The organism is Lysinibacillus sp. NPDC094177 (assembly GCF_050279145.1).
In the GTDB taxonomy this organism is placed as follows: Bacteria; Bacillota; Bacilli; order Bacillales_A; family Planococcaceae; genus Lysinibacillus.
On record NZ_JBNNTW010000001.1, the window covers coordinates 586752 to 644422 of the forward strand.

Genomic DNA, 57671 nt, shown 5'->3' on the forward strand with positions numbered 1-57671 from the left:
TTCCTCCTTTTCCTTAGAATAATGTTGCCTGTGCTTCAAAAAGGTTGCTCTACTTATTTATTTCAATCGTTCATAACGCGCAAATTTATCCCTGTGTGAATAGGTGTTAAGCCTTCAACTCCATAAGGAAGTTTTTCAGTAAATATACTTATTCAAATAAAAAAAGCGCAACATACTCATTATGAAACACGTTGCGCTTGGTGTCAATTCAACACTGTTAGTATTCTTTTATTATTTGACAAATTTCACACATTCTTCTTAAGTTTTAACCGGACCAAGTAGCATTTTTAACTCTTCCGTATTCAATTCTGTAAACCAATCATTACTTTGTAAAAATTCTACTTGATTAAATGATACGATATCAGACGGTGATACTGCAAAAATAGTTGCGATAATTTCATGTAAACGTAATTGTTCAATATTTTTTCTGCGCCATTTTTTCTCTACACAATAGCGCCATAGTTCTTCTGCTGTAATCGCATCGTATTGATAATGTTTAAACTCTTCCATCTTACTATCAATTGCAGGACGAATTTTTTCAAATAGTTGCTCATGCTGCACACTCATTTTGAATCATCTCCAATCAAAGTAGTATCGTAAGACAAGTTTGCATACAAATAGTGTAAATGAATTTTTGTGGCTTGAGAAGGGACGGATGGCATGAGTTCTTTTGTACGAGGTACACTATTTTTAATGTTCGTGATTTTTTTATCGAAACTCTTTGGCTTCTTTTATAGAATGCAATTTATGCGTATCGCTGGTGAAGAGGCAGTCGGTATATATATGACCGTCTATCCGGCGTTCATTTTCTTCATCTCACTCATTCAACTTGGACTACCTATCGCTGTGGCAAAAATTGTAGCAGAGTTACTAGCAAAAAACAAACGCGAAAGCATCTACGGTGTTATGCGTACGGCTATTCTTTGGTCATTTATTGGAATGATCATCTTTATGCCCATTGTTGCACTTACAATACCATATATCTCGACTACGCTTTTACATAATGAACATACAACAATTACGCTTTGGATTGCACTCTTTACTGTACCGGTGTCAGTTGGCTCTGGGTTATTGCGCGCTTATTTACAGGGTATTGCAAAAATTACACCAACAGCTTGGGCTCAAATGATTGAACAAATTATCCGCATTGGCTTCATCACATTTACGCTACCTTTTGTGGCTGCCTATAATAATCCTGCCGTTACAGCAGCCTCTGCTATGGGTATTACGCTTCTAGCTGAAGTCGTGGCGTTCTTGTATTTGTGGATGCATTATATTGTCTCTAAGAAAAAATTATTGACGCGAAAGGACAAAATCGAGGCTTATCCTGCTTCCCCGATGTTACGAATTGCCCTTCCTTCTGCAGGAAGCAAGCTGTTTGGATCCTTTACTTGGTTTTTAGAGCCTATCATTTTTTTAAAGGCTTTAACTATGGCCGGATTGACAGCCTCAGCAGCAACAATTTTATATGGGGTTATTTCGGGTGTATTAGTCCCTCTTTTATTATTCCCGGCTTTTGTGTCTGCAGCACTTTCGATCGTTCTTATACCGGCTGTAAGTGATGCTGTTGCACGTCAGCATATACCGCTCCTGCAAGAACGTATTTCTGTATCATTGCGACTATCATCCTTAGTGGGCTGTATTGCTGCTACGTACTTTTTCGTTCATGGAGACGACTTAGCTGTAAAGCTCTTTCACTTACAAGAAAATCGTGGTTATGTGAAAATATTAGCGCCTATTTTTTATTTTTATTATATACAAAGTCCATTGCACTCTATATTACAAGCAATCGGTGAAGCTCGCGCAGCAATGATGAACTCCATTTACGGTGGTCTTGGTAAGCTCTTTGTCATGTTCGTGCTTGCTTCTCAGCCCGGTATACAGGAAAAAGGTGCAGTTGTTGCAATTGGCTTTGGGGTATTATTAACTTCATTTTTGCACATCGCAACAGTAAGACAGCGCAAAAATTTGCGTGCTGGATTTAGAATGTTCGTTGTTCCATATAGCTGTTTTATTGCTGTTTGTGTTACGCAGTATTTTCTGATGCAAATTATGCCACTGCCATTTGTTTTAAGTAGCTGCGTAACTTTGTTTTTACTATTTACTTTCTTACTATTGTCCAATCAGTTACGCATAACTGATTTACGCTACCTTCGTAAGCTGGCCAAGAAAGTTTAAGATTCTTTCAGCTGGATATGAAGCCGATCTTCCTCCCAAACACAAAAAAATACAGTGTTACTATCCGTAATATTATTTTTAGCTAGCTCTGCCATTAACCAATCAGCATCTTTATGCAAAACCTTTAAATGCCTATCCTGAATATCACCGTCGATAATCAGTGGGTAAACGAATGCTTTTTCATCTTTTTGGTATACGGACAGATTGCCAGAAGGCTCTAAATAGGCATAAGCAATATCTGTAACGGAAGCATTACCGTTTTCGCGTAATTGTTGACACAAATCATCTAAATTATAGCGTTGCTTGCGCATTTCACTTTCTAAAATAACACCATCTTTTATAAGTAATACTGGATCACCATCGACTAGGTCACGGAATTTCTTATTTTTGAGTGATATATATGCAGTTGTTATTTGAATGAAATACAACACGATGATTGGTAAAATTACATTAAATAAAGGACTTTCGAAATCATCAAGTGCAAATGCTGCAACCTCAGCCATTAAAATAGAAACGACTAAATCGATTACAGATAATTCGCCGACCTCACGTTTACCCATTAAACGAAAAATTACTAGGATAAACACATATAAAAAGCATGTTCTAAAAATAATCGTTAAATATTCTTCCATGCAGTCACCCCCTTATAATCAAGGTGACCGTGTAAGTTATTTTTTATACAAAAAAAAGCCTTGTCAAAAATGGATTCTCACATTTTGACAAAGCTTTTTATATGATGTAAGGCGTTGTCCACTAATGTTGGACAACGCCTTTACAACGAATTTTAGTCATTAACAATACGTCCGATTGCCTGACGATCAAATTTTACGCGCACATTGTCTGCGATTTTTAATGTCACAGCTGTGTCCTCAATTGAGTCAATAACGCCATGTAAGCCACCGATTGTAATAACTTTATCTCCACGTTGCAAATTACCCTGCATATTTTGTGTTTCCTGCTGTCTCTTTTTAGCAGGGCGGATTAAAATAAACCACATTGCAACGAACATTAGTAATATTGGTGCTAATCCTATTAGTTGTTCCATGATTCTTGCCCCCTTTCCGATTCTCACTTTTTTAGTATAGACTATTTCACCATAAAAAAGCGATGATCAAGCCCAAAATTTTTCTATATTACTAATATTTTTGGCTCTTCACCATAACTTGTGGTTGATTTCCGTTCCGACTGGGCGCTTTCCTGGGGGCGTCCGATGAGCCGCTTCACTCGCGTTGCTCGCTCCAGGGTCTCATCTGTGACGCTGATCCCCAAGGAGTCGCCCAGCCTTCACTCCAATCAACTAATATACAGCGCATATATTAAAAAAATGTCATCCACAACTTTTGGTGATGAACCATATTTTTTCTATAATAGACAATTTTTTGCTAGTAATATTCACAATTCACATAAATTTACATGATTTTTTTACTAAAGATTAGAAGTTCTTTGCATTTGGTCCGTTAAAACCATATTTCTCGAAAAATTCTTCTCGGAAATCACCAAGACGATCTTCACGAATTGCCTCACGTACTTGCTCCATTAGCTTCAATAGGAAGTGTAGGTTATGGTATGTCGTTAAGCGGATACCAAACGTTTCTTCAGTACGAATTAGGTGGCGAATATACGCGCGTGAATAGTTTTTACATGTATAGCAATCACAGTTCGGATCAATCGGCCCGAAATCACGTGCATATTTTGCATTTTTAACAACTAAACGCCCTTCAGATGTCATTAATGTTCCATTACGGGCAATACGTGTTGGTAATACACAGTCAAACATATCAATGCCTCGAATAGCACCATCAATTAATGAGTCAGGTGACCCAACACCCATTAAATAACGTGGTTTATTTGTAGGCATTAATGGTGTTGTAAACTCTAATACTCGGTTCATAACGTCCTTAGGTTCACCAACAGATAGCCCTCCAATTGCATAACCTGGGAAATCTAGCTCTACTAATGCTTCTGCAGAACGACGGCGTAAATCTTCGTATTCTCCCCCTTGAATAATACCGAATAGACCTTGTTCTTCTGTACGTTTATGAGCCTCTTTACAACGTTTAGCCCAACGTGTTGTACGATCTACTGATTGCAGCATATAGTCATATGTCGCAGGGTAAGGTGGACATTCATCAAAAGCCATCATAATATCCGAACCTAAATCATTTTGAATTTCCATCGCCTTTTCTGGACTTAAAAACAATTTGTCCCCATTCAAATGATTACGGAAATGAACCCCTTCTTCTTCAATTTTACGGAATTGACTGAGTGAGAACACTTGGAAACCGCCTGAATCTGTTAAAATCGGGCGATCCCAGTTCATAAATTTATGCAAGCCCCCTGCTTCCTTAACAATATCATTGCCTGGTCGCAGCCATAAATGATACGTATTTGACAGAATAATACCTGCATTCATTTCCTTTAATTCCTCAGGTGACATTGTTTTAACAGTTGCTTGTGTACCAACAGGCATAAATGCTGGCGTTTCAAAAGAGCCATGCGGCGTATGCACGATGCCAAGGCGTGCTCCTGTTTGCTTACAAGTATGAAGTAGCTCATAACGAATTGCTGGTTGTGTCATATTATAAAAAATTCCTCTCTTATCTAAAGTAAAAACAGTACTCCGATTTTATTCGTTATTCTCCCTTTGGACGAATAAACATAGCATCACCAAAGCTAAAGAAGCGATATTTTTCTTCTACAGCTTGATGATACGCACTTAAAATGGTTTCTCTTGTCGCAAGTGTACTAACAAGCATTACAAGGGTTGATTTTGGTAAATGGAAGTTTGTGATTAACCCATCCACAACAGTAAATTCATATCCTGGATAAATGAAAATAGACGTCCAACCTTGTTCTGCTCGCACTTCACCTCCATATTTAGAACCGATAGTTTCTAATGTACGTGTAGAGGTTGTACCAACTGCAATCACTTTTCCACCATTACTCTTTACGCGGTTGATGGTAGATGCTGCTTCTTCCGTTACACTATAAAATTCGGCATGCATTTCGTGATTTTCAATTGAATCTACACTTACAGGACGGAAAGTTCCAAGTCCTACATGCAAAGTAATAAATACAACTTCGACACCTTTTGCTTTTACTTGCTTCAGTAATTCCTCGGTAAAATGCAAGCCTGCAGTTGGTGCTGCTGCTGAGCCACGCTCTTTAGCATAAACAGTTTGATAACGATCCTTGTCATCTAATTTTTCACGAATATATGGAGGTAGTGGCATTTCGCCAAGTTGCTCTAAAATTTCATAAAAAATCCCATTATATTTAAACTCAAATGTACGTCCACCATGATCAAGCTCTCCTGTACAAATAGCTGTCAGTAAGCCATCTCCAAATGTTACAACGGTACCAACTTTTACACGTTTAGCTGGCTTAACAAGTGTTTCCCATTCATCTGTACCAGCCATTTGCTTTAATAGCAGTACCTCTATATGGGCACCAGTTTCCTCTTTAACACCCATTAATCGCGCTGGTAAGACTCTTGTATCATTTAACACAAGGCAGTCCCCAGCTCGTAGCTCATCTAAAATATGAGCAAAATGATGATGCTCTACATTTTTTGAGCCAGGCGTCACTACCATTAAACGACTTGCTGTACGGTCCACAAGTGGTGTTTGTGCAATAAGTTCTTCTGGTAATTCAAAATCAAAATCTTCTACACGCATGAAAATACTTCCTTCTTCTAGGTTTGTTGGGGATATTCATATCCAAAATGTTCGTAAGCTAAATGTGTGGCCACACGTCCACGTGGCGTCCGTTGTATAAAGCCAATTTGCATTAAATATGGCTCGTACACATCCTCAATCGTTACGCGTTCCTCGCCAATAGATGCTGCCAACGTATCTAAGCCTACAGGGCCACCACGGAAGCGCTCAATCATGTTGGTCACAAGTTTATGGTCAATATGGTCAAGCCCTCTAGGATCAACTTGTAATAGCTCGAGCGCTTGCTTTGCAAGTCCCTCCGTTATCATACCATCTCCAAGTACCTGTGCATAATCTCGCACTCGTTTAAGCAAGCGGTTAGCAATTCGGGGTGTACCACGCGAGCGTGTCGCCATTTCAAGTGCTGCTACTTGTTCAATATTAACATCAAATAAATGCGCACTACGGACTACAATTTCTGCAAGTGAAGTATTATCATAATACTCCAATCTTAATAATACGCCAAAGCGATCTCTTAAAGGTGCTGATAACGCGCCTGCCCTTGTCGTTGCACCAACGAGTGTAAATGGTGGTAAATCAAGTCGAACAGAACGCGCTTCAGGACCTTTACCAACGACGATATCTAAACAAAAATCCTCCATGGCAGGATAAAGCACCTCTTCTATTGCACGAGGAAGGCGATGTATTTCATCTATAAATAGCACATCTCCTGGCTCCAGTGAGCTTAAAATAGCTGCTAAATCTCCAGGACGTTCGATCGCAGGGCCACTAGTCATGCGCACATTGACATTCATTTCATTAGCAATGACAGCAGCTAATGTAGTTTTACCAAGTCCAGGCGGTCCATATAACAGCACATGATCTAAACTTTCCTGACGAAACTTTGCCGCTTCAATGAAGATTTGTAAATTCTCTTTTACCTTGTGTTGACCAATATATTGTGCTAATCTTTGTGGTCGTAAAGATAATTCAAACTGTTCATCATAGCCACCTGCCTCACTAGCCATCATACGTTCAGACATGTACTTCTCCCCCTTTCACTATTTTAACTTTAATAGCAATTGTAAAGCTTGTTTCATAAATGCATCTGTTGTTTCAAGCTTGTCGTTTTCTTCTAGCTGTGGACGTATTTTTTCTAATTCTTTTTCAGAATAGCCAAGTGCCATTAAGGCAAGAATAGCTTCTTCAAGCTCATGTTTATATGGATTTACACCAAATAACGGTAGCTCATCTTCTGTACTAGGTAGTTCAATAGTCTCCAACAATCCTCCAAGTTTACCTTTTAAATCTAGAATCATTTGACGTGCAGTTTTCTTACCCACACCAGGGAACTTTACTAAAAACGATTCATCCTCTCGTTCAATCGCACTGATAACTTGTTGCGGATTCCCAGTGGCTAAAATAGCAAGCGCACCCTTCGGCCCAATTCCAGACACTAAAATAAGTTTACGAAACAGCTCTCGTTGGTCTAAATTTGGGAAGCCATATAACACCTGTGCGTCCTCACGTACATGCAAATGTACAAATATTTGCTGATCAAGTGCAGATGTCCTGAACACAAATGGATTGGGCGTATTCAGCTGCCAGCCAATCCCTTGCTGTTCAAGGACGATATACTCAGGAGTTATTCGCTTTATTTGTCCTTTTAAATAATCATACATTCAATAATCCCTCACAATCATCGTCTTCGATTATAGCATATTGCGAACGAATGCTCGACTATAAGAAATAGCACAATTAGTCGTTCACATACAAAAATGACCGCCGAAAGACGGTCATTTCTTTATCATTTTATCAATATCGTACCACAGTTTAGGCCAATATGTGAGAGCTCGTTTTGTGAATGGCACTAAATAATCTAAAAATACGAGCTGTTGATTTAATGGTAAATCTACTGCAAAAAGCCATTCACGTAACAGCTCATTTGGATATTTTAAACGATGTAGCTTTCTTTTATCTAATCGTTTCATCTCTGGTAGTTCTGCAAATATTTTTCCAAGGTCATAATCTACAGCAGGTAATACGCGATGTAACCATAAGATATATTCATCATCCGCTTCTCCAAGATGAGCCATATCAAAATCAATTAAACGCAATTTCCCATCTGAGCACCATAAAAAATTATGATGTACGACATCTCCATGTAAAAGCGTTATTTCTTTTTCAGGTACATCTTCCTGAGCGATTAGCTGTAACGATTTTTCACTATAATGTAAAATTTGATCGATTTCTTCTTTTGTTAAAAATGCACGAAAGTCATTTCGTCTGCTTTTAAAACGCATATGACGCATTTGCCATTTTAAAAGCTGTGAATAGGTATGCAGGCCTGGCACCCGCTGCCAAGCAATTTTTTTATGTGTATCATGTAACGTATTTAATAACTTGAGTGAATCCTTCCGATCTTTTTTATGTGCAAAATTAGCACTATGACTTCCCTCTTGCCAATCTTGCACGATTAAATACTCATCATCACTTCTCATTAAAGGTAAGATTAGCGAAGGTTCCAGATGTCCAAGCTGTCGATGAATAACCCTCACCTTTTCTGCTACTTCTATCTGCTTTGCTCGTTTCACAAAATAATTATTGGATTGATATTTATACTTCCAAATATTCGGCTTTACTTCTTCAATGATATACGCTTTTTCACCATCGATAAGGCGTCATCCCGCCTGGGTAAAAGTGCGGTGACATCCATGGTCCTACCGAATGTGGCATATGGCCATGTGTTGGACATGGCATTGGGCATGGTGGCGGACATGGCGGTGGACAATGACATTGATCCATTTGCCAAGTTGGCATCATGACTGGTTGTGCATGACAACCACATGGCTGTTCCATTTCCGGCATCATTTCTGGCATAGGCTGCATAGGGAAGAATGGAGATGTACTAGATTCTAAGAACTCCCTTTTTTCGCATGGCATTTCACACGACATTGGTTGCTCCGGCATTGTATAAGCCTCAAATTGCGGTTCCATTGGCATTGGCATCGGCATTGGCCAATACATATGATGATGCACTGGCTGATGGCAGCTAGCACAATGTGGTACTGCTGGCATTTGTGGCATGATAAAAATCGGTTGCGGCATTGGAGGTGGTGGCGCCTCCGGTTGGACCATAGGCTGTGGTGGCGGTTGAATTTGAATTGGTGATACAGTTTGAGTTTGCTCTACATTTGGCATGACAACTTGTTGATTCCATCTAAGCTCAACAGGCGCTTGCTGAGGCATCGGCATTGGCATCGGATAAGGAATTGGAATCATCTGTGGTTCTGGCATAGGTGGTGGTGGTACAATAATAGGTGGTGGCATCGGTCTTTGAACCTCTTTCTCTTTCACGTGCCTTGTAGGTGACTCCTTGTGCATGTGTTCTTTGTGCATATGTTCCTTATGGCCCTCTCTATGTCCCCCCTCTCTATGCACTCCCCAATCTGTTTCTCGACTATGTTCTCTATGTGGTTCTCTATGTTGTTCTCTATGTGGTTCTTTGTTTATTTTTTCAGGTAGGATAATTTCCATGCCCGGTACAATATAATCTGGGTTAGCAAGATGGGCATTTAGCCGCTTTAAATCTTCAAACGAAACGCCATATTCTTTTGCAATCTTCCACAACGTATCTCCCTTTTGGACAATATGAATACGCAATTTCTTCCTCCCTTCCTCTCTTCGTATCATATGTTCAATGTTTCATTTGGATACAAAAAATTCACGCATGTTGGAAATGCTTCGTGGTACACTAGTTTTTAAGGAAAACTGCTTCCTTTATTACAGGCAGAGGTGATCTCTTATGAAAAAAATGTTAGGCGAAGAACGCCGACTGCAACTTCTAGCACAACTTAAAAAAAGTCCAGCACCTATAACAGGGACGGACCTAGCTAAATTTGCTAATGTTTCTAGACAAGTCATTGTCAATGATATGACATTATTAAAGGCTAGAAATGAACCTATTATTGCAACTAGCCAAGGATATCTTTATATGCACCAGGAACAATTACATCAAACTGTTGAACGTACAATTCCTTGCTTTCACACCGCAGAGGATGCAGAAGATGAACTTATAACAATAGTTGATTGCGGTGGTACAGTAAAAAATGTCATTGTTGAACATCCAATTTATGGGGAAATTACCGCATCCATCATGGTCTCTAACCGTCATGAGGTTAAAAAATTTATTCAACGTGTCAACGAAACACAGGCAAGTTACTTATCTGAGCTAACAGGTGGTACACATCTTCATGTTATTTCTGCGCCTTCTGTTGAAATTCTAGATTTAATTGAGCTTACTTTACAAAGAAAGAGCTATTTAGTTGTAGATCAATAAATTAACAAACTTTGCTTCAATAAAGTGTAAAATCAAATAATTGATTAATAGCTGCTAGCCTTCAAGGAGACTAGCAGCTTTTCCTCTAAAAAAAGAGCTATCCACTTTTTTAATTGGATAGCTTCAGAGTTAGAGAAATCTTTTTCGTTGTGAAGGTGTTGGCAATAAACATTTTTCGTTTTGTCCGAAAAGACGATATCTATTTTTAGCAAACATTCGGTACATTATATTTCGTATAGATGGAGGAAAAAGGATGAAAATATAGCAGACAGGCCAAAAACTATCTAATCGCTTACAGATTTTAAGAGCTGCTGTGGATTCAAAATATGCCTTTCCATGATGACACTATCTATATTTTCTGGCACTCCATGTTGTGCAAGTAGTGTCTGTCCTACATCACTTTGGATGGATGCAAATTGGAAATATGTGGACTGATCATATTTGATAATAAATTGCACACTCCGATCACAAAAATTGCACACTCCGTCAAACAAAATAATGCCGCCCACAACGATTCCTCCTAGTCGCTTTTATTTACTCGTCCGATGTTAGATAAGTAAAGTATGTACCAAGTGACTTCACCTTGCAACCAAGTGCAGCTAGTTCTTCCATAGCTCCACGCATCATAGGCTCCTTTTCATCCGCTAATACATCAATCATAAAGAAATAATCACCTAAGCCTGTTTTTAATGGTCGTGATTCGATTTTACTTAAATTTAGCTGTCGCCATGCAAATACTGATAATACCTGATGTAATGCCCCTGAACGGTCCGTTGGCAATGTAATCATGAAAGTTGTCTTCGCCTGTCCATCCGATAATTCTTGCGGCAATCGTCTATTTTGCTTGGATAATACGAAGAAGCGTGTATGGTTAAAATGGAAATCATGAATATCAGGTTGAACGATTTCTAAGTCATATTTAACTGCTGCAGCTGCATTTCCAACTGCCGCTATGCACTCGTCTGGATTTTCGGATACGAATTTTGCTGCTGCTGCTGTTGATGTCGTTTGAAGTAACGGAACATGACTGAAACGATAGAATAAGTATTTATGACATTGGGCTAGCGCATGTGGATGTGAATAAACACCAGTAATCGATTCCCAATTGTCCTTCTGTTCTTTATTGACCATTAAATGCTGCTGTATTTTTAATAGAAGTTCACCTGTAACATATAGGGTCGCCTCATGGAATAAATAATCGAGCGTTAACGATACAGATCCTTCTAAAGCATTTTCTAGTGGCACAACTGCTAAATCTACCTTCCCCTCAGCTACTGCCTCAATACATTCTGGAATTGTAGCACAAGGGACAAGCCATTCATTCGGAAAGGTTGCCTTTGTTGCTAAGTATGTAAATGATGCCTCCGGTCCTAAATATCCTATTCGTTTTTCCCATTGTTGTTCTGTCATTACATCTACCTCCTGTTCATTGTTTAATTTGATTGGCCCACCACCATGACGTGGGGGTGATTTCCATTTCAACTGGGTGCCTTCATGTGGTCGTCCATCTTGCACTCCAATCAACTTATACACTTACGTTTTAAGAAACTTTTTAAATTTCACTAATGTAAAAATTTAGAATTTTCAGTTTCTAAAAACTTCTTTCATTCTACAACAAATGTTGGTAAAGCATAATACGAAGCTTCCCAAGCGTTTGGAACCCCTCTTTATGCTTTTCTCTCTATGAATTTTCTCTTTTGTTATAGAATAAGGAGCTGTCCCATAAAGCGATATTATTACATCACATAGGACTGCTCCTTTTGAGTTTATTTACATTCTGTCAAAAATTCAAGCTTACTTTCAGTCATTACAATGCACCAGAACTAATTACTTCCGCGGACTCTACAAAATCTAAACGTTTGAGTTGCTGTATTAAATCATCAAGTTCACATGTCATACTAGTTACATCTAATGACAATGTAACATTAGCACGTCCTTGTATCGGTATTGTTTGATGGATAGTCAGTACATTGCAATGCGTAATTGTCACTGTTTCTAAAAGCTTTGCAAGTGTTCCTTTACGGTCTTGAAGCTGTAAAAAGACTGTTAAAATGCGTTCCTGCACAATTGAGTGAAAAGGAAATACAGCATCACGATATTTGTAAAACGCACTACGCGATAAATCCACCTGCTTTACCGCATCCCAAATGGAAGATACCGAACCACTTGAAAGTAAGTGTTTCGCCTCCAAAGTTTTTTGCATAGCATCCGTTAAAACATCTTCACGAACTAAATAATATCGCTGATTCGCAACATTCTTCATACGCTTCCCCCTAAAACTCTTGTCTTAATCGACAAATTCAAATTCAAACTCTTGCAGACGAACAGTATCACCATCTTGAGCTCCACGTTCGCGTAGAGCTTCATCCACACCCATTGCACGTAATTGACGAGCAAAACGGCGAATACCATCTTCACGGCTAAAGTCAGTCATTTTAAATAGGCGTTCAATTGCGTAACCACTAATGATAAATGTACCATCATCATCACGAGTAATTTCGAAATCTTCACCTTTTGCTTCATGTTTATACATTACCGTTGCTTCTGATTGCTCCTCTAAATCATCATATAGAGGGAATTCAGGTGTTACTTCAAGTAAATCAGCAATCGCAAATAGTAACTCTTTTAAACCTTGACGTGAAATAGCTGAAATCGGGAAAATTTGAACGTCTTCTCCCACTTTTTTGCGGAATTCCTCTAAGTTTTCTTCTGCACCAGGCATATCCATTTTGTTAGCAACAATAATTTGTGGACGCTCTGTTAAACGAAGATTATATTGTTTTAGCTCTTCATTAATCGTTAAATAATCCTCGTAAGGATCGCGGCCTTCCATTCCTGACATATCAATAACATGGACAATAACACGCGTACGTTCAATATGTCGTAAAAACTGATGACCTAATCCTACCCCTTGGTGTGCTCCTTCGATAAGACCAGGTAAATCTGCCATCGCGAAGCTTCGATGATCATCTGTCTCAATCATTCCTAAATTCGGGACAATTGTTGTAAAATGATATGCACCAATTTTTGGCTTAGCAGCAGAAACAACAGATAAAAGCGTTGATTTACCAACACTTGGGAAACCTACTAGTCCCACATCCGCTAAAACTTTTAACTCTAATATAACATTTAATTCTTGTCCTGGCTCACCTTTTTCAGAAAGTTCTGGAGCAGGATTAGCAGGTGTTGCAAAGCGAGAATTCCCTCGGCCTCCACGGCCAGCTTTTGCGATAATCGCTTGTTGACCATGCTCTACTAAATCGGCAATAACAGCGCCTGTTTCTTCGTTCATTACGACTGTGCCAGGTGGTACTTTAACGATTAAATCGTCTGCACGTTTACCATGCATTCCTTTACTCATACCATGCTCACCACGGTCAGCCTTAAAATGGCGTTTATAGCGGAAATCCATTAATGTTCGTAAGCCCTCTTCAACTTCAAATACTACGTTACCACCATGTCCACCGTCACCACCAGCTGGACCACCATTCGGTACATATTTTTCTCGGCGAAAGGCAACCATTCCGTCCCCGCCGTCGCCACCTTTTACATAAATCTTAACGTGATCGACAAACATTTAGTTCACTCCCTATTTGCTTTCAATACATATTGCCAGCACGAATTCGTCTGTTCAATTGTTTGAATGTCTAATTGTTTCAAACCTTTTTCGGTGAATGCATCAGCACTCCATAGCCCATTTAGCGTGAATGTCACGGCAAATGTATGATCGTCAACACGTACATCGAGCGCTAAGCTCTGCTCTGTAAATGGATCTAATGTATCATAAACATGCATAACTGTTTTGTTTAAGTAGTCTACAACATCCGAATCAATACTATTTGTGACAGGCTTTATTATCTCACCGCTTAGCTTCATTGGTAATGAAGGATAGCGCCAGCCTCCTGTTTGCAGCCATTCTATTGTTTTCGGTAATTGTAGACGATTAAGGATAGAAAGTACTTGTAATTGCTCTGAATACTCTTTAATAAGTTTTTTTGATTCATCAATTCTACCTAAATCTAAATTCATGCGAATAAGCTGAAGCTGATTCACATAATCATGATTTGCAAAACGTAATACTTCACTAATGGTTAGTGATTGATTGTTCATCCCATTCACTCCAATAAAGTTATCCTTACTAGTATAACAAGTTTTGCTTTATTTTTCCCTTAATTCTTCATCGAATTTTAGCCAAAAAAAGGACTGCAATAAATGCAGTCCTCCGCTTTATGTTATCTTATAAAAGATTAAGCTTCTTGTGATGCTGGGTATACAGATACTTGTTTGCGATCGCGACCTAAGCGTTCGAATTTAACAACGCCGTCAACTTTAGCAAATAGCGTATCGTCACCACCACGACCTACGTTTGTACCTGGGTAAATTTTTGTACCGCGTTGACGGTAAAGAATTGAACCACCAGTTACGAATTGGCCATCAGCACGTTTAGCACCAAGTCGTTTAGACTCAGAGTCACGTCCGTTTTTAGTAGAACCTACACCTTTTTTAGATGCGAAAAGTTGAAGGTCTAATGCTAATAATAATTTCATCGTGTTCCACCTCCTACTTGGTTGTAGTTGATTTGGATGTATTGTCCGTAATTTTGCACCATTGAATACACTTGGGCAGTCATTACTTGAACAATTAACTGTAGTTTTGCATCAATCTCAGGTTCAATATCTGATGGTAAATCTACCTTAAGATAGCCTCCACCTTCAGCAGCTTGTTCGACTTCTGGCTGTAATTGTAATAGTGCATAAATAGCATTCACCGTACCTATGGCAATTGTAGATGCTCCTGCACATACTAAATCTTTACCAGATTCATCGTATTCAGCATGTCCTGAAAATTCAAATGCTGACACATGTCTATTTTCATCGTGATGAATCGTAACTTGTATCATTCGCTACACCTCACAATTAAGCGTTGATAGCTTCAACAACTAATTTTGTGTAAGGTTGACGGTGACCTTGTTTACGACGGTAGTTCTTTTTAGCTTTCAATTTGAAAACAACGATTTTTTTCGCACGGCCTTCTTTAACAACTTTAGCTGTTACAGTAGCGCCTTCTACGAATGGAGCTCCAACTTTAACGTTTTCGCCACCAACGAATAATACTTTATCAAAAGTTACAACCTCATCAGCTTCTACGCCTAATTTTTCAACATAGATTTCTTGACCAGCTTCTACTTTGATTTGTTTACCACCAGTTTCAATAATTGCGTACATTTTACTGCACCTCCTCTTAGACTCAGACTCGCCTGTTTATAAAGGTGATCATACGATTCTTAAACCTTTCCAGTGCGGTTGCAGTAGCACAGGTGCTACAAACAATAACATTAAAATATTACCACACGTTTTTTTTTAAGTCAATCTATTCATTACATATTTCTCAAATGCTAAACGATATTTTCGATAATTCCATTCTTTTAACGCTTGAAGCCAAATAAATAAACATAGAATTGCTAAAAAAATAGATTGTGGGAGGTAACATAAAGTTATGATGAATAGTATAAAGGCTATTATAAGAGAAAACCAGTAATAATATTCAAATGCACGAACACTTGGACTGAATAAAAATAAGCATGCTAAAAATATTCTGCCACCGTCCAACGGAATGATCGGTAAAACATTGATTGCTAATAGCACAAGTTGCACATTAATAAGCTTAGTAGCAAGCAGCTCTGGCATAAAAAAAGCAAGGCCAATCCCTAATATTGTAGCGATTGGTCCCCCTAAGGCAATCCAAAGGAGTGACATCGCTGGCACAACCGCTGGATTTTCAAATTCTATTTCCCCTCCGTAAGGTGTAATAACACATGATTTCACCTTTACACCACAAAGCATTGCCGTTAACAAATGACCTGCTTCATGCCATAATAACGAAGATAAAATAATGGCGTAATAAGCAATTTGGCCAGTAACAATCATTAAAAATACGAGAGGGATACATAGAAGATGCAGTTTAATTTTCATTGGACGCCGCTGCTTCAAGCCACTGTACAATCTGCTCTAAACTATAATGTGTCTTATCTTTTTCAATCGAGATATAGAGTTGTCCTGCCTCTTTCATGCCGATTAAATCGTTTGCCTGCACTGTTGTGTAGGGAAGTTGTGCTAAACTATCCAACATACCATAGGATACTGTTGTACCGTCATCATAGCTAATCGTCATTGTTTTACCAGTATATTTTGTATGACCGGTAAAAACGACAAGACCATTCTTTCCAGCATAAACCGGTAGACCCATGTCATATTGCAATAAAAACCCTTCCTTAAAAACTTGCGCATTGGCAAATGATAATAGCTCAGTTTGCCCAACATCACTCGATACCAAAATTGTTGCATCATCTTTATTTAGCCAACTTTGTCCGAGCTCGCTTAAATAGGTTAAATCAGCTGATGTCGTAACTAGTTTTCGCACTGGTGTTTCCAATACACCTTGATCCTCTAAACGAATTACAAGCATAATTGCAGCCACAAGCAGTATTGTGACCAACCATTTCCATTTCTTAAACAAGCTCTCATCCTTTTTTCACACTATATGAGATTGCATGTCCATTCATGCACAAGAAAAAACCTTCTCGTACAAATGCACGAAAAGGCTGATGATTATCTTGAAAATAATGCTTTTAGTTTTGAAAATACACCTTTATGTTCATCTTCAATTGCCATAAGTGGCACAGACTCTCCAAGTATTCGACGGGCAATATTACGATAGCCTAGAGATGCTTTATTAGTAGGATCCATTACTACTGGTTCACCTTTATTGGATGATGAAATAACCCCTTCATTATCTACGATGATCCCTAATAAATCGATAGACAAATGTGTTGTTATTTCATTAACATCCAATGTATCACCGCTTTTCATCATATGCTGACGAATGCGGTTAATAATTAGTTTAGGTGCAGTAATTTCTTCCTGCTCGAGTAAGCCAATAATTCGATCTGCATCACGCACTGCAGAGATTTCTGGCGTCGTCACTACAATTGCATGATCTGCACCAGCAACAGCATTGCGATAGCCTTGTTCAATGCCCGCTGGACAGTCTATTAAAACATAATCATAGTCTCTTTTTAATTCTTCTACTAAGCTCTTCATTTGCTCAGGTTTAACAGCATTTTTATCTGTCGTTTGAGCAGCAGGTAATAAAAATAGTTTCTCATCTACACGTTTATCTTTTATTAACGCTTGATGAATCTTACAGCGCCCCTCAACAACGTCTACTAAATCATAAATAATTCGATTTTCAAGACCTAAAATTACGTCCAAATTACGTAGACCAATATCAGTATCTACTAAACATACTTTTTTACCTTGTAGAGCCAATGCAGTCCCAAGGTTAGCCGTTGTCGTTGTTTTTCCGACACCGCCTTTACCTGAAGTTATGACGATCGCTTCTCCCACACTAGCTACCTCCCTTAGACACATTTAACAATGGTCGAATATTTTTTAAAGCGTGAATTTGATCATACGTAATGCGCCCATCATAACCAATTAATGCACAAGTCATCTCATCTTGATTAATTGCTTTTACATGTTCGTTTGACATTGCCTGAACCTGATCAGCAATCATAATGTGTGTGGCTTCAAAGCGAGATGCTGCTATGATTGCTTCCCTATTACCATGAACACCAGCATGCGCAATTCCTTTGAGTTTGCCTAAGACATACACATTGCCACCTGCTTCTACACGTCCGTTCGGATTGACATTCCCTACGATAATAATATCTCCTGGCGAACGAAGAACTTGACCCGATCTGACCACACCTACATATGTATCTTGTTGACTTTCAATCCTTTTCTGGTTGCTCTCATGGACAGTCAGTACTTCACTTTGCACCTTTGAAACGATTAGTTGCTCTGTTTCTTGAACAATTTTAATAAGCTCATTGGTTTGTTCATCAGAACAGTATCGATAGCCCAAATATAATTGTACATCTACTTTACTATCGATACCGCTTTCTGAAACTTTCTTTTTAAGCTCTTCTACTAAATCGACATACGCACATTGATCGTCTAAATGAAGAACAAATCCATCCTTTGTTCCCTTCATATTAACTAACTGTTTTTTCATGAATGCCTCACCCCACGTTGTTCTTTGTTAAGAAACTTCACGTGCTCTCTGTAAGACACGCGCATTAATTAGATACTTGAAGGCCCAACCAAGAATCATTAAAAATAGTGCATTAGCAATGATCGTTGGTAGTAGTCGTGAACGTAAGAAATCCGATAATGGGATTGCTGTAAAGTCGATAAGATAGAAGAATTGATAGAGTATAAATTCTAAAATTGCTACTAAAACAACTGAAATCGTCGTTGTCACAACTAAGTGCTGATGAATAACTTTCACAATTGACCCTGCTAAAAAACAAGTAAGCGGAAACAGCACTGAATATAATCCAATAATATCAATGTAAAACACATCATACAAGACACCAAAAAAAAGTCCATACATTACCGCTCGTTGACGGCTGTAATAGATGGATATAAATATTAAATATAAGATTAAAAATCTCGGAACTAAATAATAGATTTGCCCATTCACTTCAATCGGTGAAAGCATAGCAAACGCTGGTTCTAGTAAAAATAGCAAAACTGCCACAGTGGGGATGAGAATTCGAACCATTATTTCGCCTCCTCTTCACCCTTTTGTGGATGTGTTAAATCCTCGTTCGATGCATTACCATCAGATCCATCTATCACAGTAGCGGAACGTTTAGCAATAACAACATAGTCTAAAATTGAAAAATCAGCAGATGGTTTTACATAGGCCATTTTTGTTAAGCCAAAATCATCTGTGCTTACTTCAGTTATTTCTCCGATTGGCACATTTTTTGGGAAAATACCGCCAAGTCCTGATGAAACTACTTGCTGACCTTTTTTAACTGTTAAACTTGAATCGATTCGCTTCATAATGAGTTCATTACGCTCTTTATCATAGCCCTCGATTAAACCGTATGCTTGTTTATCTCCTTGAACCATCGCAGAAACACGATAGTTAGGATTATTTGTATTTAAAAGCTCTACCTCAGAGGTGAAAGGTGTTACTAAAGTAATTTTACCGATTAACCCTTTCGCTGTCATAACTGCCATATTTTTTTCTACACCTTGCGAAGAACCTTTATCTAAAATAATTTTTTCTTCCCATTGGTCAGGATTTCTAGCGATCACTGTGGCATGAATCGGATCATAGGCTTTTAAGCTTTCCGATTTGTCCATAAGCTCTTGATACTTTTTAATATCAGCTTTCAAGTCCGATGCCTCAGCTTGTACAGCAGCAAATTCATCTAAGCGTGCTTTTAAACGTTTATTTTCTTCGTACGTGTTTAATAGGGAATCAATACTATTAAAAACACCAGTAATATAATTCGCCGGCTTCGCAACAATAGATTGTGCGACGCCGACAGTGTCTTTAATAATTTGCTCTGGTAAAGAAGCATTCGTCCGTTCACGTAATGAGAAGCTAATCAATGCCACAAGAAAAACCATGCCTATGAGCAGCAAAATTAATTTCTTATTGAAAAAAAAATGTGGCATTGCCTAAACCTCCTTACCCTTTAACTTGTTGTGCACGAATTAAATCAATATGTTCTAGAGCCTTACCTGTACCAATAGCAACACAGTCCAGTGGATCTTCTGCGATAAATACTGGCATATTAGTTTCTTGGCTAATAACTTTGTCTAAATTCGTTAATAGCGCACCACCACCTGTTAGTACAATTCCGCGTTCCATTACGTCTGCAGATAATTCAGGAGGTGTTTGTTCAAGCGTTTTTCGAACACCATCAATAATAGATGCTACCGCTTCACGTAAAGATTCAGAAATTTCCTGTGAAGAAATTTCGATTGTTTTAGGTAAACCTGTTAAAAGGTCGCGTCCTCTAATTTCCATTCTTTCTTCTGGACCTTCAGCCAACGCTGTACCGATTTCCATTTTCACTGCTTCCGCAGTACGTTCACCAATTGTTAAGTTATATGATTTACGAATATACGAAATGATGGATTGGTCCATTGCATCCCCGCCGACACGTACAGATTCACTTGTTACAATACCACCTAATGAAATAACCGCTACCTCTGTTGTACCACCACCGATATCAACGACCATTGACCCTGTTGGATCCCATACTGGTAAGTTTGAACCGATTGCTGCTGCAAATGGCTCTTCAATTGTAAATGCTTCTTTAGCACCTGCTTGGCGAGCAGCATCAATAACCGCACGTTGTTCAACCGATGTAATACCGTAAGGCACACAAATCATAACATTTGGTTTTTTCCAATTACCACCAGAATTTTTACAAGCTTCTTTTAAATAGTATTCTATCATTGCTGTAGTAATATCAAAATCAGCAATAACGCCATCTTTCATAGGACGGATAGCTACGATTGAGCCAGGTGTACGACCAATCATATTTTTCGCATCATTACCAACTGCAACAATATCTCCAGTTTTTGTATTTTTCGCTACAACTGAAGGTTCGCGTAAAACGATTCCCTTCCCTTTAATAAACACTAATGTATTCGCTGTGCCAAGGTCAATCCCGACATCTTTACTTCCTAATCCAAACAAATTGTGTACTCCCTTTCTATTTAAGCCATACTTTCGTTGACATCAACTATACCCCGGCGCGTAATTACACCCCAAGGCTCTATCTTCATTCACTCGGTGTTAGACACCAACTGAAAAAACTACACACTCATTTATCTCACACCTGTTGAATTGAGAGTCTTCTTTTGAATAAAGATAAAATCATACCGTTCATTATAACGGAAAAACGCAAGAATTTGTAGTGCTACATACCTCTTCTCGCGGAAAAGATACTATTTTAATTTCCTCCTAAACAAAAATAGTACGTATAGATTAGCATATAATTTTTATTCATGTAAGACAACGTGTAATAGGCTACCAATTTTTGTGAATATTATAGACATTTCTACGAATACAATAACGCTTTATATAAAAAAAGGTTCGCATTCATTTTTAGTTTTCCGCAAAAAAAATACAAAATATTTATTTTTAAAATAATGATGCGATTTGATACTTCATCAAACGTTAGAATAAGGAACAAAATGTGAGGCTGCCCGAAACAATTCAGCAACTACCCTTCAGTCTTAATTACATACCTCAGCAAATTTTATTGAGCTAGGGATTTTCATCTATAAACTAAATTAAAAAACCCTGCAAAATGCATGCAGAGTTAAAAATATCCTTTTTCCTTCAAACTAATAAACTGATGATCACCAATGATGAGATGGTCTATTAAATCAATGCCTATAATATAACCAGCCTCTATAATCCTTCTCGTCACTTCAATATCCTCATCACTGGGTGTTGGTACGCCACTGGGGTGATTATGGGCACAAATAATAGAGGCTGCAGATCTTTTTACAGCCTCGCGAAAAATTTCCCTAGGATGAACGATTGAAGCATTTAGACTGCCTATAAAAATCGTCTGTCTATGAATAATTTGATTTTTTACGTTTAAAAAAAGAACTACAAAATGCTCCTGATTCAGTGAGGTCATATCAGGCATTAAATAGGCAGCAGCATCTTGCGGTGAGCGAATCGTATATTTTTCATCGCTATGTTTCTGTGCGAGACGTCTACCGAGTTCAATTGCTGCTAATAATTGAATAGCTTTAACCTCACCAATCCCTCTAATAGCAACCATTTCTTCTATTGTTGCATGTTTCAAATGATGTAAACGTTCAAAAACGCTTAGTACGCGATTTGCAAGTACAAGAACAGACTCCTCTTTAGTGCCTGTCCTTAGTAAAATAGCCAGCAGCTCCTGGTTTGATAAACTCATAGCGCCTTGTCTCCGAAGTCTTTCTCGAGGTCGATCCTCAATATTAACGTCTCGTATCATCGTCCTAGGTAGAACATCATTCGGCAAAAAATCTCACTCCTTCGCAAATTGGATAATATTGAGTGCTACCAATTGCTTAAACAACGCTGCAAGTGGTAAGCCGACAACATTGTTATAATCTCCTTCAATTCGTTTCACTAGAAGGGTTCCAGCGGTTTGAATGCCATAACCACCGGCTTTATCAAATGGATCTCCCGAATCTACATATGCTTCGATGAGCTCCTGCGATAAATGATGAAAGACAACAGTTGTCTCTTCAACAAATGTAGTTTCATTACCGTTAGGCTCAATAATGGCAACAGCTGTCATGACCGCATGACGCTTGCCTGATAAGCGCAATAAGTGAGAAATTGCTTCCTCACGATTTTTTGGTTTATGAAGTAACTCATTATTATAAACAACAATAGTATCCGCTCCGATAATCGTTGCATTTGGAGTTTTTTTCGCCACATCATGTGTTTTTAATAGAGCTACATTTTTTACATAATCTTGCATTGTAGTTGCCTGGACGCTTGTCTCTTCTACTTCACTAGTTATTATGTCGAATGGAAGTGATAGCATAGCAAGTAATTCTTTTCGGCGTGGTGAAGCGGAAGCAAGCACTAGCTTGTGATTAGTTTTAAACATTATCTGACCATTCCTCCTTATTAGTTATCATAACGGAGAATTTGGGATTTGAAAATTTTCTAAAAATCAAGATAATGCTTATTTCACTATCTTTTGTGCTTAAAACTTCACTTGAAGACAAGCATTTTTCGATTTGTAATGGGCAAAAACTTGTAAGCGAATGATGCTAATATTAGTTGAAATAGACGAGGCTGCCGCTCCAATAGATTGCCAATCAGCAGGTAGCGTAGAATCCTTCGATTTATCCTTAAAATTTAATTTTGTTGCATTTTTGTCAGCTAGCACAGCTGGAAGCTCTGCAACCGTTGCCTCCTTACAACTGTCACCGCTCAAAGTAAATGCTTTTTTAAATGTTGCAGGATCTTTTAAAAAGACAAGCTGACTTTCATCTGTTTCCATACTTGTCCAAACATAAAATTTTCCATCTACCTCAACAACGGCACTTTCTTTTAACGAAGGATGTTCAGATACAAATGCACTTGCACTTTCATAATTTGAATAGACCCCTGCTTGGCTTGCAAAAAACATAGGTCCGTTCGTTGCTCCTCCCGCTGTCGGAATTGTTTCTCCAGCTGTATTACCATTATTGCTTTTATTCGCTACCTCATTACTATCATTTTTTAAAGAAAATTTAGTGCTTGCTTGAAGAATACCTAAAAAAATAGCTACACCAAAAAGTCCGACTATTCCTCCAATAACCATCGCTCGAAATATTTGTTTTCTCATCACATGACTGACAATTTTCATTCGACCATCACCTCTCTCTTCAACATATCAAAGTAATTTATAAAAGACGGGATTGTTACAATTTGATATAAGTATATGTATAAAAGGGTGTGTAAATGCGAATTTACTACATTTTGATTTAATAGTTATTTTCGAAGTTTTACTTCAAAATTAAATATTTTTGTAACAGAAGATTTACTATATAAAAAAAGAGGTGGATTCTTTCCACTACTCTAGTGTACCTCTATCAAAGAACAATTCTGCTGAATGAGAAAAGGAGTTAATAGAAAGAAAATAGAAATAATATTATTTACTGATAAATAATCGGCTAATCCAAAAGTTGTGGATGACATTTGATAAAACGTATGCCATTTATCTGTGCGAAAGCAAACAAAGCGCCCAGGCGGAACGAAAATCAACCACTCGTTATGGTGATGAGCTAAATAATACTTATTGAAGGTGATAAGATGGATAATCAAAAAATTATAGGACAAACAAAAACGGTTGGATTTCAAGTGGGTGTTAGAAGGACATTCTCTATTTCCCTAGAAGAGGCCTGGAACCTTTTAATTTCCCAAGATGGATTAAGCTTATGGTTAGGAGAGAGTATGAACATTATCCTTGAACCAGGTCAGAAATATATCACGAAATTAGGGTCAGGAGAAATACGTGTTGTCAAACCTTTACAGCAACTTCGCCTGACTTGGCAAAAGGTAGGATGGGAAAAGGCATCAACAGTTCAAGTCCGGATTATATCAATTGAAAGTAATAAAACAACTATTAGTTTTCATCAAGAAAAACTGTCCGATCAGAATGTAAGAGAAGAAATGAAAGTATATTGGGAAAACGTGCTTGAGGAAATCAAGGAGAGAATGCCTAGAAATTAATTTATATACGTTATAGTAACTGATTGACTGATTACTCCTTTAAGCTTTGATTTACTCAATCTTAAAATGCGACCAATGAGTTCTTTCAAGTGCTTCACATAAGCCGAATTTAGGTTAGGAGCTTAATGGAGAAATTGTAGATCCATGTGGAAATCAATTAATAAATTAAAAATCAGGACTCATTTTTTTGATGAGTACCTGATCTTTACTGTAAATATATAGTTCACTCAACTACAAGTTAAATATTTTTTAATCTACTACGTACTTCCGTTAATAAATACAACGAACCCGATACAATAGTCCTCGAATTGCTTTCTGACTGTAGTTTTAAAAATTGCACATAATCTTTTAAAACTACTTTATGAGAGGCATTGGACAGCTCAACCAATTTATGAGCAGTCATCGCACGGGGGTTATCGAAATCAACAAAGTAAAAATAATCACTTACCTGCTCAAATTGTTGCAAAATCTCTTTTACAGCTTTATCAGCAAGAATACCAATGACAAAAGTAATCTGCTCATCTGGGAACTCCTGCTTAATCGTTTCTATTAATTTCTCAGCACTCGCTGGATTGTGCGCACCGTCTAAAAAAATATAAGGCATAATTTCTTCAAAACGACCTAAAATGGTCACGTTTTTCACAGCTTTTTGAATAGCTTGTATACTAACTTCTAACTCTAATGCGGCCGCCACTTCAAAAAAGGCTGTAATAGCAAGTGCCATATTATTCGCCTGATGTGCTCCCTTCATTGTGCGTGTAAGCTTTGTTATACGGAAGCCATTGTCATTATGCCCATAGCTCTCTCCATCATTTCCTTGTTCTACATAAAATTGATGATTTAGCTCAAGAACGGATGAATGTTTTATTCGGGCTTCCTGATAGACTATTTTCTTCGCTTCTAACGGTAAATCGCCGATAATAACTGGACGATACGGTTTAATAATTCCGGCTTTATGGTAGGCAATACTTTCAATCGTATCTCCTAAAAAATTTGTATGCTCTAATGCTATACTCGGTATGATTGACACAATAGGTGTAACTACATTCGTACTATCAAGCAAGCCCCCCATACCCGCTTCAATAAGGGCAATATCTACATTACTTGCAACGAAATGTAAAAATGTTGCAACAGTTAATAGTTCAAAATCTGTTAGTTTCCCACTAAGTCCGGCTGCCTGCATCTCTTGGAATACATGATTCATTTCCTCTTCTGTAATAGCTTGACCCTCTACTTGAATTTGGTCATGTACGTCTAAAATACAAGGAGACATAAATTTACCAACACGTAAGCCATGTTCTTTCGCGATTGATTCTAGAAATGTAAGTGTCGATCCTTTACCGTTAGTCCCTGCTAAATGAACGACTTGCAATTTGTTTTCTGGATTACCTACTCGTGCCAATGCCTCTTCAATGGCAGTTAGACCTGGTTTTATAACATCATCACTCTGAACATTCCACTTTTCCTTGTAGCTATTCAATTTTGGGATCATCGTTGTTCCCCCTGTAGCCATTGTCGTATTTCAGCTATAAAATACAACGAGCCAGTAATGACTATAATATCTTCATCATTCTTTTGATATAGCATCGTTTGAACCATCTCACGCCAATTCGCATTATACATTTTGTTCGTATTAGTAGATAATGCAGCTAATTTGTCAGCAGGCATAGCATTCGGTAGTTCAATTTGAGTAAATGCTATTGATGTAGCAATACTATCCATTAAAGCAATACTATTCGCATGATCTTTATCCGATAATGCAGCATATATAAATCGATAATTTTGGTGTGGATAGACTGTTTTAAGTGTTTGAATTAATGCAGCAGTTCCTTCAGAATTATGTGCTCCATCCAATATAATATTGCCAGGTAATTGCTCAAAACGGCCTGCCCACTGAGCTTTTGCCAAAGCTTGACGGATTGATTCATCTGAAATGTCAATGGCTCCATTCTCTCTTAACGTTAGGATAGCCGTAATCGCAAGGCTCGCATTATTTATTTGATGCGGTCCAGCCATTTTTAATGAGACAGCTACCATCTCCACTTTTGCTTTTCGGTAATTAAAGTGCTGTATATTAGTGCCTTGTTCAATGTTTGCAACCGTAAAATCCTTCCCTAAAACAAAGCATGGGGCATGACGCTCATTCGCTACCTCCTCGATTACAGTAAGTGCTTCCTCACTTTTAACCCCCACTACAACAGGTACACTTTCTTTAATAATTCCCGCCTTCTCAAACGCTACCTTTGCTAATGTATCTCCTAAAAACGCAGTATGTTCTAGTGAAATCGTTGTAATAATTGAAATTAGGGGCGTAATGACATTCGTAGCGTCTAAACGTCCACCCAGTCCTGTTTCAATCAGCGCAAAATCCACTTCTTCATCCGCAAAATATTGATACATAATAAGTGTTACAACTTCAAAAAAGCTCGGAAAGTCACCTTCATAATGTGTCTCAATAATCTCAGCAACTTTGTTCATATAGTGTAAAAATTGTGTATCAGAAATCTGATTTCCATTAATAGTCATACGTTCATTAACACGCTCTAAATGAGGTGAAGTAAAGGCGCCTACTTTGTGGCCAGCATGTTGTAACATTTCTCTTAGCGCATTCACTGTTGACCCTTTTCCATTCGAGCCTGCTAAATGGATAGCGCGCAGCCTATCCTGCGGGTTATTAAGAAGTGCTAGTACCTCTCGCATCAAAACGAGCGGTGCACGTTTATGATCAACTGCTTTTAACGTAAAAATAAATTCTGTACATTCTTTCATCGTTTTAAACAAAAGAAACACTCCCTCTTACTACAATATCTCTATTTTAGTACAAGTAGCGTCCAATACACATACATTTCTAAAAAAACTATTGTTTACTTATACCGGAGATGAAAGCAAAAAACACACAGAAAAACACTTTATAAAGTGAGAATCCGTGTGTTTTTAAGTTGATTTCATACTAATCTATTATGCCTCGATATAATTCCGTGACGTCCTTAGACTGAGTTCTCTATTTCAGCGGATGTTTCGGCACCCGCTGAAAGAAGTTAGATCTGTTGAACACCTAATAGTGCTCCCATATTATCTAATATAATTTTTGCATCGTTATTTAAAAGTGGAAGAACATCGGATCTTTGCATTAATTCAAAGGAGTTTTTTAAAGTTCTTTTTAGCATGGAAATATCAAAATTTGAGCAGTGTTCATTAATTTTTTTGATCGTTAATAAATCTGTCCGTGTTAATTTATTATTAGATTCCACTTGAACCTTGCTATTTGCTAATACATGCTTTATGAGTACCCGACCACTTGCATTTAATAAACGATAATATTTTGCTTCTGATAATTTTATTAAATTCGTTTCAATTAATACTCTTGCACTAACAAAATCTATATCATCACAGGCTTTGTTTATTTTTGTAATAATCGTTGTGATGTTTCCCGACATACAAAACCCCCATTTAGCAATTTATATCCATCAAGATATCCATAATTCTGTATAGCCTTTTTTACCATTGCGTTAATAAGCACATACTCATCTATTATACTGATCCCTATAAAAATTACTATATATTTTTACCTAAAACAATATATATCTTTTGTTGCATATAAAAAACAGCGGATGACTTTCGCCATCCGCTGTCTCATACTTACATATTTTTTAGTTCTTCTAAACGTTTTAAAACAACTGCGTGTTTACTTTCGTAATCTGCTAATTTTTCACGCTCCGCATTAACTAATGCTTCTGGTGCTTTAGAAACGAATTTCTCATTCGATAACTTACCAGTTACAAGCTTCACTTCTTTTGCCCATTTTTCTAATTCTTTGTCAAGACGAGCAATTTCTTCTTCTAGATTAATAAGTCCAACAAGCGGTAGGAATAGCTCAGCTCCAGTTACTACTGCTGTCATCGACTGACCAGGAGCATCTAAGCCCTCTCCAATTGTTAGCGATTCTGGATTACAGAATTTTTCTAAATATGCTTTATTTGCATCAAGTACTGTAACCGTAGCGGCATCTTTCGCTGAAATATATAGTGGCACTTTTTTGCTCATTGGTGTATTAACTTCTGCACGAATATTACGTACTGAACGTATAATATCCATTAGGAGCTTCATATTGTCTGCTTCATCTGCAAAATGAAGATCCTCACTTACAGTTGGCCATGCTGCCACTGTAATTGATTCACCTTCATGAGGTAAGTGCTGCCAGATTTCTTCCGTAATGAACGGCATGAATGGATGCAATAGACGCATAGTTTGATCTAAAACATAAGCTAAAATAGAACGAGTCGTTTTCTTAGCCGCTTCATCTTCACCATATAACGGTAATTTAGCCATTTCAATATACCAAGAACAGAAATCATCCCAAATGAAGTTATAGAGCTCACGGCCAACTTCGCCAAATTCGTAACGTTCTGCAAGAGATGTTACACGTTCAATTGTTTCATTTAAGCGAGTAAGAATCCATTTATCGGCAACTGATTTTTCACCAGTTAAGTCGATTTCATCATATGTCATACCTTCCATGTTCATTAACGCAAAACGAGAGGCATTCCAAATTTTATTAGAGAAGTTCCAAACTGCTTCTACTTTTTCAGTTGTATAGCGTAAATCTTGACCAGGTGAAGATCCAGTCGCTAAGAAGTAACGTAATGAATCGGCACCATATTGATCAATAACGTCCATAGGGTCTACACCATTGCCAAGTGATTTACTCATCTTACGTCCTTCACCATCACGTACTAAACCATGAATTAATACATCTTTGAATGGGCGCTGACCTGTAAATTCAAGACCTTGGAAGATCATTCGAGAAACCCAGAAGAAAATAATGTCATAACCAGTTACAAGTGTGCTTGTTGGATAGTAACGTTTATATTCTTCATTTGTCTCATCTGGCCAACCCATTGTAGAAAATGGCCATAATGCTGACGAGAACCATGTATCTAATACGTCTTCATCTTGAGTCCAATTTTCGGCATCTGCAGGTGCTTCTATTCCTACGTAAATTTCACCTGTTACATTGTGATACCAAGCAGGGATTTGATGACCCCACCATAGCTGACGAGAGATACACCAGTCACGAATGTTTTCCATCCAGCGAGAATATGTGTTTTCAAAACGAGATGGTACAAAGTTTACTTTTCCTTCTTCATCTTTTTGAAGAGCAAGTGAAGCATCAGCAAGTGGTTGCATTTTTACGAACCATTGTGCTGAAAGATATGGCTCTACAACAGCACCAGAACGTTCAGAGTGACCTACTGAATGTGCATGCTCTTCAATACGGATAAGCACGCCTGCTTCTTGTAAATCAGCTACGATTTGCTTACGGCATTCAAAGCGATCCATACCGTTGTACTTGCCAGCAAGCTCGTTCATTGTACCATCTTCATTCATTACAAGAATGCGTTCTAGGTTGTGACGGTTACCAACCTCAAAGTCATTCGGATCGTGTGCTGGTGTCATTTTTACAACCCCAGTACCAAATTCCATATCTACGTAGTCATCTGCTACGATAGGAATTTCACGACCTACGATTGGTAAAATAACTGTTTTACCGATTAAGTCTTGATAGCGCTCATCTTTCGGGTGAACGGCTACCCCAGAGTCACCTAGCATTGTTTCAGGACGTGTAGTAGCTACTTCCACATATCCTGAGCCATCAGCTAATGGGTATTTCATATGATAGAATGCACCTTGAACATCTTTATAGATAACTTCAATATCTGATAATGCTGTTTTTGCAGCAGGGTCCCAGTTAATAATGCGTTCGCCACGATAGATTAAGCCTTTTTCATATAATTGAACAAAAACGGTTTTAACTGCATCGGAAAGACCTTGATCAAGTGTGAAACGCTCACGAGAATAATCTAATGCAAGACCAAGCTTCGCCCATTGGTCGCGAATATGCCCAGCATACTCTTCTTTCCATTCCCATGTTTTTTCGAGGAATTTTTCACGACCTAAATCATAACGTGTAATATTATCTTCACGTAGTTTGGCCTCTACTTTTGCTTGTGTCGCAATACCTGCATGGTCCATTCCTGGTAACCAAAGTGCATCAAAACCTTGCATGCGCTTCATACGAATTAAAATATCTTGTAATGTTGTATCCCAAGCATGGCCAAGATGTAATTTACCTGTTACATTCGGTGGTGGAATAACGATAGAATAAGGCTCCTTATCACTAGTAGGCTGTGCCTCAAAAAATTTCCCTTGTAACCACCATTCATAACGACCAGCTTCAATGGACTGTGGATCATATTTTGTTGGCATTGAAATGTTTTCTGTCATTTTGACTCCTCCTGTTGACTTATTAATTTTCCGGTACGAGATAATACCAATCATTCTGTTTTTATGTCTCATGCATAGACACATTTACCAGAAGATTTAATGAAAATAAAAAAAACTCCTAACGTCTAAAAGGACGAAGGAGTTTAAGTTCGCGGTACCACCTTTATTTCCAGCAGAGGCGAGTTAAGCAGTCACACATTTCAACAGAATGTACTTGTTTGCTTAAGCCTTTTACTACTGGCTCTCAATTCGGTAACGGTGTTTAACCGGCTTTAACTACTGTTAGTTCACTAAAGCTGCTCGAGGGCTACATTCAATTAGGTACAAATAGAAACTTTTCAGCTACCGTTTCCTCTCTTAAAATGCACTAATAATTTACTCTTCCCTGTCATAGCATCTATATTCGACTTTTTCACATTGTACCGCAAAATCGGGCAATTTTTCAAGTGATTTAGTCATTTTTTAGGAAGCACTACTAGAAAAGGAAGTGAAAATTCAAATGAGACGACGTAAGTATAATCCTTGGCTTTTACCACCATGGCTACGACAATTTCGTTTTTATTGCAAAACGATAATTGTACCAATTTGCGTTTTTCAGTTTATACGTGTCATCATCATTCCAACATCTGGTGATTTTATCATCTTATTGCTCCTGCTGCTTCTATGCTATTTACTTTTGAATGAGGTCATTTGAAACACGAACCTTTAGCGGTGTATAGTCTTCCGTTAAATCCCAAATCATCGATGGAACTTCATGCCAGGAGCTGGATTCACGGACTACAATATGACTTGAGGATTCCCTCAACACTATTTTTTGCTCAGCTGGTGCAGGTTTTTCTTTTTTGTCTGAAGCTAATACAGTTTCAGACTTTTCCTTTTGTGCTGAAAATGTTGCTGCTTTTGATTTTTCCTCTTGTATTGATGCTGTGACAATTGTGGATTTTTTTTCTTGTGCCGTTTCATCTATACGGGCTGAAGCATTTACAGTGACAGGCTGTTTCTCTAATACATGAGCCTTTTCAAATGCTGGCTCAGACTCATTAAAAATACTTGTAACCGTCCATTCGAGCTGACACATCTGATTAGTCAATATAGGTCGAATATCTTTTACCATTAAATCTTCAATAGCTGCATCCTTTGGTAAATCCACATTTAAAGGAACGGCATACTCAAAATAGCCAGTATCCCCTTGAAGATCCAGCGCTTCGATTTGTACTAATTCTTCATCATCCATGAAAGCTTTCATGTCTTGAAAATCAAATCGTACATGTGCTGTGATATGATAAATACCCATTAATCGTAGAGAATCTTCTAACTGCATTGTCTGCCACCTTGGCTTTATTTGCACAGCTGCTATTTCTGTTGGGCAGCCATAACCAGGAAAGCAAAAAGTTTCACTCATATTCCAAGTTTTTTGTTCGATAATAATCCCTCCTGTTGCATCATATGAAGCTCCGGAGGATAGTATGCTATAGGATGATTATTAAAAATGGCTTATCAATCAATTATGCCTCGGCATAATTGAACGAAAATCAACCCTACGTTTTAATGATGAGCCTAAAAAAGCATGCTAGAAATTCTAGCATGCTTTTTTACTGTTGGTTCAACAGCGTTATTATACATTCACCAATTTAATTTTATTTGCTACACGATCTGTTAACATTTGTGTTGCTTTTGGTACGATCGGCTTAAAGATTGGATTTAAAACAGGGCCAGCTAATCCACCTGCTGTTACTTCCAAGAAGCCTGTCATTTTTGTATTTTCTGCATCAATACTTTCTGCTAGGAAATAACCGTTTCCTGAAAAATTATCAGATATTCCTTTTAATTCGAAAGTTACTTTTGTAGGCGCTGCCCATTCTAAAATAGTAATCTCTACTTGTACTGTTTTTTTCAGAACACCAACATTACCTTTAAACGTCCAATTTGAATGTTTTTCATCAATCATTTCATGTGCATTATAACCTGGGACAAGCTTTGCCCATTTTTCCATATCACTGACGAAATCCCATACATTTTCAATTCCTACGGGTACTTCGACCATATGTGTGCCTGTTGCCATATCAATTCACTACTTTCTTTTACGAATAGCTATATTATATACGATTTGGCCCACAATTTGGCTATGCTGAAAGTTATAATTTTGACAAAAATTTTTCCAAGCGGTAACAATCGTCCATTCATTTTAATTTAACGGCATTACTTTAACAAAAAAATAGCATGCCAGAAAATACTTCTAGCATGCTATTTTGTAACAACCTATTATCTTGCTAATTGTGCAAATACTTTATGGAAGGCATCAACCGTTTTTGCGATATGCTCCTCCGTATGTGCGGTAGAAATGAATAAACCTTCAAATTGAGATGGCGGTAAGAAAATACCTTCCTCTGCCATTAGACGGAAGTATTCAGCGAATAATTGTAAATCAGACGTTTTCGCTGAAGCAAAATCAATAACATCTTCGTTCGTAAAGAAGAAACCTATCATTGAACCAGCACGATTTACAGTATGTGGAATATCGTATTTCGTTGCTGTTTCTCGGAAACCAGCCTCTAATTGATCTCCTAGCTTTTTGAAGTACTCATAAGAGCTATTATCAAGGCGAGATAAAGTTTCATAGCCTGCTGTCATTGCTAATGGATTCCCTGACAATGTTCCAGCTTGATAGATTGGACCCGCTGGTGCTACCTGCTCCATAATTTCCTTTTTCCCTGCAAACGCACCTACAGGAAGTCCACCGCCAATTACTTTTCCTAATGTTGTCATATCTGGTGTTACATCAAAATAACCTTGTGCACAGCCATAGTCAACACGGAAGCCTGTCATAACTTCATCAAAAATCAACAATGATCCATGCTCCTTTGTTAATTCACGTAAGCCTTGTAAGAAGCCTGGTTGTGGAGGCACAACGCCCATATTTCCTGCGACTGGCTCAACAATTACTGCTGCAAGCTCTGAACCAAATTTATCGAAAACTTGTTTTGCCCCTTCTAAGTCATTGTACGCTACTGTTAATGTATTACGTGCAATATCTGCTGGGACACCAGGGCTGTCAGGTAAGCCCAACGTAGCTACCCCAGAGCCAGCTTTAATAAGTAAGGAATCTCCATGACCATGATAAGAACCCTCAAATTTTAAAATTTTATCCCGTCCTGTCACACCACGAGCTACGCGTAAAGCAGACATCGTAGCTTCTGTCCCAGAAGACACGAAGCGAATCATTTCCATACCAGGAAGACGATCTAATACTAATTTAGCTAATCGATTTTCTGTATAGCTCGGTGCTCCAAACGAAGAGCCTTTCGCTGCTGTTTCTGCAATTGCTTGTACAACTTCAGGATGTGTATGACCTAAAATAAGAGGTCCCCACGATAGTACATAATCAATATATTCATTGCCATCAATGTCTTTAATAATAGCACCGTGTCCAGATTCCATGAAGATTGGATCCATATTTACGGATTTGAATGCACGTACTGGGCTACTAACACCACCTGGCATCAAGTTAATTGCTTCAGCATAAGCTTGTTTTGATTTTTCGTAAGAACGCGTCATTTATTTCTCCTCCAACCAACGTGCAACATCTTTAGCATGATACGTAATGATTAAATCAGAACCTGCACGTTTCATGCTAAGTAATGTTTCAAGCACTACTTTTTTCTCTTCAATCCAGCCATTAATAGCTGCTGCTTTAATCATTGCATATTCACCAGAAACATTGTATGCAACAATCGGTAATGTATAGTTATTTTTTACATCACGAATAATATCTAAATAACTTAGAGCAGGTTTAACAATTAAGAAATCTGCACCTTCTGCAATATCCGACTCTGCCTCACGGAATGCCTCCATACGATTCGATGGATCCATTTGGTATGATTTACGATCACCAAATTGAGGCGCACCATCAGCTGCTTCTCGGAATGGACCATAGTAGCTAGATGCATATTTTACGGCATATGACATAATCGGAACATTTTCAAAGCCTGCTTCATCTAGTCCTGCACGAATCGCTGCCACAAAACCATCCATCATATTGGAAGGAGCGATGATATCCGCACCGGCTTTTGCTTGTGATACTGCTGTACGTGCTAAAACATCTAATGAAGGGTCGTTTAAAATTTGATCGCCTTCAATTAAGCCACAATGACCATGATCTGTAAATTCACATAAGCATGTATCTGCAATGACTAAAAGCTCTGGGCAGCGAGCTTTAATAAGTCGTGTTGCTTCTTGCACAATACCATGATCATGGAATGCACCAGTTCCAACTGCATCTTTTTCTGCAGGTAAGCCAAATAAAATAACTGCAGGAATACCTAAAGCAACAACTTCATCAATCTCAGCTTCAAGTTTATCTAAAGAAAATTGAAAAACTCCCGGCATAGAAGGTACTTCGTTTTTAATATTTTCGCCTGCAATAACGAAAATTGGATAAATTAAGTCTTCTTTGTGTAAGTATGTTTCTTTTACCATTGATCGTATTGCAGCATTTGCACGCAAACGACGATGTCTTTGAAATTGTAATTTTGTCATTTTCTTTCTCCTACTTTCGTTATTTCCTCCATAACCGCTTGCATTGTATAAACGCTCGGCATAACATCCACAATAGCACCGTGATTTACAATAGCTGCTTCTGTAATATGACCGATTGCTGCTACACGAACTGCCTCCCAACCAATTACTGAAGCTACATCCTTGGCGTAGACATCAACAGCGGAAGGGCTAGCAAAAATCACTGTGACATCGTTATTTTCACGGATACATTCAAAAATTAATTGTTTTTGGTCGTGTCGCTCAATCGTTTCATAAACTGTCCATTCCTTCAATTTAAAGGGCAACCCTTCCTTTAATGTCTTTTTCGCTTTTCCTCCACGAATAAATAGACACCTAGGATTACTACCTGCAACACTAGGAAATTCTTGAACAAATACATCTGCACTAAATATAGAAGGCATAAAGCTCACATGGAATCCTAACTTTTCTAAAGCTGCAGTAGTTTTAGTACCAATAGAAGCAATTTTCCCTGGGAAATGCCCTACACCTACATTAAACCGTTGCATCTTGCTGGCAAAAGCTTCTACAGCATTTTGACTCGTAAAAATGAGCCATTCAAATTGACGCGCAAACTCTAAATGCACGTCATCGTTTTTAGCGATAATCTCGCAAGTCTCAATCAATGGGGCAATTACTGCTTGGCCACCTAAAGCTGTAATATCATCTATTATTGTTGTCGTCTTAGATGTACCTGTCAAAATAATAGTTTTACCTTCTAAAGGTAAGTTACTTGGCATCTTGCTCTGCCTTCACTCGTTGAATTAATTCAAAAGCACCTTGCTTCGTTAAAATCTCAGCAAGCTCTTTCCCAACTGCTTCCGCATCAGAGCCCACAACAGTTTCTTTATAAACAACTGAAGCATCTGGTGCAGCTACAAGGCCAGTTAATGTAATTTCTTCCCCATTAGACTTTGCGTATCCTGCGATAGGTACTTGACAGCCACCATCCATAGCCGCTAGGAAAGCACGTTCTGCATGCGCTTCTTGCCATGTAATGCTATCTGTTAACTTGCCTAATTCCGTTAGTAGTTCCGTATCGTCTCCACGGCATTCAATACCTAGAGAGCCCTGTGCTACTGCTGGTAGACAATCCTCTACAGGTAAAAACTCAGTAACTACATCATCGCTCCAACCAAGGCGTTTTAGTCCAGCCGCCGCTAAAATAATAGCATCGTATTCATCAGTTTCAAGTTTAGCTAAGCGTGTATCTACATTTCCACGAATCCATTTAATTTCTATGTCTGGACGGACTGTTAAAAGTTGAGCACTGCGTCGAAGAGAACTTGTCCCAATTACAGCTCCTGCTGGAAGATCGGCAAATTTCACATGTCCTTTTGAAATAAATGCATCACGCGCATCTTCACGCGGCGGGATACAGCCAATTACTAATCCTTCAGGCAGTATTGCAGGCATATCCTTCATAGAATGAACAGCAAAGTCTATTTCCTTGTCGTAAAGTGCTTGTTCAATTTCTTTAACGAAAAGCCCTTTACCACCTACCTTAGATAGCTGCACGTCTAAAATTTGGTCACCTTTCGTGACAATTTCTTTCACTTCAAATTCAAATGGTACACCAGCTACTTTTAACTCATTGATAAACCAATTTGTTTGTGTTAAAGCTAGCTTACTTCTCCTAGAACCTACAATAATTTTTCTCAACAGTCTCCAACCTCTCTTCTAATACCATAAATGGAATCGTGATAAACTGCTTCCTAAAAAGAAGTTAACAACAACTAATAAGTAAGCGTATATATGTACCCACGCATAAGTTGTCCCTGTCAGCTTACTTTTACGATTCACATACAATATAAAGCAATACAAAATTAAAATAATAAAGGACCCAATAATCTTCGCATCAAAAATCGAAAGACTCTTTAGCGTTAGTAGTGCCCATTCAAACCCTAAAACTAAACTTACAAATAGCACTGGAATACCAATGAAAAACGAAACATTCATCCAGTTGCTCGTTTGCTGTAATGATGGCAACCTTGTCCATAGATGTGACCATTTTTTCTTTTTAAGTAAACGGTATAATACTAAATACAATATCGCAAAAACAAATGTTAATGAAAACGCTGCATACGATAAAATTGCAAATGATATATGAATAAAAAGCATTTCCGAAATTAAAGTATCGCTAACTATTCCTGTTGGCCGTTTCGGCATAAAAGTAAAGATACTAGCGAATAAAAATCCTAGTATATTAATAATAAATACCGGTAGATCAACTCGTGCAATACAGTGCAAAATAATAGATAGTGTCACGAGTAGCCAGGAATAAAAGAGAATCCCTTCAGACAAGGATAAAATCGGAAATCGTTTCGTTTCCACAAAAGTTAATATAATAATGGCACTTTGAATTACCCATACGAATGAAACAAGCCAAAAAGCAATTCGCCTTGCTCGTATTTGCTTATAAAAGTAATCAGTAAAGTAAAATACTAGACTGATCGCATACAAGACGATCATTACTTCATAGAGCCTTGTCATTGTCAAATCAGCCAATAGACATCCCTTCTTTATTTTGAAAGTGCTAAAGTAGTGTACTTTAGCCTAGAAAAAAAAACGTTTTCGTATCCTTAGTTTACCATACAGATACGAAAACGCCTCATTTAATATCAGTAGAAAATCTCGTTCGCGGGAAAAGCTCGAAGGACAACTTTTCTAAAGTTGCACCGCGAACACATAGACATCTATCAATTATGCCTTGGCATAATTGCGTCCGGAATCGGCTTTGTGCAAGCACAAAGCCGATTCTGTGGACATCCGCCGGAGGCTTAACTTCTTTCAGCGGAGTTGGACACCCGCAGAAAAGTAGTAACTTTAACCTGCATTCATCTCACCACCTATAGAGGTAGGAGACTTCTTTAGCTGACGCTTTGCTTTCGCTACAAAAGAGATCTGCTGAAAGAAGTTAGAAAGAATACTTTGGTTCAGTGGAAGATTGTGACGACTGTAAGCGTTCTTTGCGTTCAAGCTCTTGTTCTGTCATCGCAGTAACTTCAGCTTCCACAGCATCCTCAATACCGAAAATTTGTTGGAATAAACGTAACTGTTCATTTGCTTTTGGTGAGTTTGCCATTTCCTTAGCTTGTAAAATTGGTTCTTTTAACAATTGATTAATAATAGACTTTGTATGCTTACTTAAAATTTTACGTTCTCGATCCGTTAAATCCGGCATTTTATTTTCGATACTAATCATTGTCTCTTCTTGAATATGATTCGCCTTTTTACGTAAAGCCGAGATGACAGGGACAACGCCAAGAGTCGCAACCCAATCTTTAAATTGCACAACCTCTTTGCCAATCATCGAAGAAATATCAGCAGCAGCACGTTCTCGTTCTGCTAAGTTTGCTTCGACGATGCCTTGTAAATCATCAATATCATATAAGAAAACAGTTGGTAAATCTCCAACACGTGGATCAATATCACGTGGAACTGCAATATCTACCATAAATAATGGTTTCCCCTTACGTAAACGTTCAACAAATTGCATCAATTCATAGTCAATAACATAATCTGTTGCACCTGTAGACGTAATTAAAATATCCGCTTCAAGTAACGAACATTGTAGTTCCTTCATAGATTTTGCTTCACCGTCAAATTTAGCTGCCAAACTTTCTGCTTTTTCGAACGTACGGTTAATAACGGTTACTTTTCCAACACCGCTACCGTATAGGTTCTCAATTGCAAGTTCTCCCATTTTCCCTGCACCTAAAATTGCTACATGTTTACGTTGTAAAGATCCGAATATTTTCTTTGCTAGTTCAACTGCTGCATAAGAGACAGATACCGCGTTCTCACCGATAGCCGTTTCATTATGTGCACGCTTCGCAAATGTCACTGCTTGTTTAAATAGCTGATTGTATACCGTTCCAGTAGTTCCAATCTCTTGTCCACTTAAGAAGCTTTTTTTTACTTGTCCCAAAATTTGAGTTTCGCCAAGTACCATCGAATCAATTCCAGCTGTCACTTTGAATAAATGCTCGATTGCTTGATCTTCTTCACGAATTGTTAAATACGAAGAAAATGTCTCCACAGGCAGGCCGAACCATTTTGCTAAAAATTGTTTAACAAAATGACGTCCAGTATGCAATTGATCAACTACTGCATAAATTTCTGTGCGGTTACATGTCGAAACAATAACATTTTCTAATATACTTTTTTGTTGTTGTAGCGCTTCCATTGCCTGTGGTAGTTCACTCTCTATGAATGATAACTTTTCACGAATTTCAACAGGCGCTGTTTTATAATTCAAGCCTACTACGATGGTATGCATGAATAACACCTCTCACGTTCTAATTGACAAATCTCATTATAGCACAGTTCGACAAGAGTTCATCAATAATTTGTGAACATGTCATGAAGAACTGTAATTCGTCACCCACATTAGAATTATTATAAACTAAGTGTAACAAATTATACGTGCTGTTTCAAATTTAATGTTTGTCCAGGAATTTTATAAAGAATCATGATATATTGTTTAACCATCTTCATCTACTTGTATTAATTAGAAGACAATGATTTCCGCTACAGGCTACTCGCTTTCCCGCGGGAGTCGAGTAGCCCTCCGCTACAATCATAAAAATGGGCATAAAAAATATATACTATTAAATAGATTCTAAAACAGCCCCATTGTTATTTAATTAAAAAAATAGCATTTGTCGATTTATTTTTAACAAGGCTAGCTTCACTTTATTATTTCAACGAATCTCTGTAAATCGAACAGCAAAATTATCGTTCCCATTTAATAATCAATAGAATTAGCTATGTCCACTAAAGTTTCAGGAGTTACTTTATTTGAAACTCGTTTATCTATACTTAGCATATACTGCAAATTGTCTCTCTCGAAAACAAGCACATTAAAACCTGAAATGGTCATATATGTGGCCACAATCCCATTTTTTAATTCATAAGTTTTTACTACATATTTCTCTCTAAGAGGCAATTTATACTTAAGTGGACGAATATCAATTTTATAGTGATTTTCGGATAATTGGTCATTGATAAATGTCACCTCAAATGCGTCATTTCCTACATACTTCGAATCGGAGAATCGTCCAAAATGATGTGTAAAGCTTATTGGGGGTACTCTAAGCGGTAACTTTAATTTTTGGTTAAAATGTTGTTCAAAATCATTCACTGCTTCTTCTACCGATTTATATCCTATTTCGGGATATATTTCTTCATAAGGACTGGGTTTATCATTTGCAGATGCATGTAATGTTATTAAAAAAAACGCACAAAATGAAACTAAGAAAAAAGAAACGGTTCTGTTCATTGGTCTTCACCTCAAAGTATCTTTAGGTGTAATATTGCCGAATTTAATAAATTTATCAAATGAACAGTTTCATTTCCGAAAGTTAGGATAAAAATTTGTTAAAAAACATACGATGAGGATAAGTTGATCGGAATGGAAACTGGGCGACTCCTCGGGGATTAGCAATAGAGGAACGAAGGCGTTATCACATCCTGTGATAACGCCTTCGTGACCAACATCGGTGCTGTTGCTGCCGCTTCGTTGCACTACACTTTCGCACAGAATGAACCCCTTTTGCTGCCGCTTCGCTTTCGCGCAAAAAACATCTGTTGGCCCGAGACTCTGCAGTGAAGCGGCTCATCGTAAGCCCCCAGGAAGCTTTGCTCTGTGCGAAAGCGAAGCGACTGCGGCAATGTTTTCTGTAGCGAAAGCGAAGCGACAGCAACAAATGTTTTCTGTAGCGAAAGCAAAGCGACAGCTACAAATGTTTTAACTGCGCGAAAGCGAAGCGGCAGCGATAAAAGCGCCCAGTTGGAACGGAAATCAACCACACGTTTTGGTGAGTGCTATAGTTTCTAAAATCAAAAAAAGCTGAACTAATTGTTAGTATTAGTTCAGCTTAAAAATAACTTTGATCTATTAATCTGTGATTGTTACAGTTTTTATAGCTATAATTTTACCGTCGTTATCATATGCTACAAATTCTATATCATTATTAACTTTGAAATCCTGCATTGTTTGAACTGTTTTTGTTAGCATGTAGACACTATCACTACGCTTTTTCAATTCAAATTGCACATCTCCACTTAAAGAAGGGAATCGTACATTAACCTTTGCAACATTTGAACAATTGTCATCAATTCTTGCATTCATTGTAATATTGCCTTTGCGTAGAGTTACTGTCGCTTCTTCAAATAAATTTTCAGGAGTCACACAACTAGAAGACGAAGTTTTACATAAAATTGAATCAATAATTTTTTGGAATACTTGATGCAATTGTAAGTTATCAATTGCGTGGTAATAAGTACCACCAGTTTCAGCAGCCAGTTGCATTAAAATTGCATCATTGACCTGTGATTTTTTACCCATACTTACAGTGTGAATCTTGACCCCTTTATTTTTTGCATCGTTCAGTACTTTTGTCATTTTCGATTTACTTGTCTTACCATCTGATACAACAATTATAGATTTTGAAGTTTTCGAGTCATTGGAGAATTTAGACAGTGCAAGGTCTATACCTTCAAAAATATCTGTGGCACCATTCTCTTTTGATGCTTTATACAAATCTTTTTTCAAAACATTGTCTGTACTGCCCTCTCCTAAAACAGTAGCTTTTGTATTTGTTTCAATAACAATATTATTTTTAGCCTTAATTTGATTAATTACTTCCATCATTTTCTTACCGCGGTAATTTGTTTGGTCAGAAGCTTTCATGGAAGCAGAGTAATCGACTACATAAGCGACTTCTGTTGCTAAAGAACAAGAATTTTTACTAAAGTAAGGATTTGTGAATATTTCCTTTGTAATTGTTTTATCTTTTAAATCCTTCAATATTGTTGCATAACGAGGATCTATTTTATTAACTAATGTTGCTTCAGCTTTAGATTTCCCGTAAATAACCGAGTCAAAGTACGCTACGGCTGTCCCAGCGTTTCCTGTGTTATTTAAATAATCCGAAGTATTTGTAACAAATGAAGCTGTTTTCTCTACACCATCAAATTTAATTTTTACAGTTCCTTGGTAGTCCGTAATAACTTCTCCACCTGGTCTCACTAATGTAACCATAACTTTTGTGTAACGATCTTTACCAGATGGTCTTGATGCCGCATCCGCACTTTCTTTTAATGCTTCCACTCGTTTTTTATAGGCTTCTACTTGACCGAGCAATTTACCACCTTGGTATTTTAATAATACTGTTCGGTCATAGTTACTTAAGTTTGTGAAAATAGAATAAATATCCATGACACTATCATAATGCTCAAGTGTCAGTTTTTTTTCGTCTGGTAAATAGCTCATAAGTTGAATTATAGCACCGACCGGGTTAATGTTCTCAACCTGTGAGGCAATCGCATCATCAATTCCTTGAATACGATAAATTGGTTGTCTCTTATCTGAAATCATATACATAATTTCAATCGTACTATCAGGATTAATCGATTCTCTTCGGCGTTTTTCAATGATCTCTTCGAACAGCCAAACTGAAATTTTATAGTTTTCAAACTGTAAGTCAGCTTTTTCATAGCCTAATGCAGGATAATTTTTATCACTGCCACCATATTGTAAATATTTATTTTCAACATTTCCTGTAGTACTTGTTACATTTGTTTGCTGTCCAATACTAAATAGTTTTTCTTCTCTATCAATCCAATGGACGTTAACAATGTTTTCTGTAAAGAAATCTGGTAATTTTTCAAACTTATCATATGGAGGTATTACACTTCCATTGTCATCATCAGTGTTTTTAGGATCATACACTTGATAATCAATGCGCATTTCCGGTTGAGGTAAGTATCGGACATGTGCATTTAATTTTTGGCCTACAAGACATTTCATACTAGGATCTGTGTTATTAATAAGCTCAAATGAAATTGTATCACGTACAGATTTTGTTAATTTTGGTGCTATAACAATCGCAGAGACAGTAGAGCCATCTGAGTGTACATATTGAGCAGCTTTACCAGATGTATCAACGATATTCGCCCCATATGATGAAGTTACACGGAATGTATAGGATTTATCATCAGGTATTGGATCACCATTACAAGCCTTTAAGGATACAGTAATTAGCGTTGAATCTTCGTCATTTGCAATTAAGTCTGGTTTCTCAACATCAATACCTTGTAGAGCATTATTAACATAGTCCGGACCAGTAAAATCATTGTTATTATCTTTTGGCTTTTCAAAGTCTGCGTTGCTTGAGCCCATGAAGCCTGGAGGTAACGTGATTTTATCGTTATCACGGCCTGTCGCTGCACGTTTTAATCCTAGTACAGCAAAGTTACCGTTTTGTACACTGCGGTATAAAAATTCAGCAATATCTCCACGAGTTAGCTTTGTTGAAGGATTGAAATCGGCAAATGTCTTTTTATCAGTGTTACCTGTTGAAATATCATTTGTGTATAAATATTGAACCGCCTGAGGCTCATCTAAATCTAAGCCTTTAAAGGCAGCATATATTCGTGCAAATTGTCCACGTGTAACAGCTTTCGAACGATTAGCTGTTGTAAAAGTACCGTTGAATGGTAAATAAAAATCACTATAGAAGTTATAAGCGACACTGTCGTTATATGTTAATGCATAGTTCTTATCGAGCTTTGCAAACATTACAACAAGCTCTCGATCAGTTATTTGCTCATTAGGTAAAAAGTTATTAGCGCTATTCAATGAGAGTAGATCATTATCGACTGCCCATGAGATAGCTTTGTATTTACCGCTATTTGTTGGTACATCATTAATTGTCGTAGCTGCATGAGTCACAGCTGGAGTTGCTGTCATCAAGACTAATACGAAACAAAGCAGGGATAGAAATGCTTTTTTGGCATACGTCATTTATTTTTCAGTCCTTTCTTTAGTTAAAGAACAATATGTCATCTCGATAGTTTTGTTTTAAGTCATTTTCCAAATAATTCAAGAAACGTACTAATACTAGTGATGCTTGTGCTCGCGTTAATGGTTGATTTGGATTAAATCGACCTGTTACTGGGTCACCAGTCATTAAGCCTAATTCATTTGCAATGTATACACCATCTTTTGAATAGGTTGGAATTTGTGCATCATCCTTAAACTTTGTCATATAGCCTGGATCTGGCGCCTTATTTTCTAGCCCTAATGCTCGCACAAAAATCGTAGCTGCTTGAGCTCTAGTAATTTGATTATCAGGTTTGAAATACTCTGGAGTTACACCTTTAATAATTCCTTTATTAAACGCGGACTCAATATAGGCATAATCTTTTACAGTACGTTTGACATCTTTAAAAATACTTGTAGCAGATGTCGATTTTTTCGTTTTAGGTTCTGCCATAACTCGTAAGTCGACTGCCTTACCAATCGCCGTTGTAAAGTCAAAACGTCTCATAGGAGTATTTGGTGAGAAGAAGTTACTTGCATCAGAGTAAATACCTAAAGAGTATAATTTTTCAATAGCTTCTTTTGCATTATGATTTGATAAATCACGGAACTTAGGAATGATTAAACGTTCAATTGTTGGCATATATTCTTTGTCTAAGTCAACTTTACCTTTTTGTCCAGAGGCTAAATCATACGCATATTCAGAAATAACATCCTTTTCGCTTACTACCGCATATCCACCATCAAAGCTCCCTAAACTTCCTAGGTTTTCTTCATAGTTTAATACACGTGATTTGCTTGTAGATAAACGATTTTTCACATGGCTTGTCTTACCGTCGCTATATTTATAAACAGCTTCTGTAATTTGTGTTTCTGTTGCTCCCCAGAAGTTTTCATAGCCTGCATGTCGACTATCAGTATCAATCGTTACGGTATTATTAACTGTATTTCTCCCACTTCCAGTTTGATAAGCATATGTTTTTCTAGAAATCACATTGCCTGAGTAATAATCAGAGGCTGCACGATTGTCCGTTACCGTGCCTTGTGAAAATTGGTAATCTACCAATGTATATGTTTTCCCCCCTGCAACAATTTTCTCAGAATATTTTTTCACTACACCATTCGATGTCTTTTGACCAATCGTAGCATGATCCACAACATCAGATTCATATACAATATTTCGTGTCAATGTAGCTCCACTACTTGCTGTTAGCTTTAAACTATGTGTTTCGGTTAACTTCCCTTTAGACTCTTTTTGTGTGATTTTTATGTCTTTACTAGTGCCTTTAAATATAATGGGTGTTCCTGTAATGAAAACAGCTTCCTCATATGTATATTCATTTTTTACAGCACCTGTTGTTTCTAATGAAGCAGCTGATGCATTTTCTGGAATAGTAGCTCCAATAACCAGTGCAGCAAGTACCACTAACATTATTTTAGATAAATGTTTTCGCATTCTTTTTTTGTCCCTCTCTTTCATTCCATGCATACCGCATCTAGAGCTGAATAATTTTCAACATTACAAAATAATCAGGTGTGTTGATTAACCCATTTTCACCTACTTCATTAATTAGTAGGCGCTCATTTTCACTTCAAATCACTCGCTTTCGTACAGAATATACGATCTCGCTTTTCCAGCGGAAAGTATTGCTCTGTAACGAATGCTCGAAATTCTCCTCTACAATCAGCAAAAAAACGGGTTTATATTAGCAAAAATTCCCTTTTGAATTTTTCCTACTCAACACACCTTGAAAAGGCTGAAATCTGCTTGCCTCCTATTCGTAGGGCGACAACATACTTCATCATAAGCAAGTTCTTCCTTCGCTTAAGCTGAATGCCTTCGTTTTAAATATTGCTTACAGATTTCATATTAATCGACTAGTATTAAATGAGCTTTGACAAAACGATCTGATAAAACTACTAAACGATCAGAAGGGTTTAAATCTGATGCTTGAATAACTTTACCAGCTTTAATAATTGTAGCTTGGTCAATATTCATATCAATCATTTCACCAGCTTCATACCAGCGACCATTTTGCCATTGACTTACGCTCTTCACATTGATTACAGCTGGATATTTCGATTTAACTGACTGTAGTTTACCAGTTAACATTAATGGTGCTACAGGCTTAGCTTTATTTAGTATATGAAGGGCCTGTACATGACCGTCCTTCACATAGAAGTAACCATATTCACCTTCGTATAAATGAAGCTCAATATCAGGCATGACACTATATGTTTTTTTCCCATCATCTACTATTGCCTTTGTTGAATTACTAACAGATAGTACAGTACGATCTGTTTTCTTGAAGACATTTGACTCGATCTTCATCGCGTCATCAATTTCGATTAAATAGCCATCTGCTTGTGACAAACGTCCATAATATAACTCATGACCTGCTAAGTTTGGTGACATAAAGCTATCACTTGTTACTTGCACGACTTGGGCATAATTATCACGTGCAGCACCGTCCGAAATAACAAAGGCAGTACCGTAAGCTAATAAGCCAGTAGGTTCAATTAAACGACCATTTCGAATTAAAATCGATCCATCGTGGAAGTATAATGTACCAGCAGATTTAAGTTTTAATAATTTATACTTAGTATCCACAGAAAGCATAGGCTCATAGTAAGTTCGCTCGTTGTTTTTCAACACAACAATCTTTTCAATCACTTCTTTGCCAAACTGTTTAACCGTTGCATAATATGCTTCACTGCCAATGTAATTTTTCAACTGACCTTTATCAATTTTTGTATTTCCAACATAGATTGGAACCTTTGATGAAAAATTCATCGTTGACAAAGCCGTTGTTGTATCAGATCCAAATTGCCAATTTATAAATGCATGTTGGTTTTTTACAGTTAAATTATTTGTATTGGCATTAACCGTCTGTATCTCACCTTTATATAGGTTTTCAACTAATGTACCCGTCTCACTAATTTCTATTTTAGTGACAATGGATGTGTTTCGATTTTTAAGGCTAAGCTTAACACGGTCCCCAACATATAATGCGCTAATATCGACTGCAGAGGAGTTTTTTTGGTAGCTTGTATCTTTGTTTATATAATAAGTTGTTTCCTCTCCAATATCTGGCTTCAACATAATAAATAATCCATTTGGATCAATACTTGTCACTACCCCAGCCAGTGTTTTAGTATTTTGAGCTACTGATGGAGATTCTGTTTCTATTGTAGAATTAGAAGTACCTCGAAGCTCAACAACACTTCGAAGGGAAATATCCGCTTCTACCTTCATTCCTAGCTTAAAACCTTCGATTGTTGTCACTGTATTATTAATATACAGGCGGGCATTATCATTTATATTGTATGTAACTTGACGACCGCTATCATTTTGCAAAGTAATTTTACTAAGCTTTTTTTCTATTACTCCGTTTGAATTTGCATATTCTGAAAATGTTACATCAACAAAGGTTCCAGTCACCATTTGGGCAGCTTGGGCCGTTTGATTTGATGAAAATCCAAGAACCGCTAGTAACAAAATCATTAGTATGTATGAAATTTTCTTCAACAAATCCTGCCTCCTTAAAATGTTATTAATAAATAGTATATCGTAATATTGGTAGTTTTTCCTATTCAAAAAGTTACATTTTAGTTCTATTATTTACTTTTTCAATCTACCATTAGACACAAAGATAGAGGTAGCTTCCAATTTCAAGCTACCTTTCCTTCATCATACTTGAACGTCAATTGTATGTCCTGCTGTCGGATGTGGAGCATCTAACATTTCAACTAATTGTTCTGTACTTTGCTTTTGCATATCCATTGCCTGTTTTGTTACTGCAAGAGATACATTTTGCATTAAAGTTGCTTGATTCATTGCCATTGATAAAGCTGCGATATCCATTTAGTCCACCTCCCATTTTATTTATCGGTCAGTTGTTTCTTTCATCAAGCGATTCTCCCCATTTTAATAAAAAAAACATCTACTGTCCTAAATAATAGACTCAATAGATGTTTTTTTATTACATTTTATTTTCGATAGTACGCCAAGCTTCTTCAAAGCCAATTCCTTTTTCTGAAGAAAAGACAATAAGAGGATCATTTTTGTCCATATCTAGCGTTTCTTTCACAACTTTTTTATGCTTATCCCATTTACCTTTTGGGATTTTATCTGCTTTTGTTGCAATGACAATACAAGGGATATTGTAATGCTTTAAAAAATCATACATCATGCGATCATCAGCAGTAGGAGGATGACGTAAATCAACAATTTGTACGACTGCCTTTAATTCATTGCGCCCTGTGATGTAACGCTCAATCATTTTCCCCCATGCTTCACGCTCAGTCTTTGAAACCTTTGCATAACCATAGCCTGGAACATCTACAAAAAACAATTGCTCTTCAATTTTGTAAAAATTAAGCGTTTGTGTTTTTCCGGGCTTAGAAGAAATACGTGCTAAAGCTTTACGACCGATCATTCGATTAATAAATGAGGATTTCCCCACATTTGAACGACCGGCTAGTGCAAATTCTGGCAGTCCATCTTCTGGATATTGGTCTGGTCTTACAGCACTTATGACCATTTCGACGTTATGGACTTTCATTTTCTTAAATACCTCCGTCCAGTGCAATGGCTAATACTTCATCAGCCGATGACACTAGTTTAAATGTTAATTGTTCGCGTACACTTTCCGGAATATCCTCAATATCTCGCTCATTATCTTTCGGACAAATAATTGTCGTTAAGCCTGCTCGATGCGCACTGAGTGTTTTTTCCTTTAAGCCACCAATTGGCAGTACACGTCCACGTAAAGTAATTTCACCTGTCATGCCGACCTCGCGACGTATAGGACGGTGTAAAATTGCAGATACAATTGCAGTTGCCATTGTAATACCTGCAGAAGGTCCATCTTTCGGCACAGCTCCTTCAGGAACATGGATATGAATATCATGTGTTTCAAAATATTCTGCATCCACTTTTAGCTCCTCCATTTTTGTACGGACATACGATAAAGCGGTTTGGGCAGATTCCTTCATGACATCGCCAAGCTTCCCAGTTAGCTGCAGTTTTCCTTTACCAGGTGTTAATGATACCTCAATTTGTAATGTATCACCACCCACAGTTGTATAAGCAAGCCCAGTAGCTACACCGACTTGGTTTTCCTCTTCTGCTTGTCCATAACGGAAACGATGTTTGCCGAGTAATTCCTCTAACGACTTCGAGCTAACTGTTACTCGTTTTTTCTCACCAGAAACGATAATCTTAGCGATTTTACGACATAAGGTTGCAACTTGACGCTCTAGCCCTCGAACACCTGCTTCACGTGTATAATAACGGATGATATCCACAACTGCTTCATCTTTAATGATAGCCTGTGTTTTTTTCAAGCCATGCTCTTTCAACTGTTTTGGTATTAAATGATTTTTCGTAATTTGCTCTTTTTCAATTTCTGTATAACCAGCAATTGAGATAACTTCCATACGATCTAGTAACGGCCCAGGAATTGAACTTAAATCATTGGCAGTTGCAATAAATAATACATTTGATAAATCATAAGGTTCTTCGATATAATGATCACTAAATGTATTATTTTGAGCTGGATCTAAAACTTCAAGCATAGCTGCTGCAGGATCTCCCCTGAAATCATTAGACATTTTATCAATTTCATCTAGAAGGAACACAGGATTAATAGTCCCTGCCTTTTTCATACCTTGGATAATACGACCTGGCATCGCCCCAACATACGTACGACGATGACCACGAATTTCTGATTCGTCTCGTACCCCACCTAATGAAATACGGATAAATTTGCGATCCAAGCTTTCTGCAATAGATCGAGCTAATGACGTCTTACCTACACCTGGAGGACCAGCTAAACATAATATTGGTCCACGTAACGATTTTTTCAACTGACGAACAGCTAAATATTCTAATATACGTTCTTTTACTTTTTCTAATCCGTCGTGATCACGATTTAAAATGTCCTCTGCATGTGTGATATTCATGCGATCCTCAGTCGCATTTGTCCATGGAAGTGATACAATCCAATCTATATAGTTTCGGATTACGCCACTCTCCGCACTAGCTCCAGGTAACTTTTCATAGCGATCCAACTCTTTAAGTACAGCTTCTTTCGTTGATTCAGGCATGCCTGTTTCGTCAATACGTTTACGTAATTCAGCTACTTCGCCAGTTTTCCCTTCACGGTCCCCTAGCTCTGTTTGAATAGCTTTCATTTGTTCACGTAAATAATATTCTTTTTGCGTACGCTCCATGGATTGTTTAACTTTTGAATTAATTTTCTTCTCAAGATCAAGGACTTCTTGCTCATCATGTAAACGAATAATTAAATGATCTAAACGCTTCTTTACACTGAGCATCTCCAATACTTCTTGTTTATCTGCAATCTTAAATGGCAAATGTGATGCAATGATGTCTGCTAAACGACCTGGCTCTTCAATATCCGCCACAGTACTGATGGTTTCAGATGTAACCTTATTGGAGGCTTTCGCGTATCTTTCGAAATGCGTTAACAACGTACGCATTAAAGCCTGCGTTTCAACATCCTTATCGATTGTTTCCTCCTTAACATCGATGTCAACAATCGTATATTTTTCTAATGCCCTATAGTTAGACCATGTTGCACGCGCTACACCTTCCACTAAAATACGTAGTGTTCCATTAGGTAATTTTAGCATCTGTTTGACATAAGCCATTGTACCAATTGTATATAAATCTTCCTCATCAGGCTGTTCATCATGCATTTCTTTTTGTGTTACCAATAATATCAATTGGTCCTCTAACATTGCTTGTTCCAGCGCTGCTACAGAACGATTTCTACCCACATCAATATGTAACACCATCGACGGGTATACTAAAAGTCCACGTAAAGGCAATAATGGTACATTTGTTGTTTTTTGTATTGTCACCATGCGGGTATTCACCTCCGTCAAAATTTTCTTGTTCACTCCCGCGCTACTAGTATGTGTTTAAAAAGCTGATTCACACTAGTTAATCAACCGAGTCAAAAATTTCATCTAATTACAGTTGGCTTTATGTAAGAATGAATAAAAAGCTGACTGTCGATATGTGCGAATATTGCACAACCGAAGTCAGCTAAATTACTCTTTATCTCATAACAATAGACAGTAAGGTCTGTTCGTTATGCTGAAGTTTTTGTGTCGCTACCTTCATCGAGTTCAGTGCCATCTTCAAGAAGCAATTTCGGTTTTTCTTTATCCGTAATTGTTTTTGCCGTAATGATACATTTTTTCACGTCTTCACGTGAAGGAAGTTCGTACATTACTTCAAGCATTGTTGACTCAATAATTGAACGAAGACCACGTGCACCTGTTTTCCGCTCAATTGCTTCTTTTGCAATTTCCGAAAGGGCACCTTCATCAAACTCAAGCTCAACACCATCTAGTTCAAGCATTTTTTGATATTGCTTAGCTAGTGCATTTTTAGGCTCTGTTAAAATTTGTACAAGCGCAGACTCGTTTAATTGCTCTAGACTCGCAAGTACTGGTAATCGACCGATGAATTCTGGTATTAGACCAAATTTCAATAAGTCCTCTGGAATCAGCTTTGCCATAATAGAGCCTTCATCCATATCAATTTTGTTTGGATCTGAACCGAAGCCAATTACTTTTTCACCCTGACGACGTTTAATAATGGATTCTATTCCATCAAACGCTCCACCTACAATAAATAAGATGTTTGTAGTATCGATTTGTAAAAACTCTTGGTGAGGATGCTTACGTCCACCTTGAGGAGGGACACTCGCAACTGTACCTTCTAAAATTTTAAGAAGAGCTTGTTGTACACCTTCACCTGATACATCACGTGTAATGGAGGGATTTTCAGATTTACGTGCAACTTTATCGATTTCATCAATGTAGATAATCCCTTTTTCAGCACGCTCGATATCGTAATCTGCTGATTGAATTAATTTTAATAAGATATTTTCAACGTCCTCACCAACATAGCCAGCTTCTGTTAGAGAAGTAGCATCAGCAATAGCAAAAGGAACGTTTAATATTCGCGCCAATGTTTGAGCCAATAAAGTTTTACCGCTACCAGTTGGGCCGATTAACACAATGTTCGATTTTGCTAATTCTACATCATCAATTTTACTATTCGTATTAATGCGTTTGTAGTGATTATAAACCGCAACTGCTAAAGCTTTTTTAGCACGTTCTTGTCCAATTACATATTCATCTAAAATCGCTAAGATTTCTTTTGGTTTTGGAATATCTTGGAATTCAATTTCTTCTTCAACGCCCAGTTCCTCTACAACGATTTCTGAACAAAGCTCGATACATTCATCACAAATATAAACACCAGGACCTGCAACTAGTTTACGTACCTGTTCTTGTGGCTTTCCACAAAAAGAGCATTTTAAATTGCCTTTTTCATCATTAAATTTGAACAATATGTTTCACCCCTATTCAAGCAACAATCTTACAAGATTATTGAATCTTTATCAAATAAATTGTCTGCTTCCATTTACACCACTGCATTTATGGTTCGAGATTTTAAAAAAACTTACGACATGCATAGTACAGAAACAATGACATTTATCGCAAAGCTGCCAATTATTTAGCTTGACGAATTTACCAATTATATCTTAATTTCCATGCGTTTGTAACATACTGATTCTTCAGAAACCTCTTTCGATCAGAGACCTTTCGTTTAGTCAAGCTCTCTGACCCTCGTCACTTGATAATTGGCTTGTGACCTCACTATTACAGCCGTTAGTACAAGATACAGATACTCAAATGAGCAACTTGTTTTTCTTTAAAATCTATTACATTCGCCAGAGGCTTAACTTCATTCAGAAGAGGATGTATTACGTTGTTCCTCATTTGGAAGAATTGAGACATCTATAAAACTAAGTCTTAACTCTGCTGAATAAAGTTAAATTTTAGCATCGTGTGAAAAGTCAAACAATACTATGTATTAGAGAATTGTAGAGGCTCTGCCTATCCCCCTCTTAAAAAAGTACTTCCTTTTGGAGGATACTTTTCGTGGTGAAAGTAGTCGTAATATTAATAATATAATTAACTGAACTAAACCTAAAAGGGAATCTGGCTTAACCTAAACAATAAATATGTGATAAAACAAGGCACGGTTTAATGCCGTACCTTGTTTTCATTTATCTATCCAGTTACAAAAAAATCCTATTCAGTAATTTTAGCGTTTTCTACTAAAAATTCAACTGTTTTTTGAATTTTAATGTCGTTTTCAAGAACAGCTGTGCCACCTAATGCACCTGTAATTTGCTCTTTTGTCATGTTAAATTGAGCAGCCATTTTTTCTAATTCAGCTTCGATATCAGCTTCAGTTGCTTCAATTTTTTCTGCTTCAGCAATTGCTTCAAGTGTTAGAGATACACGTACACGGCTTTCTGCTTCTTCTTTCATTTGTCCACGTAAATCTTCTTCTGATTGACCTGAGAATTGATAGTAAAGGTCTAAGTTCATTCCTTGCATTTGTAAACGTTGACCAAATTCTTGTAACATACGATCAGTTTCAGAGTTAATCATACCAGCAGGTACTTCAAATTCAGCTTTTTCAGCAGCTTTTTCAACTAATTCATCACGAAGTGCTGCATCTGATTCAGCTTGTTTTTGCTCAGCAGTTTGCTCTTTGATTTTAGCGCGTAAAGCTTCAACGCCTTCAACTTCTGGGTCTAATTCTTTAACGAATTCGTCATTTAATTCTGGAAGAACTTTTGTTTTAACTTCTTTTACAGTTACTTTGAAAGTAGCTTCTTTACCAGCTAATTCAGCTGCATGGTATTCTTCCGGGAAAGTAACAACTACATCTTTAGATTCACCAGTTTTCACACCTACAAGTTGCTCTTCAAATCCAGGGATGAATGAGCCAGAACCGATTTCTAGTGGATAGTCTTCACCTTTACCACCTTCAAATGCTTCTTCACCTACGAAACCTTCAAAGTCGATAACAGCTGTATCGCCTTCAACGATTGCTTCGTCTTCTTTAATTTCAAGCTCTGCTTTACGAGCTAATTGATCTTGAATTTGTGCTTCTACTTCTTCATCAGTAACTTCTACTGGAAGTTTCGTAACTTCTAAACCTTTGTACTCACCAAGTTTTGGCTCAGGCTTTACTGTTACTTGAGCATTAAATGTGAAATCTTTACCGTGTACGAAGTTTTCTGTACCAGAAATTTCTGGGTAATCAACTGGCATAATACCAGCTTCATCGATAGCTTTCGCATAAGATTCAGGAACGATGATTTCTAATGCATCTTGGTATAAAGATTCGATACCAAAGCGTTGTTCAAACATTTTACGAGGCATTTTACCTTTACGGAAACCTGGTACGTTAATTTGTTTTACAACTTTTTTGAACGCTTGGTCCATTGCTGCGTCTACTTCTGCAGCAGGTACTTCAATTGTAAGAGTACCGATATTACCTTCTTGTTTTTCCCATTTTGCTGACATGTATAAATACCTCCAAATAAATAATCAAGTTTTAAATGTTAGACAATTCATTCGTAACTACGATTTTGACAACCATTTTAGTATAACATAGATGCGCATAGTTTCAACTTATTTCATACGCCATGTAGTTCTGTTAGTTTTTCTAACATTTGTAAAAAGTCAATGATTTCATAGTCCATTTCCTGTACTTTTCCTAGCATAGATTGTACAAAGTCAATATAACTATAGGCAATATCGTCGGCTTCGAATGGGTGCCATTCAAACGGATACGTCACAATGGCATGTTTCGCCATTAAATATTGTACCATTTCCAACGTCGATGGGTCTTGCTCTAATTCATTCTCAATTATTTTTTTTACTTCCCTATACTGCGGCAACTGATTTGGAAGGACTAAATTGATAGGATTAATAGTCGTTGTTTCATTAAATTTCGAGACAGTAATTTCAATTGACACTTCTTGTTCCACTAATAGGATTAGTGCTAAGCTCTGAACAAATGGATGGATCGTTGGATATTCAATAATAGCTTTCAATGCAGTTTTTAACTGTCGCACATTCGTATCCATTAAGCGATGCAGTCGAATAGATTGTTCGTCTGGCGTTAATACACTAAATTTCGAAAGTTCATATTCTTGCTCTTCTAACAATCGTTTTGCATCCTCTTTTTTTTCGAGATTCTTAGCTACCTCCTGATTCAAGCTTCTTAAGCGTTCAAATTTCTCAAGTTGATCTTCCGGAAGTACGTTTTCTTCAATTAATGTCGTAATTAACGACTCTACTTGATGGTATTCTTTTAACTGCATACATACAGTAACATACAGTTCCATTACTTCCACATATAATGTCGTTCCCATTGCAAACAATTGCTCACAAACATTTTTAACTTTATCGTATGCTTTTAGTTCATATAAAGCGTACGCATAGGTACTTAATGCAAGTTCATCTCCAGTTTCATATAAAAACGCTTTTTCAAAGCTTGCCACAGCTTCTTCATATTGATATTTTTCCGCATACATATGTCCTTCACGTATTAATGTCTGAACAGCACCAGGAAAAACAACAATATTGTCATGTTTTATAACATGCCGTTTTCGCTTTGTCATTCCCCTCACCTCTTTACCACTATTTTACTTATTGATTTCTATATGAATCATCACCCTAACAAAGGGGTAGATTTCCGTTCCGACTGAGCCCTTTCCTAGGGAGCGTTCGATAAGCCACTTAGCAAAGTCAAAATGTTGGTCATGAAGGAGTTATCACAGGACTTGATGCTTTCCTTCTATTAGATCTCGCCAGGGTCTCATCTGCGGAGCTTCCTACCTTCACTCTACTCAACTTCATTAGTTGGCATACGTCATGTTTTAACAAATGCTATTTTCAACTTTAGCGATCACAATATATACCATAAATTTAGCTCCTTGCTTATTTTAACAAAAATCTTCGCTTTCATATTTCATATTTTGTAATAAATTGTATTATAATTAATAATGACTATCATTTATTACTGTTTACAGGGCATCTAGCTTCGTTTAATTTTTAAAAAAGTTATTCACAAGGAGTGGTATACATGCAATCAATGGATACAGTTAGTGAATTTGGTAGTAGCGTCTCTCCTATGTTTGAAGCGCTATCTATTAAAGTTGTTTCGTTTTCTACAGCGGAAGGTCCCAATCAGAAGGATTATCCGATTGAATTTGAATTACTCACACGAACAAAGATTGATTTATACACGCAAGAAGCAATTACACATATTATAAGTATCCAAGGTTACATTCCTGGCTCCATTTTAATTGGACACCAACATGAGTCACTTTTTATTATTCCCCAAAATGTACACATTGAATGCAACTATAAACTTCTAAGTATCGACGAAAAAGATATGCAACGCATCTTACAGCACTCTCAACCTAATCTACATTATAGCGAGTGGCTAATCGATGCCATTAAAAATGCAAATATTCTTGTAGATTTAAAAACCAATCAAAATACGTTTACTGAATGGCCACTCGGTATAAAATCAGCCATTATATTATAACTAGGATGAGACATACTTAAATAGGTATGTCTTTTTATTTTCATTCAGAATTTCTGTGCGAAAGCGCAGCGACAGCAACAAATGTTTTCTGTGCGAAAGCGCAGCGACAGCAACAAATGTTTTCTGTGCGAAAGCGCAGCGACAGCAACAAATGCGCCAAGGGGAAATTGATTATGTACTCCTTTAATAAGTCTATCCCTTTTTGTTGCTTGTCTATCATATCAACTTTCCCTTGATCCTGGAATTCCTATTGCGAATATCCTCCTATATCACTAGAAAACTTCACAAATCAGCAAATTTGTCGTTGAAGCCTTATAATAAAAAGACCTAGCTCCATAAAAGCATTTTTACTATGTCTGCGCATTGTTATAAATATAATTTGCAAAGACAAGTGATCTTCAAGAAATATGTTAAAACAATGCTCTTATAAAGCATTAACTTTACTTTGGGGGAATTACATATGAATATCAAAAATACTTTACAATCGTTTTCAACAATGACACATTCAGCACGACAAGAATTTATGTTACAAGAAGGAGATTGGTTGTTACAAGAAATGTTAACGCACATCGGTATACCAGATGCAGAATTACGAGACAAATTAATTTACCGTACTTTTATTGATTTACTTAGTGATAATTTACTGAGCACCGAGCAACTACAACATTTATTTGATTCAGCAACAGGCAACGATTTTTTATATTTAAACATAGGGGAAGAAATGACAGATAGTGTCTTTACACGTTCGTTTTCTGCTTTACTTGTAGCAAGTCTTCTTGCAAAGGATGCTGAACTACACATTTTAAATGATGATCGTCTTCAAATTTTCTTTCAAAAGATTGGTCGTTTTTTATTATTGGAAAAAGATACAAGAGGTCATGTTCAAGACAAGGGCTGGGCGCACAGCATTGCTCATGGTGCAGATTTAGCAGCAACGACGATTAAACACCCTAAGTTTGATTTACAGCATGCGCCTTTAATCTTGCATGCATTGAAACTTGTTACTTGGAAAGATACTGTTTTTGTCAACGATGAGGAGGAACGCTTAGTTAATATTATTGAAGCGTTACTAGCTCGAGACTACTCTGAGGAGGCATTAATAGAATTTGTCGAACAGGTATTTGATAAATTTGAAATGCATTTAGTGACACAGGGCTATAACGAAGCCTTTTTTAGCGGACGTACATGCACTTTAAATTTAATGAAAACATTGTACATTGCCTTAAAAATGAATAACCTAGCTCCAAA

53 protein-coding genes, 1 pseudogene and 2 other annotated features (1 of these 56 only partly in view) are annotated in these 57671 nt (G+C 37.4%); of the genes and pseudogenes, 5 read left to right on the top strand and 49 right to left on the bottom strand.

From position 1 onward, the window contains the following. Window positions 1-258: 258 nt before the first annotated feature. Window positions 259-567 carry a post-transcriptional regulator gene (locus ACQKNC_RS02790; protein ID WP_427423353.1) on the bottom strand — a complete coding sequence of 103 codons (309 nt, stop codon included), beginning with the start codon at window positions 565-567 and terminating at the stop codon, window positions 259-261. A gap of 93 nt (window positions 568-660) precedes the next feature. Here ACQKNC_RS02790 and ACQKNC_RS02795 point away from each other — a divergent pair, with 93 nt between their 5' ends. Next, window positions 661-2178, top strand: coding sequence for a putative polysaccharide biosynthesis protein (locus ACQKNC_RS02795; RefSeq protein WP_427423354.1), 1518 nt, complete (start codon window positions 661-663; stop codon window positions 2176-2178). On the opposite strand, the gene ACQKNC_RS02800 is transcribed toward ACQKNC_RS02795, so the two are convergent. From ACQKNC_RS02800 to ACQKNC_RS02835, 8 genes are all read right to left on the bottom strand, one after another. Continuing rightward, window positions 2175-2810 carry a DUF421 domain-containing protein gene (locus tag ACQKNC_RS02800; protein WP_427423355.1) on the bottom strand — a complete coding sequence of 212 codons (636 nt, stop codon included), beginning with the start codon at window positions 2808-2810 and terminating at the stop codon, window positions 2175-2177. The genes ACQKNC_RS02795 and ACQKNC_RS02800 overlap by 4 nt on opposite strands. Before the next feature lie 152 nt (window positions 2811-2962). Next, window positions 2963-3223, bottom strand: a complete 261-nt coding sequence (gene yajC, locus ACQKNC_RS02805) for a preprotein translocase subunit YajC (protein ID WP_427423356.1) — start codon at window positions 3221-3223, stop codon at window positions 2963-2965. Window positions 3224-3610: 387 nt separating this feature from the next. Next, window positions 3611-4756, bottom strand: a complete 1146-nt coding sequence (gene tgt / locus ACQKNC_RS02810) for a tRNA guanosine(34) transglycosylase Tgt (protein ID WP_285398176.1) — start codon at window positions 4754-4756, stop codon at window positions 3611-3613. Window positions 4757-4811: 55 nt separating this feature from the next. Beyond that, window positions 4812-5855 (bottom strand): tRNA preQ1(34) S-adenosylmethionine ribosyltransferase-isomerase QueA, encoded by a 1044-nt coding sequence (gene queA / locus ACQKNC_RS02815; RefSeq protein WP_427423357.1) that lies wholly within the window; start codon window positions 5853-5855, stop codon window positions 4812-4814. A 17-nt stretch (window positions 5856-5872) separates the two neighbouring features. Then, window positions 5873-6877, bottom strand: a complete 1005-nt coding sequence (ruvB, locus tag ACQKNC_RS02820) for a Holliday junction branch migration DNA helicase RuvB (protein WP_427423358.1) — start codon at window positions 6875-6877, stop codon at window positions 5873-5875. Between the two features lie 18 nt (window positions 6878-6895). Beyond that, a complete protein-coding gene (ruvA, locus tag ACQKNC_RS02825; protein ID WP_427423359.1) occupies window positions 6896-7516 on the bottom strand; it encodes a Holliday junction branch migration protein RuvA in 621 nt (206 codons plus the stop codon). Window positions 7517-7630: 114 nt separating this feature from the next. Further along, window positions 7631-8428 carry a phosphotransferase gene (locus tag ACQKNC_RS02830; RefSeq protein WP_427423360.1) on the bottom strand — a complete coding sequence of 266 codons (798 nt, stop codon included), beginning with the start codon at window positions 8426-8428 and terminating at the stop codon, window positions 7631-7633. A 70-nt stretch (window positions 8429-8498) separates the two neighbouring features. Next, window positions 8499-9497: a LysM peptidoglycan-binding domain-containing protein gene (locus ACQKNC_RS02835; protein WP_427423361.1), complete on the bottom strand. Its 999-nt coding sequence runs from the start codon at window positions 9495-9497 to the stop codon at window positions 8499-8501. A gap of 142 nt (window positions 9498-9639) precedes the next feature. On the opposite strand from ACQKNC_RS02835, the gene ACQKNC_RS02840 reads away from it, so the two are divergent. Continuing rightward, on the top strand, window positions 9640-10173 hold the full coding sequence (locus tag ACQKNC_RS02840; protein ID WP_427423362.1) for a transcription repressor NadR: 534 nt from the start codon (window positions 9640-9642) through the stop codon (window positions 10171-10173). A 129-nt stretch (window positions 10174-10302) separates the two neighbouring features. On the opposite strand, the pseudogene ACQKNC_RS02845 reads toward ACQKNC_RS02840, so the two are convergent. The 18 genes and pseudogenes from ACQKNC_RS02845 to ACQKNC_RS02930 all read right to left on the bottom strand — a co-directional run bounded on the left by ACQKNC_RS02845 (window position 10303) and on the right by ACQKNC_RS02930 (window position 23419). After that, window positions 10303-10682: pseudogene (locus ACQKNC_RS02845) on the bottom strand (thiol-disulfide oxidoreductase DCC family protein). 25 nt (window positions 10683-10707) lie between these two features. After that, on the bottom strand, window positions 10708-11583 hold the full coding sequence (gene pheA / locus ACQKNC_RS02850; RefSeq protein WP_427423510.1) for a prephenate dehydratase: 876 nt from the start codon (window positions 11581-11583) through the stop codon (window positions 10708-10710). 397 nt (window positions 11584-11980) lie between these two features. Next, a complete protein-coding gene (locus ACQKNC_RS02855; RefSeq protein WP_053484814.1) occupies window positions 11981-12436 on the bottom strand; it encodes an ACT domain-containing protein in 456 nt (151 codons plus the stop codon). 24 nt (window positions 12437-12460) lie between these two features. Then, window positions 12461-13750, bottom strand: a complete 1290-nt coding sequence (obgE, locus tag ACQKNC_RS02860) for a GTPase ObgE (RefSeq protein WP_427423363.1) — start codon at window positions 13748-13750, stop codon at window positions 12461-12463. A gap of 5 nt (window positions 13751-13755) precedes the next feature. Continuing rightward, window positions 13756-14283: a Spo0B domain-containing protein gene (locus tag ACQKNC_RS02865; RefSeq protein ID WP_427423364.1), complete on the bottom strand. Its 528-nt coding sequence runs from the start codon at window positions 14281-14283 to the stop codon at window positions 13756-13758. Window positions 14284-14420: 137 nt separating this feature from the next. Beyond that, window positions 14421-14720 (bottom strand): 50S ribosomal protein L27, encoded by a 300-nt coding sequence (gene rpmA / locus ACQKNC_RS02870; protein WP_053484817.1) that lies wholly within the window; start codon window positions 14718-14720, stop codon window positions 14421-14423. Further along, window positions 14717-15073, bottom strand: a complete 357-nt coding sequence (locus ACQKNC_RS02875; protein ID WP_049667663.1) for a ribosomal-processing cysteine protease Prp — start codon at window positions 15071-15073, stop codon at window positions 14717-14719. The genes rpmA and ACQKNC_RS02875 overlap by 4 nt, the downstream gene beginning before the upstream one ends. Before the next feature lie 16 nt (window positions 15074-15089). Next, window positions 15090-15398, bottom strand: coding sequence for a 50S ribosomal protein L21 (gene rplU, locus ACQKNC_RS02880; RefSeq protein WP_036124117.1), 309 nt, complete (start codon window positions 15396-15398; stop codon window positions 15090-15092). A gap of 14 nt (window positions 15399-15412) precedes the next feature. Continuing rightward, window positions 15413-15488, bottom strand: a sequence feature (ribosomal protein L21 leader region). Window positions 15489-15533: 45 nt separating this feature from the next. After that, window positions 15534-16145, bottom strand: coding sequence for a stage IV sporulation protein FB (locus ACQKNC_RS02885; protein WP_427423365.1), 612 nt, complete (start codon window positions 16143-16145; stop codon window positions 15534-15536). Further along, on the bottom strand, window positions 16135-16689 hold the full coding sequence (locus ACQKNC_RS02890; protein WP_427423366.1) for a peptidoglycan DD-metalloendopeptidase family protein: 555 nt from the start codon (window positions 16687-16689) through the stop codon (window positions 16135-16137). Before ACQKNC_RS02890 ends, ACQKNC_RS02885 begins: the two co-directional genes overlap by 11 nt. A 92-nt stretch (window positions 16690-16781) precedes the next feature. Beyond that, the gene (gene minD, locus ACQKNC_RS02895) at window positions 16782-17579 is read right to left on the bottom strand and encodes a septum site-determining protein MinD (protein ID WP_427423367.1); all 798 of its coding nucleotides are present in this window, start codon (window positions 17577-17579) and stop codon (window positions 16782-16784) included. Between the two features lies 1 nt (window position 17580). After that, window positions 17581-18249 (bottom strand): septum site-determining protein MinC, encoded by a 669-nt coding sequence (minC, locus tag ACQKNC_RS02900; RefSeq protein WP_427423368.1) that lies wholly within the window; start codon window positions 18247-18249, stop codon window positions 17581-17583. Window positions 18250-18276: 27 nt separating this feature from the next. After that, complete coding sequence (gene mreD, locus ACQKNC_RS02905; RefSeq protein ID WP_427423369.1) at window positions 18277-18801, bottom strand: rod shape-determining protein MreD; 525 nt, start codon at window positions 18799-18801, stop codon at window positions 18277-18279. Next, window positions 18801-19712: a rod shape-determining protein MreC gene (mreC, locus tag ACQKNC_RS02910; RefSeq protein ID WP_427423370.1), complete on the bottom strand. Its 912-nt coding sequence runs from the start codon at window positions 19710-19712 to the stop codon at window positions 18801-18803. Before mreC ends, mreD begins: the two co-directional genes overlap by 1 nt. A 13-nt stretch (window positions 19713-19725) precedes the next feature. Further along, window positions 19726-20745, bottom strand: coding sequence for a rod shape-determining protein (locus ACQKNC_RS02915; protein WP_427423371.1), 1020 nt, complete (start codon window positions 20743-20745; stop codon window positions 19726-19728). A gap of 628 nt (window positions 20746-21373) precedes the next feature. Continuing rightward, a complete protein-coding gene (radC, locus tag ACQKNC_RS02920; RefSeq protein ID WP_427423511.1) occupies window positions 21374-22045 on the bottom strand; it encodes a RadC family protein in 672 nt (223 codons plus the stop codon). Between the two features lie 33 nt (window positions 22046-22078). Beyond that, on the bottom strand, window positions 22079-22672 hold the full coding sequence (locus tag ACQKNC_RS02925; RefSeq protein ID WP_427423372.1) for a Maf family protein: 594 nt from the start codon (window positions 22670-22672) through the stop codon (window positions 22079-22081). A 99-nt stretch (window positions 22673-22771) separates the two neighbouring features. After that, window positions 22772-23419: a hypothetical protein gene (locus tag ACQKNC_RS02930; protein WP_427423373.1), complete on the bottom strand. Its 648-nt coding sequence runs from the start codon at window positions 23417-23419 to the stop codon at window positions 22772-22774. A gap of 446 nt (window positions 23420-23865) precedes the next feature. On the opposite strand from ACQKNC_RS02930, the gene ACQKNC_RS02935 reads away from it, so the two are divergent. Beyond that, window positions 23866-24285 (top strand): SRPBCC family protein, encoded by a 420-nt coding sequence (locus ACQKNC_RS02935; RefSeq protein ID WP_427423374.1) that lies wholly within the window; start codon window positions 23866-23868, stop codon window positions 24283-24285. Between the two features lie 238 nt (window positions 24286-24523). Here ACQKNC_RS02935 and ACQKNC_RS02940 read toward each other — a convergent pair whose 3' ends face one another. The 22 genes from ACQKNC_RS02940 to ACQKNC_RS03045 form a co-directional block, all read right to left on the bottom strand. Further along, on the bottom strand, window positions 24524-25777 hold the full coding sequence (locus tag ACQKNC_RS02940) for a bifunctional folylpolyglutamate synthase/dihydrofolate synthase (protein WP_427423375.1): 1254 nt from the start codon (window positions 25775-25777) through the stop codon (window positions 24524-24526). Next, on the bottom strand, window positions 25774-27066 hold the full coding sequence (locus ACQKNC_RS02945; protein WP_427423376.1) for a bifunctional folylpolyglutamate synthase/dihydrofolate synthase: 1293 nt from the start codon (window positions 27064-27066) through the stop codon (window positions 25774-25776). The genes ACQKNC_RS02940 and ACQKNC_RS02945 overlap by 4 nt, the downstream gene beginning before the upstream one ends. 257 nt (window positions 27067-27323) lie before the next feature. After that, window positions 27324-27722, bottom strand: coding sequence for a hypothetical protein (locus tag ACQKNC_RS02950; protein ID WP_427423377.1), 399 nt, complete (start codon window positions 27720-27722; stop codon window positions 27324-27326). Between the two features lie 202 nt (window positions 27723-27924). Next, the gene (locus tag ACQKNC_RS02955; protein ID WP_427423378.1) at window positions 27925-30570 is read right to left on the bottom strand and encodes a valine--tRNA ligase; all 2646 of its coding nucleotides are present in this window, start codon (window positions 30568-30570) and stop codon (window positions 27925-27927) included. A 126-nt stretch (window positions 30571-30696) separates the two neighbouring features. Beyond that, window positions 30697-30971 (bottom strand) — a binding site (T-box leader). 269 nt (window positions 30972-31240) lie between these two features. Further along, window positions 31241-31972: a valyl-tRNA synthetase gene (locus tag ACQKNC_RS02960; RefSeq protein ID WP_427423379.1), complete on the bottom strand. Its 732-nt coding sequence runs from the start codon at window positions 31970-31972 to the stop codon at window positions 31241-31243. Window positions 31973-32185: 213 nt separating this feature from the next. Then, a complete protein-coding gene (locus tag ACQKNC_RS02965; RefSeq protein WP_249072748.1) occupies window positions 32186-32632 on the bottom strand; it encodes a CoxG family protein in 447 nt (148 codons plus the stop codon). Window positions 32633-32832: 200 nt separating this feature from the next. Continuing rightward, window positions 32833-34125, bottom strand: coding sequence for a glutamate-1-semialdehyde 2,1-aminomutase (hemL, locus tag ACQKNC_RS02970; RefSeq protein ID WP_427423380.1), 1293 nt, complete (start codon window positions 34123-34125; stop codon window positions 32833-32835). Further along, window positions 34126-35106 (bottom strand): porphobilinogen synthase, encoded by a 981-nt coding sequence (gene hemB, locus ACQKNC_RS02975; protein WP_427423381.1) that lies wholly within the window; start codon window positions 35104-35106, stop codon window positions 34126-34128. After that, window positions 35103-35864, bottom strand: a complete 762-nt coding sequence (locus ACQKNC_RS02980) for a uroporphyrinogen-III synthase (protein ID WP_427423382.1) — start codon at window positions 35862-35864, stop codon at window positions 35103-35105. Before ACQKNC_RS02980 ends, hemB begins: the two co-directional genes overlap by 4 nt. Then, window positions 35854-36786 carry a hydroxymethylbilane synthase gene (gene hemC, locus ACQKNC_RS02985; protein WP_427423383.1) on the bottom strand — a complete coding sequence of 311 codons (933 nt, stop codon included), beginning with the start codon at window positions 36784-36786 and terminating at the stop codon, window positions 35854-35856. The genes ACQKNC_RS02980 and hemC overlap by 11 nt, the downstream gene beginning before the upstream one ends. Window positions 36787-36804: 18 nt before the next feature. After that, entirely contained in the window at window positions 36805-37632 is an 828-nt protein-coding gene (gene ccsA / locus ACQKNC_RS02990; protein WP_427423384.1) for a cytochrome c biogenesis protein CcsA, read from the bottom strand. A gap of 409 nt (window positions 37633-38041) precedes the next feature. Next, the gene (gene hemA, locus ACQKNC_RS02995; protein ID WP_427423385.1) at window positions 38042-39406 is read right to left on the bottom strand and encodes a glutamyl-tRNA reductase; all 1365 of its coding nucleotides are present in this window, start codon (window positions 39404-39406) and stop codon (window positions 38042-38044) included. A 468-nt stretch (window positions 39407-39874) separates the two neighbouring features. Further along, complete coding sequence (locus ACQKNC_RS03000; protein ID WP_427423386.1) at window positions 39875-40408, bottom strand: hypothetical protein; 534 nt, start codon at window positions 40406-40408, stop codon at window positions 39875-39877. A 618-nt stretch (window positions 40409-41026) separates the two neighbouring features. Beyond that, entirely contained in the window at window positions 41027-43936 is a 2910-nt protein-coding gene (locus tag ACQKNC_RS03005; RefSeq protein ID WP_427423387.1) for a vWA domain-containing protein, read from the bottom strand. A gap of 19 nt (window positions 43937-43955) precedes the next feature. Next, window positions 43956-45410, bottom strand: coding sequence for an S-layer homology domain-containing protein (locus ACQKNC_RS03010; protein WP_427423388.1), 1455 nt, complete (start codon window positions 45408-45410; stop codon window positions 43956-43958). Window positions 45411-45824: 414 nt separating this feature from the next. After that, window positions 45825-47483, bottom strand: a complete 1659-nt coding sequence (locus ACQKNC_RS03015; RefSeq protein ID WP_427423389.1) for a hypothetical protein — start codon at window positions 47481-47483, stop codon at window positions 45825-45827. Window positions 47484-47645: 162 nt separating this feature from the next. Then, on the bottom strand, window positions 47646-47819 hold the full coding sequence (locus ACQKNC_RS03020) for a YjfB family protein (RefSeq protein ID WP_427423390.1): 174 nt from the start codon (window positions 47817-47819) through the stop codon (window positions 47646-47648). Window positions 47820-47937: 118 nt separating this feature from the next. Further along, window positions 47938-48519 carry a ribosome biogenesis GTP-binding protein YihA/YsxC gene (yihA, locus tag ACQKNC_RS03025; protein ID WP_427423391.1) on the bottom strand — a complete coding sequence of 194 codons (582 nt, stop codon included), beginning with the start codon at window positions 48517-48519 and terminating at the stop codon, window positions 47938-47940. 4 nt (window positions 48520-48523) lie between these two features. Continuing rightward, complete coding sequence (gene lon, locus ACQKNC_RS03030; RefSeq protein ID WP_427423392.1) at window positions 48524-50848, bottom strand: endopeptidase La; 2325 nt, start codon at window positions 50846-50848, stop codon at window positions 48524-48526. Between the two features lie 230 nt (window positions 50849-51078). Next, a complete protein-coding gene (gene clpX / locus ACQKNC_RS03035; RefSeq protein ID WP_427423393.1) occupies window positions 51079-52350 on the bottom strand; it encodes an ATP-dependent protease ATP-binding subunit ClpX in 1272 nt (423 codons plus the stop codon). 748 nt (window positions 52351-53098) lie between these two features. Beyond that, a complete protein-coding gene (gene tig, locus ACQKNC_RS03040) occupies window positions 53099-54388 on the bottom strand; it encodes a trigger factor (protein ID WP_427423394.1) in 1290 nt (429 codons plus the stop codon). A gap of 113 nt (window positions 54389-54501) precedes the next feature. After that, a complete protein-coding gene (locus ACQKNC_RS03045; RefSeq protein ID WP_427423395.1) occupies window positions 54502-55491 on the bottom strand; it encodes a hypothetical protein in 990 nt (329 codons plus the stop codon). Window positions 55492-55955: 464 nt separating this feature from the next. On the opposite strand from ACQKNC_RS03045, the gene ACQKNC_RS03050 reads away from it, so the two are divergent. Further along, window positions 55956-56423 (top strand): hypothetical protein, encoded by a 468-nt coding sequence (locus ACQKNC_RS03050; protein WP_427423396.1) that lies wholly within the window; start codon window positions 55956-55958, stop codon window positions 56421-56423. Between the two features lie 460 nt (window positions 56424-56883). Next, a protein-coding gene (locus tag ACQKNC_RS03055; RefSeq protein ID WP_427423397.1) for a DUF2785 domain-containing protein crosses the window boundary here: on the top strand, window positions 56884-57671 show its 5' portion. It continues 55 nt past the right edge of the window; the window shows 788 of its 843 coding nt (coding positions 1-788); the start codon lies at window positions 56884-56886; its stop codon lies beyond the right edge, outside the window.

Excerpts from the sequence above, each read along its gene's own strand:
- yihA (WP_427423391.1), bottom strand. The coding sequence starts at position 48,519 with ATGAAAGTCCATAACGTCGAAATGGTCATAAGTGCTGTAAGACCAGAC.
- ACQKNC_RS03005 (WP_427423387.1), bottom strand. The coding sequence starts at position 43,936 with ATGACGTATGCCAAAAAAGCATTTCTATCCCTGCTTTGTTTCGTATTA.
- ACQKNC_RS02930 (WP_427423373.1), bottom strand. The coding sequence starts at position 23,419 with ATGAAAATTGTCAGTCATGTGATGAGAAAACAAATATTTCGAGCGATG.
- ACQKNC_RS02885 (WP_427423365.1), bottom strand. The coding sequence starts at position 16,145 with ATGAAAATTAAACTGCATCTTCTATGTATCCCTCTCGTATTTTTAATG.
- mreC (WP_427423370.1), bottom strand. The coding sequence starts at position 19,712 with ATGCCACATTTTTTTTTCAATAAGAAATTAATTTTGCTGCTCATAGGC.
- ACQKNC_RS02840 (WP_427423362.1), top strand. The coding sequence starts at position 9,640 with ATGAAAAAAATGTTAGGCGAAGAACGCCGACTGCAACTTCTAGCACAA.
- mreD (WP_427423369.1), bottom strand. The coding sequence starts at position 18,801 with ATGGTTCGAATTCTCATCCCCACTGTGGCAGTTTTGCTATTTTTACTA.
- ACQKNC_RS02795 (WP_427423354.1), top strand. The coding sequence starts at position 661 with ATGAGTTCTTTTGTACGAGGTACACTATTTTTAATGTTCGTGATTTTT.
- ACQKNC_RS02855 (WP_053484814.1), bottom strand. The coding sequence starts at position 12,436 with ATGAAGAATGTTGCGAATCAGCGATATTATTTAGTTCGTGAAGATGTT.
- ACQKNC_RS02955 (WP_427423378.1), bottom strand. The coding sequence starts at position 30,570 with ATGACAGAAAACATTTCAATGCCAACAAAATATGATCCACAGTCCATT.
- ruvA (WP_427423359.1), bottom strand. The coding sequence starts at position 7,516 with ATGTATGATTATTTAAAAGGACAAATAAAGCGAATAACTCCTGAGTAT.
- lon (WP_427423392.1), bottom strand. The coding sequence starts at position 50,848 with ATGGTGACAATACAAAAAACAACAAATGTACCATTATTGCCTTTACGT.
- tgt (WP_285398176.1), bottom strand. The coding sequence starts at position 4,756 with ATGACACAACCAGCAATTCGTTATGAGCTACTTCATACTTGTAAGCAA.
- ACQKNC_RS02960 (WP_427423379.1), bottom strand. The coding sequence starts at position 31,972 with ATGAGTGAAACTTTTTGCTTTCCTGGTTATGGCTGCCCAACAGAAATA.
- ACQKNC_RS02865 (WP_427423364.1), bottom strand. The coding sequence starts at position 14,283 with ATGAACAATCAATCACTAACCATTAGTGAAGTATTACGTTTTGCAAAT.
- ACQKNC_RS02875 (WP_049667663.1), bottom strand. The coding sequence starts at position 15,073 with ATGATACAAGTTACGATTCATCACGATGAAAATAGACATGTGTCAGCA.
- ACQKNC_RS02935 (WP_427423374.1), top strand. The coding sequence starts at position 23,866 with ATGGATAATCAAAAAATTATAGGACAAACAAAAACGGTTGGATTTCAA.
- ACQKNC_RS02800 (WP_427423355.1), bottom strand. The coding sequence starts at position 2,810 with ATGGAAGAATATTTAACGATTATTTTTAGAACATGCTTTTTATATGTG.
- ACQKNC_RS03020 (WP_427423390.1), bottom strand. The coding sequence starts at position 47,819 with ATGGATATCGCAGCTTTATCAATGGCAATGAATCAAGCAACTTTAATG.
- minC (WP_427423368.1), bottom strand. The coding sequence starts at position 18,249 with ATGAAAAAACAGTTAGTTAATATGAAGGGAACAAAGGATGGATTTGTT.
- yajC (WP_427423356.1), bottom strand. The coding sequence starts at position 3,223 with ATGGAACAACTAATAGGATTAGCACCAATATTACTAATGTTCGTTGCA.
- rpmA (WP_053484817.1), bottom strand. The coding sequence starts at position 14,720 with ATGAAATTATTATTAGCATTAGACCTTCAACTTTTCGCATCTAAAAAA.
- tig (WP_427423394.1), bottom strand. The coding sequence starts at position 54,388 with ATGTCAGCAAAATGGGAAAAACAAGAAGGTAATATCGGTACTCTTACA.
- ruvB (WP_427423358.1), bottom strand. The coding sequence starts at position 6,877 with ATGTCTGAACGTATGATGGCTAGTGAGGCAGGTGGCTATGATGAACAG.
- ACQKNC_RS03000 (WP_427423386.1), bottom strand. The coding sequence starts at position 40,408 with ATGAACAGAACCGTTTCTTTTTTCTTAGTTTCATTTTGTGCGTTTTTT.
- ACQKNC_RS02925 (WP_427423372.1), bottom strand. The coding sequence starts at position 22,672 with ATGTTTAAAACTAATCACAAGCTAGTGCTTGCTTCCGCTTCACCACGC.
- ACQKNC_RS02950 (WP_427423377.1), bottom strand. The coding sequence starts at position 27,722 with ATGTCGGGAAACATCACAACGATTATTACAAAAATAAACAAAGCCTGT.
- radC (WP_427423511.1), bottom strand. The coding sequence starts at position 22,045 with ATGATACGAGACGTTAATATTGAGGATCGACCTCGAGAAAGACTTCGG.
- ACQKNC_RS02790 (WP_427423353.1), bottom strand. The coding sequence starts at position 567 with ATGAGTGTGCAGCATGAGCAACTATTTGAAAAAATTCGTCCTGCAATT.
- ACQKNC_RS03045 (WP_427423395.1), bottom strand. The coding sequence starts at position 55,491 with ATGACAAAGCGAAAACGGCATGTTATAAAACATGACAATATTGTTGTT.
- pheA (WP_427423510.1), bottom strand. The coding sequence starts at position 11,583 with ATGACAGAACAACAATGGGAAAAACGAATAGGATATTTAGGACCGGAG.
- ACQKNC_RS03050 (WP_427423396.1), top strand. The coding sequence starts at position 55,956 with ATGCAATCAATGGATACAGTTAGTGAATTTGGTAGTAGCGTCTCTCCT.
- ACQKNC_RS02965 (WP_249072748.1), bottom strand. The coding sequence starts at position 32,632 with ATGGCAACAGGCACACATATGGTCGAAGTACCCGTAGGAATTGAAAAT.
- hemB (WP_427423381.1), bottom strand. The coding sequence starts at position 35,106 with ATGACAAAATTACAATTTCAAAGACATCGTCGTTTGCGTGCAAATGCT.
- ACQKNC_RS02980 (WP_427423382.1), bottom strand. The coding sequence starts at position 35,864 with ATGCCAAGTAACTTACCTTTAGAAGGTAAAACTATTATTTTGACAGGT.
- rplU (WP_036124117.1), bottom strand. The coding sequence starts at position 15,398 with ATGTACGCAATTATTGAAACTGGTGGTAAACAAATCAAAGTAGAAGCT.
- ACQKNC_RS02940 (WP_427423375.1), bottom strand. The coding sequence starts at position 25,777 with ATGATCCCAAAATTGAATAGCTACAAGGAAAAGTGGAATGTTCAGAGT.
- hemL (WP_427423380.1), bottom strand. The coding sequence starts at position 34,125 with ATGACGCGTTCTTACGAAAAATCAAAACAAGCTTATGCTGAAGCAATT.
- ACQKNC_RS03010 (WP_427423388.1), bottom strand. The coding sequence starts at position 45,410 with ATGCGAAAACATTTATCTAAAATAATGTTAGTGGTACTTGCTGCACTG.
- obgE (WP_427423363.1), bottom strand. The coding sequence starts at position 13,750 with ATGTTTGTCGATCACGTTAAGATTTATGTAAAAGGTGGCGACGGCGGG.
- queA (WP_427423357.1), bottom strand. The coding sequence starts at position 5,855 with ATGCGTGTAGAAGATTTTGATTTTGAATTACCAGAAGAACTTATTGCA.
- hemA (WP_427423385.1), bottom strand. The coding sequence starts at position 39,406 with ATGCATACCATCGTAGTAGGCTTGAATTATAAAACAGCGCCTGTTGAA.